Source organism: Flavobacterium urumqiense (assembly GCF_900108015.1).
GTDB lineage: Bacteria > Bacteroidota > Bacteroidia > Flavobacteriales > Flavobacteriaceae > Flavobacterium > Flavobacterium urumqiense.
Genome location: NZ_FNVP01000002.1, coordinates 346,029 through 387,805, shown reverse-complemented (window position 1 = coordinate 387,805; position 41,777 = coordinate 346,029). Strand labels below are relative to the sequence as shown.

Below are 41,777 nucleotides of genomic sequence, written 5' to 3'. Positions count from 1 at the left end.
TTCAAAACTTAATCCTAGCACTTCAAATAAAGAAATATACTTCTTTACTGTATTCCTGGAAAGAGATAAGTACTTACTTATGAATAACTTACTTTTGCCGTTACAGTAGAATTTAATTGCTTTTCTAATTTTACTCATGTCTGTTATTTTGTTTGCCATAATCCGTGTTTTTTTAAACGAATGTATGGTGCTAACAACATGAAAAAGTCAGTAGTTTTTAATGTCCAATTTTACCTCAAATTCAGGTGGTCAATTTGAACTGGAAAGTGGTGGTCAGTTTGCTCCGAAACTGGTGGTCAATTTGCACTGGAATTGGGTGGTCAATTTGACCGGTTTTTCCACCTTATGGATATTACCAGTTTATTCGTATTGCTATTACACTAGTTGCGTTAATAAACGCTTTCGACTTGTATAAAAAGAACAAAAGCGTATTACTAGTTGTGTTTGTTTCAATCATTATTTTATACAATCCAATTTTCCCAATACATATTAGCAAAGCAATTTGGATACCACTAAATTTACTTACCGCTGTGTTTTTTGGAGTGTTTGCATTTGTCCATAAAAACAAGGAAGTTGGGATTGTGGATGTGTAAGAATGATGATTTTTTACCTGCTGGTTCGAAGTAGAATCTTTTACCTTTCATTATAACTCAATAAATCAAACCCATTTTTATTCAATACTCATAAAATGAAATATGCAAATCACAGCGACACTAATCCAGCTCCAACCATTACAAACAGGAGAATCTAAAAACGGTACTTGGCGTAAACAAGACATTATTCTAGAAACAGATGGACAATATCCTAAGAAAATATGTGTCAGCATTTGGGGAGACAAAATAAATGATGACCAATTAAAAATAGGTAATGTTTTAACGATTTTCTACGAATTAGAAAGTAGAGAATACAACAACAAATGGTACACTGATGTAAAAGCTTGGAAAATAGAAACTGTTACTTCACCTTCAACACCAAAAAATGAAGCAATTCCTCAAAATTTTCATTCTAACGAAGAAGATGATGATAATGATTTGCCTTTTTAAAAGAATTAAAAATACACAAACAAGTACCTCAAAATGCAGAATACAAATTCACTTTTTAATGAAGCATTTTACTTAATCAACAGTAGTGTTATAGAAAATAATGGCGAAGATTATTACAGTCTAATTCATAGCAATACAAATTTCAACGAAAAAAGAAGATTTACTTTCAAAGCTAATATTGAAGATTACTACAAAGCAATTGATTTGTTTGAGCAGTTTATAGCCATCAAACCCAATTGTAAATATGCCTACAATTACTGTGGTACTGCTAGGAGAAGCATAGAAGATTATGAAGGTGCAATTTTAGATTACACAAAAGCAATCGAAATTGACCAAAATTATGAGATTGCATATTTTAATCGAGGAAGTGTAAGAGGAATTTTAAAGGAATTCGAAGAAGCAATACAAGATTTTTCGATTGCTATTTCAACAGATGAAAACTTTGCAAGTTGTTATGAAACTAGAGGTTTGTCAAGAAGTAATTTAAAAGATTTTAGTGGTGCAATTGAAGATTTCGCAAAGTGTATAGAGTTAGAGCCAAATAATTACAGAGCCTATGTTTTAAGAGCTAGTGCAAACTTAGAACTAGAATTTTTCGAAAAATCTATTGCAGATTTTACAAAAGTTTATGAATTAGACCCTGCAAATTTTAGATATTACAGTTTAAGAGGTTGTGCTTATTTTAGTTTAAAAAATTACAAGAGCGCCATCAAAGATTTAACAAAAGCTATTGAGATAAATCCAGAGACTCTGGTTTCTAGGAACATGCTAAAAGAATCCGAATACAAACTTTTTGAAGAAGAACGTGTTATTATTGATGCTGGAATGCCATCAAAAAAACCATTAATCATTAAAGCATTCTCTGAAATGAATATTTCATTATTAGAAGAACTTTTAAATGATAACAGAACCTATCAAAAAGCAACTAAAACAACTTTTTTAAAAAAGATGAATATAGTCTTTCAACAATTTAAGCAGGAAAAAGATACTGCCTTAATACCTTATGTGGGGAGTTGTGGTGGTGAAACATGTAAAAGTTATGGATGCACAGGGTTTTCATTTATAGCTAATTATTCTAATTCATTTGTTGATTTAGTTTTTGATGAAACTGAAAACGATTTCAAAGACATTTATTGTTGTTGCAGAATAAAAACTAAAGATGTAGATGTTAAGAAGAACCGTAAGTTTTACTTTGATATTGGATTAGATGAACAAGCAACTTATTTCCCTTCTCCATCAAAGACAAAAACATTTCAAAATTGTAAAGATTCTTATAATGAAATAGTGAAGTCAAAAGCTCAAATGCTAAAAAAAGATTTTCTCTTAAACTGGTTAGAAAGAAACAGGAGATTATACGACTATATTGAAGATGATGGCAATGAACTTGCTACGTTTGTTTACAGTTCAATAGATAATTTCAGAAAATTATTTTCTAATATTGAAAGTAGGATTAATTACATCAACCATGAAATACCAGCATTTGATGCATTAGAAGAGTACCAAAAATTAGATATTTCAATTGAATCTATTGTACTAAAGTGGTTGGTTGTCAATGAAGAACTTTATAACGGAGTAAAGAAATCATCATATAATATTGATAATGATGGTAGGTTAAAAATAAACCATCATCAATTACTTACTGAGCGAAAGTATATTGAAGGTAACTACAAAATCATAACTCAGTTTGAAACTGCTTATCAGGAACATTATTGGTCAATGATTACTAAATACCAAGTATGAGATAACGAAGCATTTGGAGAAATGTGTACTGATTCAGAGGAGTACAAGAAATACTTTTCATTAAAATACCAGTTAGAAAAAAGAAGAATTCAAGTATAAAAATAATATTAACCGTAAATTAAAACTACACATGAAAAAGAGTAAACTATTTTTAGTTGCAATAATTACAATGATTTTAATAACTGCAACATCTTGCTCCAAAAGTGATGAAAGCACAAATTCTTCATTAACCCCAACAGAACAAAAACTAATTGGAAAATGGAATACGTCTTCAAATCTTAAAGGAAATACATATTCCTATAATTCAGACAAAACAGCTGCGTATATTAACACTTATAATGGAGTTGCAACAACTTATAATGGAGCATGGACTATTATTGATGGTGATGTTCTAATTGAATACTATCCAGACAAAGGAGAAGCTTGGAATAATAATTGGCAACAGAGCCCAACTTTGAAAAATAAGATTGAGTTTATAAATGATAAAACTGTAAGGCAAACAGATTTTTATAATAGCAGTCAAATTAATATTCATTATAAAGAAAATTAATATTTCAAAAGTACTATTAAAACCGCCTCAAAAGGGTGGTTTTCTAATTTAATACAAAGCCTATGAATAAGAAACTGCAACAGGAACTAAAGTTCAAGATAGGTGAGCAATATGGAAAATATGAATTTGAGTTAGATTGGGTAACTTCTGTAGTAGATAACAATCTAAGGTATGAAGTTTACAGATACATTGGTAAAGATAAAAGCAGTTTCTTTAACTTCGAAATACATAAAATCCTATTAGCTTACAATTGTGATTTTCTTACTGGTGTATTCTATTTTATAAAAGGTGACTGCTATTCTGAATTAATAGAAAAACTGAATTTAAAAAGTAACAAAAGGATTAAATCAGATGATTTTAAAAATCCTGTGTTATTGTCAATTACCAGCAATCAAAGAATTATTGTTATAAAGAATAGCGAAAATATTATGATGTTAATTGTATCATATAATGAGATACAGTTGGAAACTTTTTTTGACATAAATAATCTTGGGTTAAACATAGGTTAAACATTTAAAGGAAAAAGAATTAAAAAATGCAATTAAAAGAAAAACAAAAAATCTGTAACCCCTTGATTTTAAAGCTATGTGAAAACAAAAGCAAGAATATATTACATATACGGTAGTGACTCATAATCAGGTGGTCCCTGGTTCGAGCCCAGGTGGGACCACGATAAACCCCTCAAAAATAATACTTTGAGGGGTTTTATTTTTTAAATATATCGAATTAGGGCTATATGTAAAATGCATATCTTTGTATAATAAGAAGTAGTTTTTGGGGGAGGAATAGATTTTTTTTGTTAAATTTAATAAAGATTGATAATAAATAGCTCAGATTACTTTTTTTAAACGATTGATTTATTATTTTTGGGAATTATGAATACTTTGCCAAACAAATTTTATCTTTTTATAGCTTTCCTGTTTGGGACGTTTTTTGCCATTGCCGGTAATCCAGCACTTCCGGAGCCGAATCCTTCCGGACGAAGAAAACCACCCCCACCACCAGGATTGCCTATTGATGAAAATATTTTTATACTAATAATAATTGCATTGATTTTTGGAATATATGTTATTTACAGTCATAAATTAAAAACAAAAACTCCAATTTAAATTGGAGTTTTTGTTTTTATAAAAATTGTAATGTTATTTATTAGCGTATAATCGAGAGATATACTTGCCAATTACATCAAATTCAAGATTTATTTTTGTGCCAACTTCAAATGATTTAAAATTAGTGTGCTCGTGTGTATATGGAATAATGGCCACGCTAAATTGATTCTTCTCTGAGTTTACGACTGTTAAACTAACGCCATTTACAGTGATTGATCCTTTTTCGATAGTGATATTATTTAATGTTTCATCATACTCAAAGGTGTAAAGCCAGCTTCCTTTAGTTTCTCGTGCTACTATACAAGTTCCTGTCTGGTCTACGTGGCCTTGTACAATATGGCCGTCAAGGCGATCGCCAAGTTTCATGGCTCTTTCAAGATTTACGCTGTCGCCTATTTTCCAATACGATAAATTCGTTTTTTTAATTGTTTCGTCAATTGCTGTTACTGTATAAAGAGTGTCTTTTAAAGCTACAACAGTCAAGCAAATTCCATTATGAGCAACGCTTTGGTCAATTTTAAGTTCGCTGGTAATAGAAGAATCTATCGTAATATGAATATTGTCTTTCTCTTTTTTTATTTCTTGGATTACACCAAGGGTTTCTATTATTCCTGTAAACATTTCTTGTTTTATTTTACTAAATTTGCACTTCAAAATTAGCAATAAATAACGTTAGATCATGATGAAAAAAGCAGAAAATATAATCGTTGGAATTTCAATTGGAGATTTAAACGGTATTGGAAGCGAAGTTGTTTTAAAAACATTCGAAGATTCGCGTATGTTAGAGTTATGTACGCCAGTTATTTTTGCTAATGTGAAAATAATGTCATTTGTGAAAAAGAGTTTTGAGTCCACTTCAATGCTACATGGAATTGATAAATTAGATCAGATTGTTGTAGGGAAGATTAATGTATTCAATCTTTGGAAAGAAGGGGTTGATTTAAATCCTGGAACTAATGATGAAAAAATTGGTCAATATGCAATAAAATCATTTGTTGCTGCTACTAAAGCTTTAAAAGAAGGTGTTATCGATGTGCTGGTAACGGCACCCATAAATAAATATAACATACAATCAGAAACATTTAAGTTCCCGGGACATACAGATTATTTGGACCAAGAATTAGAGGGGAATGCCTTGATGTTAATGGTTCAGGATAACTTAAGAGTTGGATTGTTGACGGATCATATTCCTTTAAGTGAAGTAGCATCGAAGCTAACCGAAGAGTTGATTACAAAAAAAATTGAAACAGTAAGACAATCATTAATTCAAGATTTCAGTGTTAATAAACCTAAAATTGCTGTTTTAGGTTTGAATCCACATTGTGGTGATGGAGGAGTCATTGGGACGGAAGATGATTTGGTAATAAAACCAGCATTGAAAAAATTATTTGAAAAAGGAACTTTGGTATTTGGCCCTTTTGCAGCAGATGGTTTTTTTGGCAGTAACCAATATGAAAAATATGATGCTATTATTGCGGCTTATCATGATCAAGGATTAATTCCGTTTAAGACTTTGTCTTTTGGTAAAGGAGTCAATTATACCGCTGGATTAAATAAAATCAGAACATCTCCTGATCACGGGACTGCTTACGATATTGCAGGAAAAGGTATAGCAGATTATAATTCATTTAAAGAAGCGGTTTATTTGGCTATTGATATTTATAATTCTAGGAATCAATATAAGGAAATCAGTGAGAAACCGCTCAAAACAAAAGAAAAACAGTTATAAACAAAAAAAGGTGAATAAGTTATTAGATTTGCAATAATTTTATATCTTTGCACTCCCGTACCGAAGCCTCGGTGAAGGGTAAATTGTTGTTGAAATGAACAAGACTAAAGAATATTTAATTCCTTTCGTAGGATTAAAGCTAGGCAAACACCAATTTGAATTTCAAATTAATAATGCGTTCTTTAAAATCTTTGATTATGATGAATTTCAAAATTCAAATATCAAAGTTAATGTGGTTTTAGAGAAGAAAAATAACATGTTGGAGTTAAGTTTCAAACACTCAGGTACTGTAAATGTACCTTGTGACCTTACAAACGAAGATTTTGATTTACCAATAAAAGGTAAGATGAAATTGATTGTTCGCTTTGGAGAAACGTATAATAATGACAATGAAGATTTGCTGATTTTACCGTTTGGCGAATTTGAAATAGATGTTTCACAATCTATTTATGAAATGATAGTGCTCTCAGTACCGCTAAGACGCGTCCATCCAGGTGTGAAAGACGGAAGTTTAAATACGGAAGCCTTGACAAAACTGAAGGAATTGACAATAAAAGAACAGAAAAAAGAGCCTAAAAAAGAAGAACAAAAAGAAGAAAATATTGACCCGCGTTGGGACAAATTAAAGCAACTATTAACGGATAAATAATATAGTAAAATGGCGCATCCTAAGAGAAAAATCTCCAAAACAAGAAGAGATAAGAGAAGAACACATTACAAAGCTACTGTAGCACAAATAGCTACTTGCCCTATAACTGGTGAGGCACACTTGTATCACAGAGCTTACTGGCATGAAGGGAAAATGTATTATAGAGGGCAAGTTGTTATAGATAAATCTGTAGCTGTTGCTTAATATGTTTTTGTAAATGATATTAGAACTCTCACTATGTGAGAGTTTTTTTGTTGTCTATAATTTTCGTTAAATAAGAGGTTACAAATTAATGAAAATGAAATTTTTTTTGTAATTTTCAAGTCTTTTAAAAAATTTCAAGTGGCAACATTTGACAAGAAATAATCGAATACAATGAATACAATTACGGCCGCAATTACCGCTGTTGGAGCCTATGTTCCAGACTTTGTACTTACAAACAAAGCGCTAGAAACAATGGTTGACACAAATGACGAGTGGATTACTTCTCGTACAGGAATAAAAGAAAGAAGAATTCTCAAAGACGAAGATAAAGGAACATCTTTTTTAGCTATAAAAGCAGCACAAGATTTATTAGCTAAAGCAAATGTAGACCCTTTAGAAATCGATTTGTTGATAATGGCAACTGCTACTCCTGATATGCCAGTAGCATCAACAGGTGTATATGTGGCAACACAAATTGGCGCAACAAATGCATTTGCGTACGATTTACAAGCAGCATGTTCTAGCTTTTTATTCGGAATGTCTACTGCCGCAGCTTACATACAATCAGGACGTTATAAAAAAGTACTTTTAATTGGAGCAGACAAAATGTCTTCTATAGTTGATTATACGGATCGATCAACCTGTATTATTTTTGGTGATGGTGCCGGAGCAGTATTGTTCGAACCTAATTACGAAGGCTTAGGTTTGCAGGACGAGTATTTACGCAGTGACGGAATAGGGCGAGATTTTTTGAAAATTGATGCTGGTGGATCTCTTCATCCTTCCTCTTTTGAAACAGTGAAAGAGAATAGACACAATATTATCCAAGACGGTAAAACGGTTTTCAAATATGCGGTTACTAATATGGCCGATGCGAGTGAGTTAATTTTGAAAAAAAATAATCTTACTAATAAGGATGTAGATTGGCTAGTTCCTCATCAAGCTAATAAACGTATTATTGACGCTACCGCAAATAGAATGAATTTGGATGACTCAAAAGTTTTAATGAATATTGAAAAATACGGGAATACCACCTCAGCAACTTTGCCATTGGTACTTAGCGATTTTGAAGATTTATTTAAAAAAGGAGATACAATTATTTTGGCAGCTTTTGGAGGAGGGTTTACTTGGGGATCCATTTATCTAAAATGGGCTTACGACAAAAAATAAATTTAAACTAAAAATAAACAATTATGGATTTAAAAGAAATTCAAAATTTAATCAAGTTTGTAGCTAATTCAGGGGTTGCAGAAGTTAAATTAGAAATGGATGATGTTAAAATCACTATTAGAACAACTTTAGAAGGAAATGTAACTGAGACTACGTACGTACAACAAATGCCAAATCTTGCTCCACTTCAACAAGCAGTAGCTCCTCAGCAAATTGCTGCGATTGCTCAAGTTGCAGAAGCTCCAGTGGTAGAAAATGCTCATTACATTACCATAAAATCTCCAATTATTGGAACTTTCTACAGAAGACCGTCACCAGATAAATCGATGTTTGTTGAAGTAGGTAAAACTATTGCTAAAGGAGACGTGCTTTGCGTTATTGAAGCTATGAAATTGTTTAATGAAATTGAATCTGAAGTATCTGGTAAAATTGTAAAAATATTGGTTGATGATATGTCACCTGTAGAATTTGACCAACCTTTATTCTTAGTAGATCCATCATAAGAAATTTTAAATAATGAATTTGTATGATGCATTTTTTTATGTGTCCTTCAAATAATTTAAAATTTATAATTTAAAATTTATAATTTCAATAAGATGTTTAAAAAAATATTAATTGCAAATAGGGGAGAAATTGCGCTTCGCGTAATTAGAACATGCAAGGAAATGGGTATCAAAACTGTAGCTGTTTATTCTACTGCCGATGCTGAAAGTCTTCATGTAAAGTTTGCTGACGAAGCAGTTTGTATTGGACCGCCTCCAAGTAACTTGTCTTATTTAAAAATGTCAAATATTATTGCCGCTGCCGAAATTACCAATGCAGATGCGATACATCCAGGTTATGGTTTCCTTTCTGAAAATTCAAAATTTTCTAAAATTTGCCAAGAGCATGGTATCAAATTCATTGGAGCATCTCCTGAAATGATTGATAGAATGGGTGATAAAGCTTCCGCAAAATCGACTATGATTGAAGCTGGTGTTCCTTGTGTTCCAGGTTCAGTAGGAATTTTAGAATCGTATGACCAAGCTTTACAGCTGTCAAGAGATTTCGGTTTTCCGGTAATGCTGAAAGCAACTGCCGGCGGTGGAGGAAAAGGAATGCGAGCTGTTTGGAAAGAAGAAGATTTGATGAAAGCTTGGGAAGATGCCCGTCAGGAATCAGCTGCTGCTTTTGGAAATGATGGAATGTATCTGGAAAAATTAATCGAAGAACCTCGTCATATTGAAATTCAGGTTGTTGGTGATTCTTACGGAAAAGCATGTCACCTTTCTGAAAGAGATTGTTCTGTTCAAAGACGTCATCAAAAATTGACTGAAGAAACACCTTCTCCATTCATGACCGACGAATTGCGTCAAAAAATGGGAGAAGCTGCTGTCAAAGCTGCTGAATATATTAAATATGAAGGCGCAGGAACAGTAGAATTTTTGGTTGATAAAAATCGTAATTTTTACTTCATGGAAATGAACACTCGTATTCAAGTGGAGCATCCTATTACGGAACAAGTTATTGATTACGATTTAATTCGGGAACAAATAATGGTTGCAGCCGGAATTCCTATTTCAGGTAAAAATTATTTACCACAATTGCACGCCATTGAATGTAGAATTAATGCGGAAGATCCTTACAATGATTTCCGTCCTTCTCCAGGAAAAATTACTACACTTCATATGCCAGGAGGACACGGTGTTCGTTTAGACACTCATGTGTATTCAGGATATACTATTCCACCAAATTATGATTCGATGATTGCCAAGTTAATTACTACTGCACAATCCAGAGAAGAAGCAATTTCTAAAATGAGAAGAGCTTTAGACGAATTTGTGATTGAAGGAATAAAAACAACTATTCCGTTTCACAGACAATTAATGGATGATCCTCGATATATTTCAGGAAATTATACAACTGCTTTTATGGATACCTTCAAAATGAATGATCCAGAATAATTTAAAATAATATTTATTTTAAAGAAAAAACCTTACAGTGATGTAAGGTTTTTTCTTTAAAAATATATTGTTGCTTTTACAATGTTTCGTTCAACCATTTGTAAAACTCTTTTTGCCAAACTTGTGCATTTTGTGGTTTTAATACCCAATGATTTTCTTCAGGGAAATATAAAAATCGACTTTGCACGCCTCTTAATTGCGCCGCTTGAAAAGCTTCTTGCCCTTGTCCTATTGGTACACGAAAATCTTTTCCGCCTTGGATGATTAAGATAGGTGTATTCCATTTTTCGACCAGCGTCATTGGATTAAAAGTCGTGTAGGTTTTTTGGGCAACTGCATTGCCTTTTTCCCAATAAGCACCGCCAAAATCCCAGTTGTTAAAGAACACTTCTTCAGTAGTCCCAAACATACTTTGTGTATTGTAAACTCCATCATGAGCGATGAAAGTTTTAAACCTGTTGTTGTGAATTCCGGCTAAGTAAAATACAGAATAACCGCCATAGCTAGCACCTACGCATCCTAATCTTGTTTTGTCTACATAGTTTTCTTTAGCTACATCATCGATCGCAGATAGATAATCATTGATAACTTGTCCGCCCCAATCTTTGCTAATTTGCTCGTTCCAAGCTACGCCATGACCTTGCATTCCACGTCGGTTTGGTGCTACAACAACATAACCATTTGCGGCCATTAATTGGAAATTCCAACGAAAAGAATAGCTTTGTGTTAAAGGAGATTGCGGCCCTCCTTGGCAATATAAAAGCGTTGGATATTTTTTTGAAGCATCAAAATTTGGAGGAAGAATTACCCAAACCAACATTTTTTTACCGTCGGTAGTTGTAACATATCTTCTTTCGGTTTTGCTTAACGCCAAAGATTTATAGCTTGTTGTATTTACATTTGACAATTGTTTCCAATTGTTTTTCTTTTGATTATAAGAAAAAATTTCAGCGGCATGATTCATGTCAGTTCTGGTTACGATGATGTTTTCACCAGAAAATCCAACTAAATCATTTACGTCAAAATCTCCATTGGTAATTTGATGAACAGTAACGGCAATTTTTGTCAAACCTGGAAAATTTACTTCGAATAATTGTTTCGTCCCATCGATTGGCGCAACAAAATAAATCTTTTTACCATCTTTACTCCACATAAAATGATCAACTGTGCCATCCCAACTAGCGGTTAGGTTCAATTTCATTCCTTTAAAACTGACTACAAGGTCATTTTTATCGGCTTCGTAACCATCACGTTTCATTTGCAACCAAGTCAGATATCCTGTTGGTGAAAATTGCGGTGCCATGTCATATCCAAGATTTTCTTCGGTTCTATTTATGGTTTTTCCAGTTTCCAGGTTGTACTCGAAAATATTGGTATTTGTTGAAATAGCATATTGTGTACCTTCTTTTTTCTTACTTACGTAAAGAATACTTTTGCTGTCAGGCGACCAAATATAATCTTCGTCACCTCCAAAAGGTTTTTGTGGGCTATCAAAACTCTCGCCTTTCAGAATGTCAATTGCAACTGCACCTTCTTTGTTTTCTTTATAAAAAACATGGTTGAATTTCCCCTCATTCCAAGTATCCCAATGACGATAATTCAATCCGTTGTAAATTTGAACTTCTGATTTTTCTAATTCAGGATATAAATCTTTTCCAAGTATCTTATCGATTTTTACTTCTTCATTGTAAACAATGTATTTTCCGTCTGGAGAAATATTCTTGTCTTTTAATACCTCTTTGGTATCCTTTATTTCGTTAGAATTTCCTCCAGTTATCGGTAAACTATAAAATTTAGAATTTGATTTATTTTCTTCGATAGAAGGAGTAGAAACTTTATAAACTACATTTTTTCCGTCTTTCGAAAGGCCTAATGCAGTTACTCGTCCTAATTTCCAAAGTAATTCCGGTGTCATTACATTTTGTGCCATAGCATTTAAACTCATTATTATTAGGGGTATAAGCAGTGCTTTTTTCATATGAATAATTAATTTTTTTGAACTATAAAAATAGCTATTTTTTTTCGATGTTCGGCGCTTTCACCGTGGCTATTTCACCCTGATTACTTCACTATACTTTTATTTTATTGGAGTTCAGTACAGTTTATTTGTAGAGGAAATCCTTTTGTTTTATTTCTTGAAAGAAATAAAAGATTACGACAGATAGAGGGATTAGCTTCTGAAATAAATTCAGAATAAATCCAAAAAAATATTATTTTTATAAAAAATATTGCGACATGGATTTAAGCTATTGGGAATTAAAAAATTGGTTTACGAATGTAGATTACACTATAGTAGGAAGTGGTATTGTGGGACTTCATGCTGCATTACGCTTGCGCGAAAGATTTCCTGACGGCAAAATTCTAGTGTTGGAAAAAGGAATGTTGCCGCAGGGCGCCAGTACAAAAAATGCTGGTTTCGCCTGTTTTGGAAGTTTATCAGAAATTATAGATGATTTAAAATCCCATTCGGAAGAGGAAGTTGTTAATCTTGTCAAAAAACGCTGGAGTGGTTTACAATTATTAAGGAAAAGGCTTGGTGATGCGGCGATAGATTTTAAACCTCACGGTGGTTATGAGTTGTTTTTAGCAGACAGTGAAAGCGCTTATTCCGAATGTGTTGGAAAACTGTCATTTATAAATGAAATTCTAAAACCGATGTTTAAATCAGATGTTTTTGCTAAAGAAGTAGATCGTTTCGGATTCGGTGGCATTCATGAATACCTTATTTTTAATCCATTTGAAGCACAGATTGACACAGGGAATATGATGCAGGCTTTGATGAAAGAAGCAGTTTCGGCGAATATTTTGATTTTAAATCAGCAAACGGTAAGCTCCTATTTGGATAAAGGAAATAGAGTTGAAGTAGCGCTTGAGGATTTTAGTTTCATCACAAAAAAATTATTATTCGCGACCAACGGATTTGCAAATGTATTAACTAATGGAGCAGTAAAACCGGCAAGGGCTCAAGTTCTAATTACGGAACCGATAGAAAATTTAGATATAAAAGGGACTTTTCATTTGGATAGAGGTTATTATTACTTCAGAAATATTGGGGATAGAATTTTATTGGGTGGTGGCAGAAATCTTGATTTTGATACGGAAACCACAACCGAATTTGGACAAACAGAAATTGTACAAAATAGATTGGAAAAATTATTAAAAGAAGTAATTTTGCCAAACCAAAAATTTGAAATAGCCCATCGTTGGAGCGGAATAATGGGTATAGGCAACAGCAAGAATCCGATCGTTTCCCAATTAACAGAAAATGTATATTGCGGAGTAAGATTAGGAGGAATGGGAGTGGCAATAGGAAGTTTAATAGGAACAGAATTAGCAGATTTAGTATAATGGCAACGAAAATATCATCAAGAAGATCAAAACAACCCGTAAAAAAAGACACAACTTCTTTTAGGAATAAACTAAGTAGATTTATATTCAAAATTTTATTGTGGTTCCTAGGACTTTCAATCTTCTTCGTTGTTCTATTTAAATTCTTACCTGTACCATTTACTCCGTTGATGGTCATTCGGGCTATTGAAAATAAAGCAGCTGGGAAAGAAGTTTATTTCAGTCACGATTGGGAGCCGCTTGAAAATATTTCGGTCAATTTACAGAAAGCAGTTATTGCCAGTGAAGATGGAACTTTTCTGAAACATAATGGTTTTGATTTTACTGCGATGCAAAAAGCATACAAAAGCAACGAAAGAGGCCGTAGAATAAAAGGTGGAAGTACCATATCACAGCAAACTGCCAAAAATGTATTCCTTTGGCAAGGACGAAGTTATTTAAGAAAAGGACTGGAAGCTTATTTCACCATTTTGATAGAAACCATTTGGGGAAAAAAACGCATCATGGAAGTCTATTTGAACAGTATCGAAATGGGTGATGGAGTTTATGGAGCACAAGCTGCGGGAGAACATTGGTACAGAAAAGAGGCGGCAAATTTAACACCACAACAAGCGGCAGGAATAGCTGCAATTTTACCAAATCCGCGAAAGTTTAAAGCAACAAGTTCTTCTTCTTATATTAATAATAGAAAAGCTAAAATTGTCCGTATCATGCGACATGTGGGAAAACTAAAATATTAAGTCAGTTTTGTTCCAATCTTTCTTAATATTATAAAAACAAAAAACCGTAAATACTTAACTAAAAGAATTTACGGTTTTTTTGTGGAGAATATCGGATTCGAACCGATCACCTCTTGCCTGCCAGGCAAGCACTCTAGCCAAATGAGCTAATCCCCCAAACTAGATCGCAAATATAACATATTAATAGAGTAAAAAGCAAATTTCAAAAAAGCAAATCCATTCTATTCGAAAAAAAAGCAAAAGCATCCTCTATTATTTTTTAACTTTACATCAAAATAGCTGCTATGATAACACAAAATCCAACTGGTTCACTGATTACAACAATTGATGACAAAATAGCTACTGTCGAATTTGGGCATCCTGCCAGCAATTCTTTTCCACGGGAATTATTGGATCGGGTAACAAATGCATTCAATAGTTTAAGCGATAATCCGGATGTTTCCCTTATTATAATGCGAAGTGAAGGTGTCGGTGCTTTTTGTGCAGGTGCTTCATTTGATGAACTCTTGGCGGTTTCAAATCTGGAAGAAGGAACAAAATTCTTTTCCGGATTTGCCCATTTAATCAATGCCATGCGAAACTGTAAGAAATTAATTGTAGGTCGTGTTCACGGTAAAGCAGTTGGTGGTGGTGTAGGAATTGCGTCGGCTTGTGATTATGTATTTGCTACGATTGATGCTTCTATAAAATTATCTGAATTGGCAATCGGTATCGGTCCATTTGTTATAGAACCTTCCGTTTCAAGAAAAATAGGAAAAACGGCACTGGCAGAAATGACTTTGGCAGCTCATAAATGGAAATCAGCTGATTGGGCAAAAGAGAAAGGATTGTATGCCGATACTTTTGAAAATATAGATGATCTTGATGCTGCATTAGAAAATTTCTGTTCCAAATTAGCCAGTTACAATCCGGAAGCTTTAATCGAGATGAAAAAAGTTCTATGGGAAGGAACAGCTCATTGGGAAACGTTATTGTTAGAACGTGCCGCAATCACCGGAAAATTAGTACTTTCTGACTATTCGAAAAAGGCATTAACACAATTTAAAAAATAAATTAAAATGACAATCATAAAACTTGTTCAACAGGTAAATATTGCAGAAAAACTAAAAAACGCAACCGATAGCAGTTATCAGACCGGCGTAATAATCGGGTCTTTTGTGCCCTTTGTAATTTTAATCGGATTGGCTTACTGGATGTATTCCAGTGCAAAAAAAAGAGACAAAAACGGTTAATTATTCACTAAATTTGCAATCAAAATAAAATCCGATGAGCAATATCAGAATTACAAAACAATTTAGTTTCGAAACCGGTCATGCCTTATATGGCTATGATGGGAAATGTAAAAATGTTCATGGGCACAGTTATAAATTATCAGTAACCGTAATCGGGACCCCAATCACGGATAGAAATAATGTTAAGTTTGGAATGGTAATCGATTTTACAGATTTGAAAAAAATTGTAAAAGAGGAAATTGTGGATCAATTTGACCATGCAACGGTTTTTAATGAAACTACACCTCACATTGAATTAGCAAACGAATTAATAAGCCGCGGTCATCATGTTATTTTGGTAAATTATCAGCCAACAAGCGAGAATATGGTTGTCGATTTTTCTCAAAGAATCATTGGAAGACTGCCAGAAGGAATTAAACTTTTTTCCTTGAAACTGCAAGAAACAGATTCATCTTTTGCAGAATGGTATGCGAGTGATAATTTCAAATCCATACTTTAACTTGATGCAATTACCGAACAACAAAAAAATATATTTCGCCTCTGATCAACATTTTGGAGCCCCGACTCCTGAATTGAGTTTTCCAAGAGAAAAAAAATTTGTAGCTTGGCTTGATGAGGTAAAAAAAGATGCAGAAGCTATTTTTTTATTAGGCGATTTATTTGATTTTTGGTTTGAATACAAAACAGTAGTCCCAAAAGGGTTTGTTCGAGTTCTGGGGAAACTCGCCGAAATCCGAGACAGCGGAATTCCTATATATTTCTTCGTGGGAAATCACGATTTATGGATGGAAGGCTATTTTCAGAAAGAGCTAAATATTCCGGTGTATCACGACAATCAAGAATATACTTTTGGAGATAAAACATTTTTAGTAGGGCATGGTGACGGAAAGGGTCCTGGCGACATGGGTTACAAACGAATGAAAAAAGTATTTACAAATCCATTTTCAAAATGGCTTTTTAGATGGCTTCATCCAGATATTGGAGTAGGACTGGCACAATATCTTTCGGTAAAAAACAAACTGATTTCTGGCGATGAAGATGTGACCTTTCTTGGTGAAGACAATGAATGGTTGATTCTCTATTCTAAAAGAAAACTGGAAACTAAACACTACAATTATCTTGTTTTTGGTCACCGTCATTTACCTATGAAAATAACTGTAGGAGAAAATTCCGAATATGTGAATCTGGGTGACTGGATTACGTATTTTACCTATGGTGTTTTTGATGGTGAGAATTTCGAAATCAAAAAGTATGGTAATTAATTCATTCCCACTCCAAACAAATAATCCTCCAAATTTATTTTAAACAAAGTTCCATCTACCAAGTCTTTTACCGAATTTAATTCTTCCATTGAAACAGCCAAATCAATTTGGGAGCAGGGAGTTTTTAGCAAAAATTTGTGGCATTTGATTTTAAGTTCACAATTGTCGCAGCATTTATTTAATTTGATGCTTTCCTCAATACAACAATTAAATACTTGGAGTTCGTGTTTGGTAAAATAAAATCCTGTTTCTCTAAAAATCAACTGTACTTTATCTGATACCACTTCATCTTCTTTTTTCCAGTAAAAAGAAGTTCCTGAATCATTGTAATATATTTGTTTTATTTCTTTCATTTAAGATTTATTTGAAACAAATATAGCAATTATTTAGATTTATTCTAAATAAAAAAATTTAAAAAAGTGACCAAAAAAATTGGGAAGAAATTCTAACATTATTTTAGCGAATGGTTATATGAAGTTTTCTTTTAGAAAAAATCTATTTTCTACTCGCCCTTTTCATGCTCCTCAATATCCTTTTGCAAGTCCAGTTTTCTAAAGCCTGGCGAGAATATTCCTGTTCCAAGTACAATTAGTAGCGTCATGCTTCCGCCAAAAACAACTGAAGTTACCGTTCCCATTAGTTTTGCTGTCAGTCCACTTTCAAAAGCACCCAACTCATTGGAAGAACCTACAAATATTGAATTCACTGCCGAAACTCGGCCTCGCATGTGATCCGGTGTTTTCAATTGCAAAATAGTCTGACGTATCACCACGGAAATTCCATCGACAACACCACTAAAAAATAGTGCTAGTACAGATAACCAAAAAATAGTGGAAAGTCCAAAAACAATTATACAAAGTCCAAAGGCAAAAATGGCTGATAATAGCTTCATTCCCGCATTTTTATTCATAGGAACATAAGCTGAAACAATCAGTATTAAAAAAGAACCAACAGCTGGAGCAGCTCTCAACACACCAAAGCCTTCGGGACCAACTTTTAAAATATCTTGGGCAAAAATAGGCAACAGCGCAACGGCTCCACCAAAAAGAACCGCCACCATATCTAATGATAATGCGCCCAAAATGGTTTTGTTATTGAAAACGAACTTCACACCTTCTTTCAAACTATCCATAATGGGTTCGCCAATTTTTGGATTCAAAATAGGCTTTGCGGCAATTTGAGATAAAGCGATTAATGAAAATACAGAACAGGCAAAAACGGAACACATCGACCAGTGAACGCCAATCAAAGTAATAGAAAATCCCGCTACTGCAGGTCCTAAAACAGAACCTATTTGCCAAACCGAACTGCTCCATGTAGCAGCGTTTGGATATACTTTTTTAGGAACAATTAAGGATAAAAGCGAAAATATGGTTGGACCAAGAAAGGAACGTACAATTCCTCCCAGAAAAACCATAAAATAGATACCGTACAAAATCGCTTTTGTAGAATATCCGCTTACAATTGGCGGCCATGTTAACAAAAACAACCCCAAACTGATTACTGAAAACCCTAAAATACACTTAAAAAGAAGTCCTTTTTTTTCCTTTTGATCTACAATATGTCCTGCAAATAAAGCCATTGCAACGGCAGGTATTACTTCCATTAATCCAATAATTCCTAATGAAAGCGGATTTTTGGTCAAACTATATACTTGCCATTCTATAACAATAAACTGCATGGACCAGGCAAAAACCATCGCGAATCGCAGTAATAAAAAGGTATTGAATTCTTTATAACGCAAGGCTGCGTATGGATCGTGTGTTTTCTTCATTTCAGTAACCTAAATTATTTAATGTCTCTTAATCGTAATTGCAAACTTACTTTTCCGTTCCATTCATTTTCATCAATGCAGTACACGGCATCAAATGTTTTTTGGTTGGTAGTCAAATCGAATTTATCGCCTAAACCAAAACCAATAGCAGCAATACCTTCAGAGTTGTTTTGTTTTACAAAAAGTCTTAAATGTTCTTCTTCTTGTCCCATCGGTTTTCCGTAACCGGTGTCTTTTACATTTTTGCTCAGGAAAATGGGGGTCATATTTTGTGGCCCAAAAGGCTCAAATTGTTTTAAAATCCGTGTCAATTTGGCGGTGATGTCTACAAAATTAATTTCGGCGTCTACCGAAATTTCTGGTGTCAGCATATCAGGATGGATAGTTCTCTCCACCTCTTTTTCGAAGGCGTCTTTGAATAGTTGGTAGTTTTCTTCTTTTAAAGTCATTCCGGCGGCATACATGTGACCACCAAATTGTTCCAAATGTTCAGAACAGGCTTCGAGTGCATTATAGACATCAAATCCTTTTACAGAACGTGCCGAAGCTGCATATCTATCACCGCTTTTAGTAAAAACTAAAGTCGGACGATAATAGGTTTCTATTAATCGGGAAGCGACAATCCCAATCACGCCTTTGTGCCAATCCTCTTGGAAAACTACAGAAGTAAATCGTTCTTTTTCCTGATTTTCTACTATTTGCTGCAGCGCTTCTTTAGTAATTAATTTATCTAAATCCTTTCGCTCTGAATTATAGGCCTCAATTTCGGAAGCAAATTGTTGGGCCTGCTCAAAATCAAATTCGGTTAATAGTTCCACGGCATGATTACCATGTTTTATTCTGCCGGCAGCATTAATTCTTGGTGCGATGATGAAAACAACATCGGTAATATCTAAAGTTTGTTTTTTTACTTGATGGATTAAAGCTTTGATTCCTGGTCTTGGTTCGGAGTTGATGACTTGTAAACCAAAATAAGCCAAAACCCTATTTTCACCGGTCATTGGAACGATGTCGGCGGCAATCGCGGCAGCCACTAAATCTAAATAGGGAATTAAATCATCAATAGTCTGATTTCTGTTTTTACCTAAAGCCTGAATCAATTTAAAACCAATTCCACAACCGCACAATTCATCATAAGGATAGTTACAATCGTCTCGTTTTGGGTCGAGAACGGCAACTGCTTCGGGTAAAAATTGACCGGGCCTGTGGTGGTCACAAATGATAAAATCGATGTTTCGCTCTTTGGCGTAAGCCACATGATCAATGGATTTTATACCACAATCTAAAGCAATTATTAATGAAAATCCATTATCATCGGCGAAGTCGATTCCTTTAAAAGAAATTCCATAACCTTCGTCATAACGATCCGGAATATAAGTAGCAACATTTGGGTAATACGTTCTCAAATAGGAAGAAACTAACGAAACAGCGGTTGTCCCGTCGACATCATAATCGCCAAAAACGAGAATGTTTTCTTGATTGGCTATCGCTTTTTCAATTCGGTCCACTGCCTTTTCCATATCTTTCATCAAATACGGATCGTGCAAATGCTCTAATGTAGGTCTGAAAAAAGCCTTCGCTTCTTCAAATGTTTCGATACCGCGCTGCACTAATAACGTAGCCACAAAATCTTCCACATTCAAAGCTTTCGCCAAATTTTTCACGGTATCTTCGGAAGGTTCTGATTTGAGGGTCCAACGCATATTAGTTTGGGATTTTAGATTTTGGAATTAAGATTTTATCAATTCGAAAAAAGTATAACCGCTAATTCGCTAATTATGTCTTTCGATTTAATTGAGAATCAGTGGTTCAACTATTTTTATTTTAACTCTAAAGCTTCGCCTTCAAACTGAATTCCGTTCCATCCAGTTTTCATGAAATTACGAATATTCTGGTGATCTGTTCCATTTGGATTTTTTAAAACATCTTCATAATAATATGCTCCAAAACAAGCTAATGTTTCTACCTCAGTTAAGTTTTGTAATTGTGCAAAGGCAAATAATTTGCAAGAACCGGAATTTTCTCCTGTAGCATTGTGTTGCAAACCGTTCTCAAATGACGTTGGAGTAAAGTCGTAATTTTCTTCAATTGTTGCAATGGTTTCGGTAAACGCTACTGCTGCAGGAGTTTGATTTAATTTTTCTAAAAAAGCTGCTATAGTCATATTTATTAAGTTGTTAGAATTGAGCGGCAATAGTTTTTGCGGCAAAAATAGCTCCGTCCATATAACCTGGATTTTGAGTAGCGGTTTCTGCCCCCGAAACGTACAATTTCCCGTTCTGCAATGGGTTTTTAAATAAAGAATGTCCGTTGTTTTGATGCGCCAATACCAGTTGCTCGTATGGTTGAAACGTTAAGGGTTCTTCCCTCCAAACGTTTTCATAATAGGCAACATAATCGTTGGCTTCTAAACCAAAAAAAGTAGTAAGTTGTGCGATTACTTTTTCTTTACGTTCTTCCAAGGACAGGACTGCGGTTCCACCGTTTAGGAATCCTTTCAATGCAAAACCGGAATTATCGGCGGTGCTGTGGTCGTACATTTCCTGAATGATACTTGCTTGGCTAAATAACGTTCCAGAATAGTGATTCTGTCTCCAAAAAGGAGTTGTATACTCGACGGAAAATTTTATGGATTCGCCCATCCAAGTATGGGTTTTCTTGGCTAACTGTATAAAAGCATCGGGTAAATTGGGTTCAAATACCACCGAATTTACCAACAAATTAGGAGGAATAGTGCTGATTACTTTATCTGCAGAATAGCTGTTTCCCGCTGCATCTATGACGATTAATTGATTGTTGTCCTCTTTTATCGCAGTTATTTTGGTTTGTGTTTTAATATGTTGCATCCCAATTTCGGAAATTAATTTTTCAATCAGTTTTGCTGTCCCGCCCTTGATTCGAAAAGAAGGTTCTTCGGAATCCGAGATTTCAAATTTTTGTGGCGGTACAAAAGACATGGTTTCAAACAACGAAATACCTTGTGTATGTTGTCTAAAATAGGGGAGTTCTAAAATATTGAGTACTTCCAAAAGATGGCGATGTTGGTTTCCAAACCATGTGGCACCCATTTCCATAGTAACACCGGTTGTGCCAGTTATCGTTTTTATGCGGCCTCCAATTCGGGTATTGGCCTCTAATAACAGGACTTCAATTCCTTTTTTTTGAAGTAAATAAGCGGTGTATAGCCCACAAAGTCCAGCTCCAATTAGAATAACTTTTTCCTTTTTCATGCTTACTCTTCAGGTGAGAATTTAGATTTTTTAGGTTCTTTTGTTATTGGTTTACCGCCTAAAACCACAACAATTTCTCCTCTTGGAGCTGTTTTTTCAAAATGAGTCAAAACTTCTCGTACCGTACCTCGAACATTTTCTTCGTGTAATTTTGATAATTCTCTACAAACACAAATCGGTCGCTCTTCTCCAAAATAAGTAATAAATTCCGTTAAAGTTTTTAGTAATTTATGTGGTGAAACATACAAAATCATCGTGCGCGTTTCTTCGGCTAAAGCCAAATAACGGGTTTGCTTCCCTTTTTTGTCAGGCAGAAAACCTTCAAAAACAAATTTATCATTGGGCAAACCACTATTCACTAAGGCTGGTACAAATGCTGTGGCGCCGGGCAAACATTCCACCTCAACTCCATTTTCGACACAAGCGCGGGTCAATAAAAAGCCAGGGTCCGAAATGGCAGGTGTTCCTGCATCCGAAATTAAGGCGATATTTTCTCCGGCTTTCAATCGAGAGATTAAATTTTCGATGGTTTTGTGTTCGTTGTGCATGTGATGGCTGTACATGTGCGTGCCAATTTCGAAATGCTTCAGTAATTTACCGCTCGTCCGAGTATCTTCGGCAAGAATCAAATCAACTTCTTTAAGAATTCGAATGGCTCGAAAAGTCATGTCTTCGAGATTGCCAATTGGCGTAGGAACTATATATAATTTTGACATAAAATGTAAACCGATGTTGTAGTAATATTAAATAAAATACTAAAAGCGTATTTCAAGAATTAGCAAAAAAGTGCTAGTTTCTATAATCCAGAACTTTTTAAAGGAATTTTTTCTCAATAATATCCATGAAGCGATCTTCATAATCCTCTTTTCCTTCCCAGTTGTTGTAATCCGGTTTAACCATATCCAGAATGAAATCTCTGGTTTCGTAGAACGTGTCAAACGTAATTAATTGATTTAAAACACGGTTGTAATCCTCACTGCTATTGCCAAAAAGATGCTTTGTAAATGCAATGCGATCATTCAAATCGATATTGATGCCCTTAGCTAATTTTTCGTTTAACGAAACTGTTTTTGGTTCCGCAGTTTCTTCTTTTGCGGGAATCGCTTTTTCTTCCTCAGCAACAATTTCTTTTGGAGTTTCGATAACCACTGCAGTAGGAATATTTTCAATTTGTTGCACTTTTACGAACTGGGTGTCATGGTAATTTCCTCCTAATAAATCTTCGAAAGAAATTTGTACAGCCTCATTTTTCTTTGGTGCTTCAATTTTAACATCTTTCTTTGGTTCCTCAATTTCAGTTTCCTCTGGCGTTTCTAAATTGAATGCAGGAATGAATGGAGCAGTTTCAGGTTCTGTTGTTCCGTCTGTTAGGATTTCTCCGTCTGTAACTAATTCATCAATTTCTTCCTCTTCCTCTATTGGCGTTTCAATAACTTCTTCTTCCGAAATTACTTCATCGACAACGATATTTGTTGCAGGCTGCAATATGCCAGTAGTTTCTGTTTTTTGTTCCAAAGGCGTTTCAACAACTTCTTCTTTTACTTCATCAATTACTTTTCTTATATCTAGTTGTGCCGATTCCTCTTTATTGAAAGCCTGTTCTATTTGTTTTTCAATTTCAATTGTGCCAATTGTTGGTTTTACATCGCCAAAATGTTCCTCTACAAATCGCAAGACAGAAAGTTTTTCGTATAATTTCTGCGTTTCCAAATATAATTGATTGATATCAGATTTATTTTTTAGCTGTAATATTCTGTGTGCAATGCTGATTAAATCGGCTTCCAATTTTTTTTTCATGACTTTGAAATTATAGTGTGTTAGGCGGGTCTTTTTTAATAAATTTCTTCCTGAGTTTTATTTAACCGAAGGAAGAAGTAACCTTTAATAAAAATGTTATACTTTTGAAACGACGTAAAAGTATAACATTTTTAAGTCGGTTTATTACCATCACAAAGTAATAAAAACTATTCATTTTTTAAGTCAGAAAAATACAAAATGTTTCTCGAAAATACAGTAAATCATAAAGAACAATTTGGTTGGATCGAAGTCATTTGCGGCTCCATGTTTTCGGGTAAAACCGAGGAACTCATCCGCCGTTTGAAAAGAGCGCAATTTGCCAAGCAAAAAGTAGAGATTTTCAAACCTGAAATTGATACACGCTATCATGACGATATGGTAGTTTCGCATGACGCCAATGAAATCCGTTCCACACCGGTTCCAGCCGCCGCAAATATTGCTATTTTGGCGCAAGGTTGCGATGTGGTAGGAATTGATGAAGCACAGTTTTTTGATGACGAAATTGTCAAAATTTGTAACGATTTGGCCAATCAGGGAATCCGAGTAATTGTTGCCGGATTGGATATGGATTTCAAGGGGAATCCTTTTGGTCCAATGCCTGCATTGATGGCTACTGCAGAATATGTTACCAAAGTTCACGCCGTATGTACACGCACCGGAAATCTGGCGAATTACAGTTTCCGTAAAACCGATAATGACAAATTGGTCATGCTGGGCGAAACCGAAGAATATGAACCGTTGAGTCGTGCCGCGTATTATCACGCGATGCGGAAGGATGAAGAGAAAAAATAAAAATCCATTCCCTTCCCTATGCTTCAGGACTCGCCAAGGGAGAGGGAGTCGAAACTAGATTGAAAGTATAGTAGGTACTGAAAATGACAAACCCTTTCGGAGTTTTAAACTTCGAAAGGGTTTGTCATTTTACAGAAACATTATTTTATTTTTTCAATACTTTAGAGAAAAACTGCACAATAAAAACAGATGATTACAAAGCTTTATTTAGAAACACTAAATTTCAAATCAACAATCTTACATTTTCTTCCTCATTCTCGCCACCGGAATATCGAGTTGTTCTCTGTATTTTGCAATCGTTCTTCTGGCGATAGGATAGCCTTTTTCTTTTAGAATTTCAGCTAGTTGATCGTCCGGAAGTGGTTTTTTCTTATCTTCCTCTTCAATAATATTCTGAAGAATTTTCTTGATTTCCAGTGTAGAAACATCTTCCCCTTGATCATTTTTCATCGCTTCCGAGAAGAATTCCTTGATCAGTTTCGTGCCATAAGGCGTTTCCACATATTTGCTGTTGGCCACACGTGAAATGGTCGAAATATCCAGACCCACCATATCGGCAATGTCTTTTAAAATCATCGGTTTTAACTTGGTTTCGTCGCCTTCAAGGAAATAGTCGCTCTGATAATGCATAATCGCATTCATGGTTACATAAAGTGTTTCCTGACGTTGACGTATCGCATCGATAAACCATTTAGCCGAATCTAGTTTTTGTTTGATAAACTGCACTGCATCTTTTTGCTGTGCTGATTTATCACGGGAACTCTTATACGTTTGCATCATTTCCTGATAATCTTTAGAAACATGCAGAGAAGGAGCATTTCGGCCGTTTAAGGTCAGTTCGAGTTCACCATCTACAATTCTGATGGCAAAATCAGGGACTACATTTTCGGTAACTTTATTGTTTCCGGTAAAAGATCCGCCTGGTTTTGGATTCAGTTTTTCTATTTCGTTAATGGCTTTTTTAAGTTGCTCATTCGAAACATTGTATTTTTGAATTAATTTATCGTAATGTTTTTTGGTAAACGCATCAAACTGATTTTCGATGATATCAGTGGCTAATTCCACATATTCTGTTGGTGTTTTGTGTTTCAATTGCAACAACAAACATTCCTGCAAATCGCGTGCGCCCACACCTGATGGTTCCAATTCGTGAATGACTTGTAACATTCTTTCTACCGTTTTCTCATCGGTGTAAATTCCTTGGGTAAATGCCATATCGTCCACCATATCAGGCACGCTGCGACGGATATAACCCATATCGTCAATACTTCCTACCAGAAATTCAGCAATTTCGCGCTCTTCATCATTCAGGATGAAAGTATTCAATTGATTGATTAAATCCTGATGGAAACTTACCGGAGCGGCGAAAGGCGTTTCGCGCTCATCGTCATCATCACTGTAATTATTTGCTTGTGTTTTATAATCGGGTGTGTCGTCGTTGCTTAAATATTCGTCGATATTAATGTCTTCGGCATCGATTCGCTCCGATTCGGCATCGTCATAATCGTCATAATCTTCGTTTTCGAATTCGTCCTTTTCATAATCATCTTCTTCTTTTCCTGCCTCTAGTGCTGGATTTTCGTTCATTTCTTCCAATAAACGTTGTTCAAAAGCTTGCGTAGGCAATTGAATTAACTTCATCAACTGTATTTGTTGAGGAGATAATTTTTGGGATAATTTTAAATTTAAGAATTGCTTTAGCATATTTAAGGCACTAATTTATTTGCTTTTTTGCCACTAGGACGCAAAGACACAAAGTTTTTACATAATTTTTATAATAACAAGGCACAAAGTTTTTTTTATTTAATTTTTACAGACACAAAGGAGTTAAGTTTATTAATAATTCTTTTTTGTGTTAATAAATCTTCGAATACCACTTTTTATTAATGGAAAATTGAAATTAATAAAAAATCCTAAATCTTTATTTAGCAATTTTAAATGGCTGATAATTTGAGCTTCCCAAACCGGATTTACTTGTTCTACTGCTTTTACTTCTACGATAATAGAATCTTCAACTAATAAATCGAGTCGTAAACCTTTACTAAATTCAATGCCATCGTAAACAATGGGAATGTCAATTTGTCTTTTTACATCAAGACCCGCTTTACTGATTTGGTGTGCCAAACAAATTTCATAAACTCTTTCCAATAAACAGGTCCAAGTTCTTTATGAACTTTAAAAGCCGAATTAACAACTATTCTAGCAATGGCTTCAGTTCTTTCTGTAATCATATTTTATTTTTTTTACCACTAACTTTTTTTTGCCACGAAGGAACTAAGTCGCAAATCCCTTTATCTAAAATAGTTTATCACAAAAACACAGATAAAAAAATAGTTTTTTTGGAATTTTTTTGAGTCTTAATGTCTTTACGTAAAACCTCTTTTCAGTTTTACAAAAGTTTTTAATTTTCATTCATCACATTAAAAAACTTAGTGTCTTAGTGCCTGTGCGGCAAAACCTTTTTTTTAGTTTTATATTTTTTTAATTTTCATTCATCACATCAAAAAACTTAGTGTCTTAGCGTCTTTGCGGCAAAACCTCTTTCCAACTTTACAAAAAAAAACGTAATGTCTTAGCGCCTTTGCGGCAAAAAACTTCGTAGTAAAATCTAAAATTCCGCATTCATTGGCGTTCTTGGAAAAGGAATTACATCACGAATGTTTGTCATTCCTGTTACAAATAATACCAATCTTTCGAATCCAAGTCCAAAACCAGAGTGAACTGCTGAACCGAATCTTCGCGTATCAAGGTACCACCACAATTCTTCTTCGTCGATTCCTAAGGCTTTCATTTTTTCCACCAAAACATCAAAACGCTCTTCTCTTTGAGAACCTCCCACGATTTCTCCAATCCCCGGGAAAAGGATATCCATTGCGCGAACTGTTTTTCCGTCTTCGTTCAAACGCATGTAAAATGCTTTGATATTTGCCGGGTAATCAAACAAGATTACGGGACATTTAAAGTGTTTTTCCACCAAATAACGCTCGTGCTCTGATTGTAAATCAGCACCCCATTCGTTGATGATGTAGTTGAATTTTTTCTTTTTATTTGGCGTACAATCTCTTAAAATATCAATTGCTTCCGTGTATGAAACACGTTTGAAATTGTTTTCCAAAACAAAGTTTAATTTTTCCAAAAGAGGCATTTCACTTCTTTCTGCAACTGGTTTCGATTTCTCTTCATCCAACAATCTTCCTTCAAGGAATTTCAAATCCTCAGGACATTTGTCCATTGTGTATTTGATTACGTATTGAATAAAATCTTCGGCCAAATCCATGTTGTCATTCAAATCATTGAAAGCCACTTCCGGCTCAATCATCCAAAATTCCGCAAGATGGCGGGAAGTATTCGAGTTTTCGGCTCTAAATGTTGGTCCAAAAGTATAAATCTGACCCAAAGCCATTGCAAAAGTTTCTCCTTCCAGTTGTCCCGAAACCGTAAGGTTCGTTTCTTTTCCAAAGAAATCTTCCTTATAATTTACTTTTCCGTCTTCGGTTCTTGGTGTTCCTTCAAATGGCAAAGCGGTAACTTTGAACATTTCACCGGCACCTTCAGCATCCGATCCCGTGATGATTGGCGTATTCACATACACAAAACCTTTCTCTTGAAAATAACTGTGAACGGCAAATGACAATACGGAACGCACTCTCATTATGGCGCCAAACATATTGGTACGAACTCTTAAATGCGCATTTTCACGCAAGAAATCCAAACTCGGTTTATTTTTAGGTTGTATGGGGAATTTCTCCGCATCGGAGTCTCCAAGAATTTCCAGCTTAGCCACCTGAATTTCAAATTTTTGTCCGGCGCCTTTACTTTCTACCAAAGTTCCTGTTACAGATATTGCTGCTCCGGTGGTAATTCTCTTCAAAGTTTCATCTGGCGTGTTCTCAAAATCGACAACACACTGTATATTATCAATGGTCGAACCATCGTTTAAGGCAATAAATTGATTGTTTCTAAAAGTTCTCACCCATCCTTTTGCATTTACTTCATGAAGCGTCGTGGTACTGTTTAATAGGTCTTTAACTTTTGTATGTCTCATTTTAATTATATAATTGATATTGAAAATTGTCTTGTGTCCGAATTGCAAATATAAATCATTTGTTTGTAATTGTCGCACTGAGCTAGTCGAAGTGAGGAGCTATTTCCCGCTATTCGCTATATCTTTTACTTTTCAAAGGAAAAAAGTAAAAGGATGCCGCTGCTATCAGGGCTAAACGAATGGGAAAATTGGGATTTTTCAGAAAGATTTGGAGGAATTTCCTTCGCTGTTTTTTTTAACCTTAATTGATTATAATTTTATCCCGTAGGGATTTTATATTTGTAGAAAAATGTACGATTCTTTTCTTTTGTCCCGTTAGGGACTATACATATTACTTAAATTGGCTTAGTCCTTAACGGGACAAATGCTTTGAGTGCTTAAGATTGCTACCACTATTTCGTGCTTAACGGCATAAATAGGAAACTAAATAATTTGTAGGCGACCGCAATCCCTTAGCCCCGATAACAATGAAAATCCTTTCTACTCCTAAACTTGTTTCAGGATAATGAAACAAGTTCAGGAGTAGAAAGATTGAAATGAATAGCGGGAAATAGCTCCTAAAAAAACTTAATTAAGTTCTTCAATAAAATCTTCTTTTTTAGCTCTTTTTTTCTCAAATGTTAATACTAATGCTGGTAAAACCAACAAGTTAGAAAACATGGCGAACAATAAAGTACAAGAAATCAGACCGCCAAGGGCAATAGTTCCGCTAAAACTAGATAAAGTAAAAATGGCAAACCCAAAAATCAATACAATGGAGGTATAAAATGTACTGATTCCCGTTTCACGTAAGGCACTAAATACAGATTTTTTGACCTTTCCTTTATTTTGTAGTAAGTCCAGACGGTATTTTGCCATAAACTGAATCGCGTTATCCACCGAAATTCCAAACGCAATGCTGAAAACCAAAATCGTTGAAGGTTTCAGCGGAATACCAAAATAACCCATCAACCCGGAGGTGATGCAAAGCGGTAAAATATTGGTGATCACGGAAGCCAATACCATTTTTCCGGATCTGAATAAATAAGTCATTAATCCCGCAATCAATAAAATGGCAAAAATAAGCGACTCAATAAGGTTGTTTATCAAGTAGGAAGTTCCTTTTTGGAAAACTAGTGCTTTTCCGGTAAGCGTCACTTCATAACGGTCTTTTGGAAAAATTTTGTCAATTTTTTGATGTAGTTTACTTTCCACTTTTGCCATTTCTTTGGTCCCAATGTCTTTCATGAAAGTCGTAATTCTGGCATATTGTCCTGTAGAATCAACGTAGCTTTTCATCAAATTCTCTTTGGTGTTTTTAGTTGCATTTTTGGCATACGAAAGGATGAATGCCTGTTCTTGCGAAGTGGGTAATTCGTAATATTCCGGGTTTCCGTTGTAATACGCCTGCTTAGAATATTTAACCAAATTTACAATGGAAATCGGTTTTGACAATTCGGGAATTTCCGAAATGGTCTTTTGCAACTCGTCCATTTTTTTCATAGTAGATAATTTCATAACCCCTTTTTTGCGTTTGGTGTTAATCATAATCTCCAGTGGCATAACTCCGTTGAATTCTTTTTCGAAAAAGACAATATCTTTAAAGAAAGAAGCGCTTTTTGGCATCTCGCCAATCAAACTTCCCGAAACTTTCATTTGTGAAACTCCAATTACGCTAAATACCAATAGTAAGGCATAAATGATATAAACAGTTTTTCGTTTGTATTTTACGATATTTTCCACCCAATTCAATAAAGTTGAAATGTAATTTTTGGTTAAATGATATAAGTGTTTTTCCTTTGGCAAAGGCATGAAACTATAAATAATAGGCACAACAGCTAAGGTAAGTAGATAAACGGAAATGACGTTTATGGAGGTTACTAACCCAAATTCGAAAAGTAAATCGTTCCCCGTAATCATAAACGTGGCAAAACCTGCTGCAGTTGTCAGATTCGTCATCAGTGTAGAAACACCAATTTTAGAAATCACACGTTGCAAAGCTTTGGCCTGATTGTGGTGGATTTTTATTTCCTGCTGGTATTTATTGATAAGGAAAATACAGTTTGTAATTCCAATGACAATAATTAATGGCGGAATTATAGCCGTTAAAATGGTGATTTTGTAATGGAATAAACCAAGCGTTCCAAAAGACCACATTACTCCAATAAGCAAAATACACATCGAGATAAATGTTGCTCTAAACGAGCGGAAGAATAAAAAGAAAATCAAAGAAGTAATGAACAAAGCCGCACCAATAAACAGTCCGATTTCGCCTTTCATATTCTCGGCATTTATAGTTCTGATGTAAGGCATTCCCGAAACGCGAAGATCAATTCCGGTAGTTTTCTCGAATTTCTCAATTTTAGGAACTAGGTTTTCGATAATGAAAGTTTTTCGAGCAGCAGTATTGACAATTTTCTTGTTTAAATAAATTGCTGAACGAATGCTTCCCGATTGTTTATTAAATAACAATCCTTCATAGAAAGGAAGATTGTTGAATAATTCGTTTTTTATTTTCTCTAAATAAGCAGGATTTACGGTCTGTTTTTGATCAATAAGAGGAACTAATTCAAATTTTTCTGCCGTTTCATTTTTCTCTAATTTTTTTAAATCATTCAAAGAAACAACCAATTCCACTTCTTTGGAATTTTTCAAGCCGGTCATTAATTCATTCCAAGCAGCAAAAGCTTTTGGGGTAAAAAATGCTTTGTCTTTGAAACCAATTACAATTAGATTTCCTTCTTCGCCAAATTTGCTTAGAAAGTCTTGGTATTGTTGATTTACAATGTGTTTTTTAGGAAGCAGATTGGCTTCTGTATATGTCATACCCAGGTTTTTCCATTGCAGAGCCAGAAAAACGGTTATTGCAAGTATAACTCCCAGTATTACTATTCTGTTTTTAAGAACAATTCGGGCGATTGATTCCCAAAATCCTACTGTTATTTTCTTTTTCATATATGAATTAAAATGGATGCAAATGTAATCAAACTGACATGAATTATAAAGATTAAAAGATATTTTTGGGGCTATTGGCAGGAAAAACGGAGTATTTTTTATTTTACAATACCATAATATTGTGGGATATAAATTATACATTTGATTTTCTCACCTTTGCTTTATAAAGAAGAGAATATCTATTTAAATACATATATGAAAAATTATAAAAATCTATTATTTTATTTTGGCGTAACTGGAGGTTTCACCGCTTTAATCTATTGGATTATTAAAAAAGGAAAGTACTTAGAAGGAAGTAAAAAAATTGCAGTTTCTGGGGTTGAGAATGGTTCGTGGAATGATTTTATCGCTTCTATGCAACATAATTTTCAAGATCCATTAGCGATTTTGTTAGCACAAATCGTAACTATTATTCTGGTAGCGCGTTTTTTTGGCTGGGTTTTTAAAAAAATAGGACAACCTTCCGTAATAGGGGAGATTATTGCAGGAATTGTTCTCGGGCCCTCTTTATTGGGAATGTATTTTCCTGAATTTTCGGCAGCCTTGTTTCCTGTAGAATCTTTAGGAAATTTGAAATTTTTGAGTCAGATAGGATTGATACTATTTATGTTTGTAATAGGTATGGAACTCGATTTAAAAGTGTTGAAGAATAAAGCAAATGAAGCTGTAGTTATAAGCCATGCCAGCATTGTTATTCCGTTTGCTCTGGGAATTGGGTTAGCTTATTTTGTATACAATAGATTTGCTCCCGAAGGTGTAAAATTCCTTTCTTTTAGTTTGTTTATGGGAATCGCCATGAGTATAACCGCTTTTCCAGTTTTGGCAAGAATAGTTCAGGAAAGAGGTATTCATAAAACCAGGTTAGGCGCTATTGTAATTACTTGTGCCGCCGCGGATGACATTACTGCCTGGTGTATGCTTGCAGTGGTAATTGCGATTGTAAAGGCGGGAACTTTCGTTAGTTCATTATATATTATTATGCTGGCAGTACTTTATGTTATTGCTATGCTGTTTATCGTTAAACCATTTTTAAAGCGAATAGGTGATTTATACGGTTCTAAAGAGAGTATTATAAAACCCGTAGTGGCTATCTTTTTTCTGGTGCTTATACTTTCGTCTTATGCTACTGAAGTTATAGGTATTCATGCATTATTTGGAGCCTTTATGGCGGGTGCTATTATGCCGGATGTTCCTAAATTCCGAACCATATTTATCGATAAAGTAGAAGACGTGTCGGTGATACTTTTACTGCCGTTGTTTTTTGTATTCACAGGTTTAAAAACAGAAATTGGTCTTATTAATGATCCTTATTTATGGAAAATTACCGGTTTTATTATATTGGTAGCGGTTGTTGGTAAGTTTTTTGGAAGCGCTTTGGCAGCCAAATTCGTGGGTCAGAACTGGCGAGATAGTTTGACCATTGGTGCGTTGATGAATACTAGAGGGTTGATGGAACTTATTGTATTAAACATAGGATTAGAGCTTAAAGTTTTAACACCCGAAGTTTTCACTATGATGGTTATAATGGCTTTAGTCACCACTTTTATGACGGGTCCGGCGTTGGACTTGATAAACTATATTTTTAAGACTAAGGATGTAAATGACTCAGAAGTAATGCTAAATCACAACAAGTATAGAATTTTACTTTCGTTTGGAAACAACGAGAAAGGAAGGTCACTTTTGAGATTGGCACATAGTTTAATAAAAAAACAAAAAGAATCGTCAAGTATTACTGCGATGCATTTATCATTGAGTGATGAAATGCATCAATTTAATATGGAAGACAAAGAAAAAAATAGTTTTTATCCTGTTGTTGAAGAATCACAATTATTAAATCAGGACATCACGACTATTTTTAAAGTTACCATGGACATAGAAACGGAGATTGCTGATATTGCTAATCAAGGTGACTATGATTTATTGTTGGTCGGTTTAGGAAAATCAATTTTTGAGGGCACTATCTTAGGGAAGGTAATTGGTTTCACAACCAGAATCATCAATCCAGATCGATTGATTGATAAGTTTACCGGAAAAGAAGGTCTTTTTGAAAATTCGCCATTCGATGAAAGAACAAGACAGATTATTGCTAAAACTAAAATGCCTTTGGGGATTTTGATTGACAAAGAATTGCAAAATGTAAACCAGGTTTTTATTCCAATTTTCAGTCCGGAAGATTCATTCCTGATTGATTATGTGCAAAAATTAATTTATAACAACGATTCTAAAATCAGGATTTTGGATGTAAACGGACTTGTCAACACCAATTTTGTGATGGAAAGTGCCGTAAATTCTTTGCAACAAAAATATCCTGATAATATAGGTTTAATAGAGGGCGAAAGTGTCAAAAAAGAATTTTTAGACAAGCAGAATTTAATGTTAATTAGTCTCGAAAGCTGGAAAGTCCTGGTAGATTCCAGAAGTGACTGGTTAAGTGAAGTTCCATCCGTCTTAATTTTAAAACATTAAAAATGAACTGGATTTTATTAATTATTGGCGGCCTTTTCGAAGTAGGTTTTGCAACTTGTTTAGGCAAAGCCAAGGAAAGTTCAGGAATAACCGCTACAATATGGCTGGGCGGTTTTTTACTTTGTTTAATCATCAGTATGATATTACTTTATAAAGCCACACAGACCTTGCCTATAGGAACTGCTTATGCGGTTTGGACTGGAATAGGAGCGGTAGGAACTGTTTTGGTAGGGATTTTTATTTTTAAAGAGCCCGCTGATTTTTGGAGGGTTTTCTTTATCACTACTTTAATAGCTTCCATTATTGGACTTAAGTTTGTGTCGAGTCATTAACAGGTATTTCATTTTTAAACAATAAAAAATCCGTCTTGTTATTTTTAACAAGACGGATTTTTTTATAGATTTCTAAGAAACTTAAATCTTCATGATTTCAGATTCTTTATGAACAAGAAGTTCATCTATTTTTTTGATGTAACTATTAGTTAAGTTTTGAACTTCTTCCTCGGCGCTTTTACAAATGTCTTCGGATGTTCCTTCTTTTTCTAATTTTTTAATCTCTGTATTAGCATCTTTACGAGCATTTCGAATACCAACTTTAGCGTCTTCGGATTCCACTTTAGCTTGTTTAGCGAGATCGCGTCTTCGTTCCTCCGTTAATGCAGGAACGCTTATGATAATTACATCGCCATTATTCATTGGATTAAAACCAATATTGGCAATCATAATCGCTTTCTCGATAGGATGCAACATGTTTTTTTCAAAAGGTTGCAACGTAATCGTTCTGGCATCAGGAACACTAATTTTTGATACTTGAGAAAGTGGTGTCGCTGATCCGTAATAATCAACAAAAACACTTCCTAGCATAGCTGGAGATGCTTTTCCTGCACGAATATTCAAAAATTCTTTTTCTAAATGCGCAATAGAACCTATCATTGATTCTTTGGTGCTGTCTAATATAAATTCAATTTCTTCAGTCATAATTTAGATCGTTGGATTATTAGATTTTAGATCTTTAGACTTTCTGACAATCTAAAAGTCTAAACAATCTAATTTGTCTATTTATATGTTTACTACGGTTCCTATGTTTACTCCTTCGCAGATTTTCAAAAGATTTCCTATTTTGTTCATGTCAAAAACTACAATTGGTAGTTTATTTTCTTGGCTTAATGTGAATGCAGTGGTATCCATAACATTCAATCCTTTTTTGAGGACATCATCAAATGAGATGAAATCAAATTTCACAGCCGATGCGTTTTTCTCCGGGTCACAATCGTAAACACCATCGACACGTGTTCCTTTTAGAATAACATCAGCATCAATTTCTACACCGCGTAAAACAGCTGCCGTATCCGTGGTGAAATAAGGATTTCCTGTTCCTGCTCCAAAAATTACAATTCTACCTTTTTCGAGATGACGAACGGCTCTTCTTTTAATGTATGGCTCCGCTATTGATTCCATTTTTAAGGCGGTTTGCAAACGGGTTTTCATGCCTTTATCTTCTAATGCGCCTTGTAAAGCCATTCCATTAATGACAGTAGCCAGCATTCCCATGTAATCACCTTGCACTCTGTCCATTCCTGCACTTGCTCCGGCAACTCCTCTAAAAATATTTCCACCGCCTATTACAATCGCTATTTCTACACCTTTTTCATGAATTTGCTTGATTTCATCAGCATATTCAGCTAGTCTTTTTGGGTCAATTCCGTATTGCAAGTCGCCCATTAAAGCTTCCCCACTTAGTTTTAGAAGAATTCTTTTGTATTTCATTTTTGTGTTGCGTTGATTGGTGCAAATATAGGCATATTCTATTTTTTAAAAAAAGTGTTGCTTAAATTTTATAAATTAAGTTTTTCGTAGGATTTTTTTGCGGCTTCATAGCCAATGTTGAATATGGCATCCATCTTGACTTTGTTAGTTTCAAAAGTGCTGTAAAGGCACAAATCCTTTGGTTCTATGACCCAATCGCAAATATTAAATTTATGCATATTTGAATTTGCCGAGAGGATATCAAATGCTCTGGTAGTTACTGCTTTTATAGAACTCAAATCTTTAGCTTCAATTTTTTGAATTGGACTCACGTAAACCCCAATTACGGTTTCACATTGTCCTTGCAAAACATCAGTTGGAAAATGATTTAGTATACCACCATCGCTAAATATTTTACCGTTAATTTCATAAGGTGACAATATTCCAGGAAATGCTGATGACGCTAAAATGGCATCGATTATTTTTGTTTCCGGACCAAATACTTTTAATTTTCCTTGAATCATATCCGTTGCTGTAATCTGAATGGGGATTTTTAAGTCACCCAAGACGGCATCTTTGAAAATAGAATGAAAGTAACTTTTGAATGATTCCGAATCAATTAAACCCGCTTTTTTGAAGGTTATGTGTTTCCAGTGAAAAAGATAGATAGACTTAAAGAATTCAAGAATTTCTGCGGGTGTTTTACCCCAGGCATACATAGCACCAACAATGGATCCGGCACTTGTACCAGCTATTCTAGAGGGATGAATTTTTTTTTCTTCCAAAAATTTAATGACTCCAGCATGGGCAATTCCTTTTGAACCTCCGCCGGAAAGTACTAATCCTATCGATTTTGTTTTCAAATCCATCTTTACTATTTGTTATAAAATTACTCTTTTTGTCCAATTGAAGATGATATATGTCATATTTAAACCCCGTTTTTATGGTAACTTTGTGAAAACAAATCATTCAACATGAAAACTTCTGTAGCTAAAGCATTATTTAACAGCCATTCCTATCCAGAATATAGAAAACTAATTTCTGACTTATTATTGGAGGGGAAATCAACCGGTAATGAGCAATCCGAAGATTTAACACATTATAGCACATTAAATGAAACCCGAATGAATCGTTTGAATAAAACGATGAAAATAACTGATGAAAATAGTCTTAAATTAAAATCTTTAAAAGGAGAATACATTTGGTTAGTTATTTCCGAAAGTTGGTGTGGTGATGCCGCTCAAATAGTGCCTATTGTCAATAAAATGGCTGAAGAGTCTGGTAAAATAGAATTAAAAATAGTTTTGCGGGATGAGAATGAAGATCTGATGAACTTATTTTTAACTAATAAAGCGAAAGCAATTCCAATAGTAATTGTCATTAATAAAGAAACGGGAGATGTTCTGGGGAACTGGGGACCTAGACCAAAAGGTGCAGCCGACTTTATCAAAAATTATAAAAAGGAATTTGGTGCTATTGATGAAACTGCAAAAAATGAGTTGCAATTATGGTATTTGCACGATAAAGGATTGAGTACTCAGGAAGAATTGATTAATTTGATGCTTGATTTGGAACGCTAATTAGATTTAAAAAGTAATTAAAGAAAGTCCCAAACTTATATTTCCAGAATCTCTTTGATTGTTTATCGGGAAAGAATAATGGTTTAATTCAACAAACAGGATTATATCATCAGCGTTTTGTATGCCCAAGCTTATTTTTTTGTAATCGCCCATTAAGCCTCCCCGCCCCACAGCTATTGCTTTTCCTAAACCAAGTTGGAGTGTAATTCTGGTGTCGTTACCAATGAGTGGACTCAATCTAAAATTTGCAAAAACGGGAACTACAACCAGTTTGTCGGTCCATTCCCAGTTAATTCCGGAATGGATTCCTAGTCCAATCCATTTTTTGTAATGGATTCCATATCCAAACTTAGATCCCAGACCGTCAGGTAGAAACCAAGTTCCTTTTTCGTGTGTATAGGGATTTTCTTCATCTTTGTCAGGATTTCCTTTTATGGAAACGGTAACGTCAAATTGTGTGTAAGTGAATTTTTTATTTTGAGAAAAAACGGAGAAAGTAAAAAAGAACAAAACGGTTAAGAATCCTAAAAGTCTCAAAAAACTAAATATTTGATTCTAAACTCCCTTCGAAAGTAATAACATCTACACCGTTTTTTACGTCATAATCACCGATTTTTGTTCTGCGTAAAACGGTTAAATGAGAACCTGAATTCATGGCTTTGCCAAAATCAAAAGCTAGGGAACGAATGTAAGTTCCTTTGCTGCAAACCACTCTGAAATCGATTTCAGGAAGTGCGATTCTGGTAATTTCAAATTCGTGAATCGTTGTTTTTCTCGTCGCAATTTCAATTGTTTCTCCAGCTCTGGCATGCTCGTACAAGCGTACGCCATCTTTTTTTATTGCGGAATAAATAGGTGGTTTTTGGTCAATTTCGCCCAAAAATTGTTTCACGGTTTCGTGAATCAAAGCGTCATTAATATGTTCCGTTGGGAAAGTTTGATCGATTTCGGTTTCTAAATCGTACGAAGGCGTGGTCGCTCCAATGTGAAAAGTTCCTGTATATTCTTTGGCTTGACCTTGAAGTTCAGTAATTCTTTTGGTGAATTTTCCGGTACAAACTAACAATAATCCGGTTGCCAACGGATCTAAAGTTCCAGCATGACCAATCTTAAATTTTTTTGGAAGATTCAGTTTCGTTATTAAAGCCCATTTCATTTTATTTACCGCCTGAAAGGAAGTCCAATTGAGAGGTTTGTCAATGAGTAAAATTTGTCCTTCTAAAAAATCTTCAGTTGTCATTAAATAATAGTCAATGGATGAATGAAAAAGTGGATTATCAATAATATAATCCCGGCTATGATTCGGTAATAACCAAATAGTTTAAAACCTTTTCGGCTTAAAAAACCAATGAATGATTTTATAGCTAAAAGTGCTACTACAAATGCCACAATATTACCGATTATAAGGAAGTTGATTTGATCGTGTGTTAATACATATCCGTCTTTATAATAGTCATAACATTTTTTTGTTGTTGCGCCAAACATCGTTGGAACAGCAAGAAAAAAGGAGAATTCTGCTGCAGTAGTTCGAGATAGTTTCTGAGACATTCCGCCTACAATACTGGCTCCACTTCGTGAAACGCCCGGAATCATCGCTAGGCATTGAAACATTCCAATTTTGAATGCTTGCAGATAAGTAATTTCTTTGCTAACAGGAGAAGAAACTTCTGGAACTGCAAACCAATCATCAACTTTTAATAAAATAATTCCTCCTATCAAAAGAGAAATAGCTACAGTGACAGGGCTTTCTAGCAAAGCATCTATTTTTTTGCTGAAAAGCAATCCAAAAACTACTGCTGGAATAAAAGCCACCAATAATTTGAAATAAAAATCGAATGATTGAAAAAATCGCTTAAAGTATAAAACCACTACTGAAAATATAGCTCCTAATTGAATGACAATTGTAAAAAGCTTCGTAAAATCATCGTGAGCAATTCCAAAAAAAGAAGATGCGATAATCATGTGGCCTGTTGAAGAAACGGGTAAAAATTCAGTAATTCCTTCAATAATGGCAAGAATAACAGCTTGTAAAGTATTCATTTATGCTTTTTTTGGATTTTTAAGGATAGCAAAAACGGTGATTCCAAAACCAATTAAAACGGTTGTTGGAGCCAAACGAATTCTTCTAAAATCAAAAATTGCTTCACTAAATACTTTTGGGTCATCGCTTCCACCGCCTGACATGAGTATAAAACCAAGTGCTATTACTCCAATCCCGATTAATAGAATTTTATAATTTACTTTCTCAAAAAGGAATTCGTGGTTTTGTTCGTTATTTTTCATGCTATTTTTTTAAAATCTGAATTCAAAAATCATTAATCTGCAATCTAAAATTAGTAAAGGTCGTCTGTTCTCAAATTCAGGAAACGTTGTGTCGCAAAATAAGTACTTAACCAAGTAATTAAAATTCCAACTCCCAAAACGCCGAATAATACTATTCCAATAAGTAGTTTGTCATCAAGAATGCCAAGATTCGGGAAATTTGTTTGAACATAAATCAAAACACCAATCAGCGCAATGATAGCCAAACCAGCACCCAAAAGACCGAGTTTTAAGCTTCGCATTACAAATGGTTTTCTGATAAATGATTTTGTTGCACCTACCATTTGCATGGTTTTGATAATAAATCGGTGAGAATGGATTGATAAACGCAAAGAACTATTAATTAATAAAACGGCGATAAAAGTTAGAAAAACACTAACGATTAGAATCCACATACTTACTTTTTTGATATTGTCATTAACCAAATTCACTAATTGTTTGTCATAAACGATATCCGAAACCATAGCGTTTTTGCGTAAACTACTTTCAATTTTTGCGATACTGTCTTTAACAACATAATCTGCTTTTAAATGAATGTCAAAGGAATTTTGCAATGGATTTTCACCCAAAAATTCTAAGAAATCTTCACCAATAATATCCGTATGTTGCTTTGCAGCAGCTTCTTTAGTTACGTAAACATATGATTTTGCAAAACGAGCTGTTTTTAATTCCCCATCAAAAGCTTTTAGAATGCTGTCATTCGCTTCGTTTTTGAAAAATACCGTCATGGCAATTTTTTCTTTAAAATCGTCGGCTAGTTTTTTAGAATTTATAATAAAAAACCCTAGCATTCCCAATAGAAATAAAACCAAGAATATACTTAGAACTACTGAAAAATAAGAAGAAATTAACCTGCGTTTTTGAAATTTATCAAAGGAAGAACTCATAGTGTACTAAAATTATTGGGTAAAAATAACAAAGAATTTCTTTATTTAAAGTTAATAACGCTCAAAGTTTTAACTTTCGTACAATAAACGTAAATTTGGCATCTAAAATATTCATCGCGATAAAATTTAGAACCTTAGTTACTCATTTACTTAGAATCCTGTAAAAATGACTTGAGTTTGCGATAGCATGAATCCATTAAAAGAACAATTAAAAAAGCAGAATGACTTGAGTGCGCGACAGCATGGCTCCATTAAAAAATAATAAAAAAAGGGAATGACTTGAGTGTGCACAGCATGACTCCATTAAAAAACAATAAAAAAAGGGAATGACTTGAGTGCGCGACAGCATGACTCCATTAAAAAACAATAAAAAAAGGGAATGACTTAAGTGCGCGACAGCATGACTCCATTAAAAAACAATAAAAAAAGGGAATGAAATACAATCCGAACGAAATAGAGGCCAAGTGGCAGAAATATTGGCTAGAAAACCAAACGTTTAAAGCCGAAAATAACTCAAAAAAACCTAAGTATTACGTACTTGATATGTTTCCTTATCCATCAGGAGCGGGATTGCACGTTGGGCATCCGCTGGGTTACATCGCTTCTGATGTATATTCCAGATACAAAAGACACCAAGGTTTTAACGTATTGCACCCAATGGGCTACGACAGTTTTGGATTGCCTGCGGAACAATATGCGATACAAACGGGGCAACGTCCAGAGGAAACGACTTCGGTCAATATTGACGGAGGAACGGATAAGGAAGGAAATAAAATCGCCGGCTACCGAAAACAATTGGATAAAATTGGATTTTCCTTCGATTGGAGCAGAGAAGTGCGCACCTCAAATCCGGATTATTACAAGCATACGCAATGGATTTTCATCCAATTATTCAATTCTTGGTACAATAAAAAAAGCGACAAAGCCGAAGATATTTCGACTTTGGTATCCCTTTTTTCAACAGAAGGAAATGTGATTGTCAATGCGGTTTGCGATGAAAATATTGAAGCTTTTTCAGCAAATGAATGGAATGCTTTCGCAAAAGAACAGCAGGAGAGAGTTTTGCTGCAATACAGATTGACCTATTTAGCAGAGACTGAGGTGAACTGGTGTCCGGGATTGGGAACGGTTTTAGCAAATGACGAAATCGTAAATGGTGTTTCAGAGCGTGGCGGTTTTACAGTGGTGCGCAAGAAAATGACCCAATGGAGCATGCGAATTTCTGCTTATGCAGAACGTTTGTTGCAAGGATTAAATGATATTGATTGGAGCGAAAGCATCAAAGAAAGCCAGAGAAACTGGATTGGGAAATCCGTTGGGGCGACAGTTTCTTTTAAAGTCGAAAGTCAAAAGTCAAACGGCGAAAGCGAGCAACGATTTATCGATGTGTTTACAACACGTCCCGATACCATTTTTGGAGTTACGTTCATGACCTTGGCTCCCGAACATGAATTGGTAAATCTAATAACAACGGCAGAACAAAAAG

General features: G+C 34.6%; 43 protein-coding genes, 1 tRNA gene and 1 pseudogene (1 of these 45 only partly in view). 23 read left to right on the top strand and 22 right to left on the bottom strand.

Features of this window, described 5'->3' with window-relative positions; all coding sequences use genetic code 11:
• Positions 1-353: 353 nt before the first annotated feature.
• The 6 genes and pseudogenes from C4S35_RS16305 to C4S35_RS04875 form a co-directional block, all read left to right on the top strand.
• Positions 354-593: pseudogene (locus C4S35_RS16305) on the top strand (DUF6804 family protein); the annotation flags it as partial.
• Positions 594-695: 102 nt separating this feature from the next.
• On the top strand, positions 696-1,043 hold the full coding sequence (locus C4S35_RS04895; protein WP_103999093.1) for a DUF3127 domain-containing protein: 348 nt from the start codon (positions 696-698) through the stop codon (positions 1,041-1,043).
• Between the two features lie 33 nt (positions 1,044-1,076).
• Positions 1,077-2,783 carry a tetratricopeptide repeat protein gene (locus C4S35_RS04890; protein WP_103999092.1) on the top strand — a complete coding sequence of 569 codons (1,707 nt, stop codon included), beginning with the start codon at positions 1,077-1,079 and terminating at the stop codon, positions 2,781-2,783.
• Between the two features lie 130 nt (positions 2,784-2,913).
• Positions 2,914-3,333, top strand: a complete 420-nt coding sequence (locus C4S35_RS04885) for a hypothetical protein (protein ID WP_208618864.1) — start codon at positions 2,914-2,916, stop codon at positions 3,331-3,333.
• 62 nt (positions 3,334-3,395) lie between these two features.
• A complete protein-coding gene (locus C4S35_RS04880) occupies positions 3,396-3,842 on the top strand; it encodes a hypothetical protein (RefSeq protein ID WP_103999090.1) in 447 nt (148 codons plus the stop codon).
• A gap of 366 nt (positions 3,843-4,208) precedes the next feature.
• Positions 4,209-4,442 (top strand): hypothetical protein, encoded by a 234-nt coding sequence (locus C4S35_RS04875; RefSeq protein WP_244175192.1) that lies wholly within the window; start codon positions 4,209-4,211, stop codon positions 4,440-4,442.
• 33 nt (positions 4,443-4,475) lie between these two features.
• On the opposite strand, the gene C4S35_RS04870 is transcribed toward C4S35_RS04875, so the two are convergent.
• The gene (locus C4S35_RS04870) at positions 4,476-5,063 is read right to left on the bottom strand and encodes a riboflavin synthase (protein ID WP_103999089.1); all 588 of its coding nucleotides are present in this window, start codon (positions 5,061-5,063) and stop codon (positions 4,476-4,478) included.
• 58 nt (positions 5,064-5,121) lie between these two features.
• Between C4S35_RS04870 and pdxA the strand changes: the two genes are divergently transcribed.
• The 6 genes from pdxA to accC all read left to right on the top strand — a co-directional run bounded on the left by pdxA (position 5,122) and on the right by accC (position 10,137).
• Positions 5,122-6,171, top strand: coding sequence for a 4-hydroxythreonine-4-phosphate dehydrogenase PdxA (pdxA, locus tag C4S35_RS04865; RefSeq protein WP_103999088.1), 1,050 nt, complete (start codon positions 5,122-5,124; stop codon positions 6,169-6,171).
• A gap of 94 nt (positions 6,172-6,265) precedes the next feature.
• Entirely contained in the window at positions 6,266-6,820 is a 555-nt protein-coding gene (locus C4S35_RS04860) for a YceD family protein (protein ID WP_103999087.1), read from the top strand.
• 9 nt (positions 6,821-6,829) lie between these two features.
• Positions 6,830-7,024, top strand: coding sequence for a 50S ribosomal protein L32 (gene rpmF, locus C4S35_RS04855; protein WP_007137315.1), 195 nt, complete (start codon positions 6,830-6,832; stop codon positions 7,022-7,024).
• Positions 7,025-7,195: 171 nt separating this feature from the next.
• A complete protein-coding gene (locus C4S35_RS04850) occupies positions 7,196-8,194 on the top strand; it encodes a beta-ketoacyl-ACP synthase III (protein ID WP_103999086.1) in 999 nt (332 codons plus the stop codon).
• A 23-nt stretch (positions 8,195-8,217) separates the two neighbouring features.
• Positions 8,218-8,697 (top strand): acetyl-CoA carboxylase biotin carboxyl carrier protein, encoded by a 480-nt coding sequence (gene accB, locus C4S35_RS04845; protein WP_103999085.1) that lies wholly within the window; start codon positions 8,218-8,220, stop codon positions 8,695-8,697.
• A gap of 93 nt (positions 8,698-8,790) precedes the next feature.
• Positions 8,791-10,137, top strand: coding sequence for an acetyl-CoA carboxylase biotin carboxylase subunit (accC, locus tag C4S35_RS04840; RefSeq protein WP_103999084.1), 1,347 nt, complete (start codon positions 8,791-8,793; stop codon positions 10,135-10,137).
• A gap of 76 nt (positions 10,138-10,213) precedes the next feature.
• Here accC and C4S35_RS04835 read toward each other — a convergent pair whose 3' ends face one another.
• Positions 10,214-12,115 (bottom strand): S9 family peptidase, encoded by a 1,902-nt coding sequence (locus C4S35_RS04835; protein WP_103999083.1) that lies wholly within the window; start codon positions 12,113-12,115, stop codon positions 10,214-10,216.
• A 257-nt stretch (positions 12,116-12,372) separates the two neighbouring features.
• On the opposite strand from C4S35_RS04835, the gene C4S35_RS04830 reads away from it, so the two are divergent.
• A complete protein-coding gene (locus C4S35_RS04830) occupies positions 12,373-13,485 on the top strand; it encodes an NAD(P)/FAD-dependent oxidoreductase (RefSeq protein WP_103999082.1) in 1,113 nt (370 codons plus the stop codon).
• Positions 13,485-14,225, top strand: a complete 741-nt coding sequence (gene mtgA / locus C4S35_RS04825) for a monofunctional biosynthetic peptidoglycan transglycosylase (RefSeq protein WP_103999081.1) — start codon at positions 13,485-13,487, stop codon at positions 14,223-14,225. The genes C4S35_RS04830 and mtgA overlap by 1 nt, the downstream gene beginning before the upstream one ends.
• 82 nt (positions 14,226-14,307) lie before the next feature.
• On the opposite strand, the gene C4S35_RS04820 is transcribed toward mtgA, so the two are convergent.
• A tRNA-Ala gene (locus tag C4S35_RS04820) sits at positions 14,308-14,381 on the bottom strand.
• A 128-nt stretch (positions 14,382-14,509) separates the two neighbouring features.
• Between C4S35_RS04820 and C4S35_RS04815 the strand changes: the two genes are divergently transcribed.
• Genes C4S35_RS04815 through C4S35_RS04805 form a run of 4 tightly spaced genes read left to right on the top strand, consistent with a single transcriptional unit; the run spans position 14,510 to position 16,719 of the window.
• Positions 14,510-15,277 (top strand): enoyl-CoA hydratase/isomerase family protein, encoded by a 768-nt coding sequence (locus tag C4S35_RS04815; protein WP_103999080.1) that lies wholly within the window; start codon positions 14,510-14,512, stop codon positions 15,275-15,277.
• Between the two features lie 6 nt (positions 15,278-15,283).
• Positions 15,284-15,457: a hypothetical protein gene (locus tag C4S35_RS15720; protein WP_167386509.1), complete on the top strand. Its 174-nt coding sequence runs from the start codon at positions 15,284-15,286 to the stop codon at positions 15,455-15,457.
• Positions 15,458-15,491: 34 nt separating this feature from the next.
• Positions 15,492-15,956, top strand: coding sequence for a 6-pyruvoyl trahydropterin synthase family protein (locus C4S35_RS04810; protein WP_103999079.1), 465 nt, complete (start codon positions 15,492-15,494; stop codon positions 15,954-15,956).
• A gap of 4 nt (positions 15,957-15,960) precedes the next feature.
• A complete protein-coding gene (locus C4S35_RS04805) occupies positions 15,961-16,719 on the top strand; it encodes a UDP-2,3-diacylglucosamine diphosphatase (RefSeq protein ID WP_103999110.1) in 759 nt (252 codons plus the stop codon).
• Here C4S35_RS04805 and C4S35_RS04800 read toward each other — a convergent pair.
• The 7 genes from C4S35_RS04800 to C4S35_RS04770 all read right to left on the bottom strand — a co-directional run bounded on the left by C4S35_RS04800 (position 16,716) and on the right by C4S35_RS04770 (position 23,520).
• On the bottom strand, positions 16,716-17,072 hold the full coding sequence (locus tag C4S35_RS04800; RefSeq protein WP_103999078.1) for a hypothetical protein: 357 nt from the start codon (positions 17,070-17,072) through the stop codon (positions 16,716-16,718). The genes C4S35_RS04805 and C4S35_RS04800 overlap by 4 nt on opposite strands.
• 149 nt (positions 17,073-17,221) lie before the next feature.
• Positions 17,222-18,493: an MFS transporter gene (locus C4S35_RS04795; protein WP_103999077.1), complete on the bottom strand. Its 1,272-nt coding sequence runs from the start codon at positions 18,491-18,493 to the stop codon at positions 17,222-17,224.
• Positions 18,494-18,507: 14 nt separating this feature from the next.
• Positions 18,508-20,196: a single-stranded-DNA-specific exonuclease RecJ gene (gene recJ, locus C4S35_RS04790; protein ID WP_103999076.1), complete on the bottom strand. Its 1,689-nt coding sequence runs from the start codon at positions 20,194-20,196 to the stop codon at positions 18,508-18,510.
• A gap of 116 nt (positions 20,197-20,312) precedes the next feature.
• Positions 20,313-20,657, bottom strand: a complete 345-nt coding sequence (locus C4S35_RS04785; protein WP_103999075.1) for a HopJ type III effector protein — start codon at positions 20,655-20,657, stop codon at positions 20,313-20,315.
• Positions 20,658-20,670: 13 nt separating this feature from the next.
• A complete protein-coding gene (locus C4S35_RS04780) occupies positions 20,671-21,723 on the bottom strand; it encodes a flavin monoamine oxidase family protein (protein ID WP_103999074.1) in 1,053 nt (350 codons plus the stop codon).
• 2 nt (positions 21,724-21,725) lie between these two features.
• On the bottom strand, positions 21,726-22,439 hold the full coding sequence (gene rsmI / locus C4S35_RS04775; protein WP_103999073.1) for a 16S rRNA (cytidine(1402)-2'-O)-methyltransferase: 714 nt from the start codon (positions 22,437-22,439) through the stop codon (positions 21,726-21,728).
• A 97-nt stretch (positions 22,440-22,536) separates the two neighbouring features.
• Positions 22,537-23,520 carry a hypothetical protein gene (locus C4S35_RS04770; protein ID WP_103999072.1) on the bottom strand — a complete coding sequence of 328 codons (984 nt, stop codon included), beginning with the start codon at positions 23,518-23,520 and terminating at the stop codon, positions 22,537-22,539.
• A 198-nt stretch (positions 23,521-23,718) separates the two neighbouring features.
• Between C4S35_RS04770 and C4S35_RS04765 the strand changes: the two genes are divergently transcribed.
• Entirely contained in the window at positions 23,719-24,312 is a 594-nt protein-coding gene (locus C4S35_RS04765; protein WP_103999071.1) for a thymidine kinase, read from the top strand.
• A 237-nt stretch (positions 24,313-24,549) separates the two neighbouring features.
• Here the strand turns inward: C4S35_RS04765 and rpoN are convergent, their stop codons facing one another.
• From rpoN to C4S35_RS04745, 4 genes are all read right to left on the bottom strand, one after another.
• A complete protein-coding gene (rpoN, locus tag C4S35_RS04760; RefSeq protein WP_103999070.1) occupies positions 24,550-26,016 on the bottom strand; it encodes an RNA polymerase factor sigma-54 in 1,467 nt (488 codons plus the stop codon).
• A gap of 132 nt (positions 26,017-26,148) precedes the next feature.
• A complete protein-coding gene (locus C4S35_RS04755; protein WP_279627769.1) occupies positions 26,149-26,460 on the bottom strand; it encodes a GxxExxY protein in 312 nt (103 codons plus the stop codon).
• A 460-nt stretch (positions 26,461-26,920) separates the two neighbouring features.
• Positions 26,921-28,357 carry an asparagine--tRNA ligase gene (gene asnS, locus C4S35_RS04750; RefSeq protein ID WP_103999069.1) on the bottom strand — a complete coding sequence of 479 codons (1,437 nt, stop codon included), beginning with the start codon at positions 28,355-28,357 and terminating at the stop codon, positions 26,921-26,923.
• A gap of 567 nt (positions 28,358-28,924) precedes the next feature.
• The gene (locus C4S35_RS04745; protein ID WP_103999068.1) at positions 28,925-31,291 is read right to left on the bottom strand and encodes an efflux RND transporter permease subunit; all 2,367 of its coding nucleotides are present in this window, start codon (positions 31,289-31,291) and stop codon (positions 28,925-28,927) included.
• A 195-nt stretch (positions 31,292-31,486) separates the two neighbouring features.
• On the opposite strand from C4S35_RS04745, the gene C4S35_RS04740 reads away from it, so the two are divergent.
• The gene (locus tag C4S35_RS04740; protein WP_103999067.1) at positions 31,487-33,757 is read left to right on the top strand and encodes a cation:proton antiporter; all 2,271 of its coding nucleotides are present in this window, start codon (positions 31,487-31,489) and stop codon (positions 33,755-33,757) included.
• A 2-nt stretch (positions 33,758-33,759) separates the two neighbouring features.
• Positions 33,760-34,089 (top strand): DMT family transporter, encoded by a 330-nt coding sequence (locus tag C4S35_RS04735; protein ID WP_103999066.1) that lies wholly within the window; start codon positions 33,760-33,762, stop codon positions 34,087-34,089.
• 81 nt (positions 34,090-34,170) lie between these two features.
• On the opposite strand, the gene frr is transcribed toward C4S35_RS04735, so the two are convergent.
• From frr to C4S35_RS04720, 3 genes are all read right to left on the bottom strand, one after another.
• Positions 34,171-34,734 carry a ribosome recycling factor gene (frr, locus tag C4S35_RS04730; protein ID WP_103999065.1) on the bottom strand — a complete coding sequence of 188 codons (564 nt, stop codon included), beginning with the start codon at positions 34,732-34,734 and terminating at the stop codon, positions 34,171-34,173.
• An 81-nt stretch (positions 34,735-34,815) separates the two neighbouring features.
• Positions 34,816-35,523, bottom strand: coding sequence for a UMP kinase (gene pyrH / locus C4S35_RS04725; RefSeq protein WP_103999064.1), 708 nt, complete (start codon positions 35,521-35,523; stop codon positions 34,816-34,818).
• A gap of 68 nt (positions 35,524-35,591) precedes the next feature.
• On the bottom strand, positions 35,592-36,371 hold the full coding sequence (locus tag C4S35_RS04720) for a patatin-like phospholipase family protein (protein WP_103999063.1): 780 nt from the start codon (positions 36,369-36,371) through the stop codon (positions 35,592-35,594).
• A gap of 105 nt (positions 36,372-36,476) precedes the next feature.
• On the opposite strand from C4S35_RS04720, the gene C4S35_RS04715 reads away from it, so the two are divergent.
• On the top strand, positions 36,477-37,082 hold the full coding sequence (locus C4S35_RS04715; protein WP_103999062.1) for a thioredoxin family protein: 606 nt from the start codon (positions 36,477-36,479) through the stop codon (positions 37,080-37,082).
• A 6-nt stretch (positions 37,083-37,088) separates the two neighbouring features.
• On the opposite strand, the gene C4S35_RS04710 is transcribed toward C4S35_RS04715, so the two are convergent.
• The 5 genes from C4S35_RS04710 to C4S35_RS04690 are packed head-to-tail and all read right to left on the bottom strand — an operon-like array spanning position 37,089 to position 40,291.
• Complete coding sequence (locus C4S35_RS04710; RefSeq protein ID WP_244175191.1) at positions 37,089-37,619, bottom strand: hypothetical protein; 531 nt, start codon at positions 37,617-37,619, stop codon at positions 37,089-37,091.
• Positions 37,620-37,623: 4 nt separating this feature from the next.
• On the bottom strand, positions 37,624-38,322 hold the full coding sequence (truB, locus tag C4S35_RS04705) for a tRNA pseudouridine(55) synthase TruB (RefSeq protein ID WP_103999061.1): 699 nt from the start codon (positions 38,320-38,322) through the stop codon (positions 37,624-37,626).
• Complete coding sequence (locus C4S35_RS04700) at positions 38,322-39,122, bottom strand: undecaprenyl-diphosphate phosphatase (RefSeq protein ID WP_103999060.1); 801 nt, start codon at positions 39,120-39,122, stop codon at positions 38,322-38,324. Before C4S35_RS04700 ends, truB begins: the two co-directional genes overlap by 1 nt.
• Positions 39,123-39,365 carry a DUF3098 domain-containing protein gene (locus C4S35_RS04695; protein WP_073208972.1) on the bottom strand — a complete coding sequence of 81 codons (243 nt, stop codon included), beginning with the start codon at positions 39,363-39,365 and terminating at the stop codon, positions 39,123-39,125.
• A 50-nt stretch (positions 39,366-39,415) separates the two neighbouring features.
• A complete protein-coding gene (locus C4S35_RS04690) occupies positions 39,416-40,291 on the bottom strand; it encodes a cell division protein FtsX (RefSeq protein WP_103999059.1) in 876 nt (291 codons plus the stop codon).
• A 432-nt stretch (positions 40,292-40,723) separates the two neighbouring features.
• Between C4S35_RS04690 and C4S35_RS04685 the strand changes: the two genes are divergently transcribed.
• A protein-coding gene (locus C4S35_RS04685) for a leucine--tRNA ligase (RefSeq protein WP_103999058.1) crosses the window boundary here: on the top strand, positions 40,724-41,777 show its start. 2,081 nt of this gene lie beyond the right edge of the window; 1,054 of the gene's 3,135 nt are visible here — the first part of the coding sequence; the start codon lies at positions 40,724-40,726; its stop codon lies beyond the right edge, outside the window.

What these genes read in the sequence shown, in the direction of transcription:
- C4S35_RS04895 (WP_103999093.1), top strand. Translation starts at nt 696, where the DNA reads ATGCAAATCACAGCGACACTAATCCAGCTCCAACCATTACAAACAGGA.
- C4S35_RS04890 (WP_103999092.1), top strand. Translation starts at nt 1,077, where the DNA reads ATGCAGAATACAAATTCACTTTTTAATGAAGCATTTTACTTAATCAAC.
- C4S35_RS04885 (WP_208618864.1), top strand. Translation starts at nt 2,914, where the DNA reads ATGAAAAAGAGTAAACTATTTTTAGTTGCAATAATTACAATGATTTTA.
- C4S35_RS04880 (WP_103999090.1), top strand. Translation starts at nt 3,396, where the DNA reads ATGAATAAGAAACTGCAACAGGAACTAAAGTTCAAGATAGGTGAGCAA.
- C4S35_RS04875 (WP_244175192.1), top strand. Translation starts at nt 4,209, where the DNA reads ATGAATACTTTGCCAAACAAATTTTATCTTTTTATAGCTTTCCTGTTT.
- C4S35_RS04870 (WP_103999089.1), bottom strand. Translation starts at nt 5,063, where the DNA reads ATGTTTACAGGAATAATAGAAACCCTTGGTGTAATCCAAGAAATAAAA.
- pdxA (WP_103999088.1), top strand. Translation starts at nt 5,122, where the DNA reads ATGATGAAAAAAGCAGAAAATATAATCGTTGGAATTTCAATTGGAGAT.
- C4S35_RS04860 (WP_103999087.1), top strand. Translation starts at nt 6,266, where the DNA reads ATGAACAAGACTAAAGAATATTTAATTCCTTTCGTAGGATTAAAGCTA.
- rpmF (WP_007137315.1), top strand. Translation starts at nt 6,830, where the DNA reads ATGGCGCATCCTAAGAGAAAAATCTCCAAAACAAGAAGAGATAAGAGA.
- C4S35_RS04850 (WP_103999086.1), top strand. Translation starts at nt 7,196, where the DNA reads ATGAATACAATTACGGCCGCAATTACCGCTGTTGGAGCCTATGTTCCA.
- accB (WP_103999085.1), top strand. Translation starts at nt 8,218, where the DNA reads ATGGATTTAAAAGAAATTCAAAATTTAATCAAGTTTGTAGCTAATTCA.
- accC (WP_103999084.1), top strand. Translation starts at nt 8,791, where the DNA reads ATGTTTAAAAAAATATTAATTGCAAATAGGGGAGAAATTGCGCTTCGC.
- C4S35_RS04835 (WP_103999083.1), bottom strand. Translation starts at nt 12,115, where the DNA reads ATGAAAAAAGCACTGCTTATACCCCTAATAATAATGAGTTTAAATGCT.
- C4S35_RS04830 (WP_103999082.1), top strand. Translation starts at nt 12,373, where the DNA reads ATGGATTTAAGCTATTGGGAATTAAAAAATTGGTTTACGAATGTAGAT.
- mtgA (WP_103999081.1), top strand. Translation starts at nt 13,485, where the DNA reads ATGGCAACGAAAATATCATCAAGAAGATCAAAACAACCCGTAAAAAAA.
- C4S35_RS04815 (WP_103999080.1), top strand. Translation starts at nt 14,510, where the DNA reads ATGATAACACAAAATCCAACTGGTTCACTGATTACAACAATTGATGAC.
- C4S35_RS15720 (WP_167386509.1), top strand. Translation starts at nt 15,284, where the DNA reads ATGACAATCATAAAACTTGTTCAACAGGTAAATATTGCAGAAAAACTA.
- C4S35_RS04810 (WP_103999079.1), top strand. Translation starts at nt 15,492, where the DNA reads ATGAGCAATATCAGAATTACAAAACAATTTAGTTTCGAAACCGGTCAT.
- C4S35_RS04805 (WP_103999110.1), top strand. Translation starts at nt 15,961, where the DNA reads ATGCAATTACCGAACAACAAAAAAATATATTTCGCCTCTGATCAACAT.
- C4S35_RS04800 (WP_103999078.1), bottom strand. Translation starts at nt 17,072, where the DNA reads ATGAAAGAAATAAAACAAATATATTACAATGATTCAGGAACTTCTTTT.
- C4S35_RS04795 (WP_103999077.1), bottom strand. Translation starts at nt 18,493, where the DNA reads ATGAAGAAAACACACGATCCATACGCAGCCTTGCGTTATAAAGAATTC.
- recJ (WP_103999076.1), bottom strand. Translation starts at nt 20,196, where the DNA reads ATGCGTTGGACCCTCAAATCAGAACCTTCCGAAGATACCGTGAAAAAT.
- C4S35_RS04785 (WP_103999075.1), bottom strand. Translation starts at nt 20,657, where the DNA reads ATGACTATAGCAGCTTTTTTAGAAAAATTAAATCAAACTCCTGCAGCA.
- C4S35_RS04780 (WP_103999074.1), bottom strand. Translation starts at nt 21,723, where the DNA reads ATGAAAAAGGAAAAAGTTATTCTAATTGGAGCTGGACTTTGTGGGCTA.
- rsmI (WP_103999073.1), bottom strand. Translation starts at nt 22,439, where the DNA reads ATGTCAAAATTATATATAGTTCCTACGCCAATTGGCAATCTCGAAGAC.
- C4S35_RS04770 (WP_103999072.1), bottom strand. Translation starts at nt 23,520, where the DNA reads ATGAAAAAAAAATTGGAAGCCGATTTAATCAGCATTGCACACAGAATA.
- C4S35_RS04765 (WP_103999071.1), top strand. Translation starts at nt 23,719, where the DNA reads ATGTTTCTCGAAAATACAGTAAATCATAAAGAACAATTTGGTTGGATC.
- rpoN (WP_103999070.1), bottom strand. Translation starts at nt 26,016, where the DNA reads ATGCTAAAGCAATTCTTAAATTTAAAATTATCCCAAAAATTATCTCCT.
- asnS (WP_103999069.1), bottom strand. Translation starts at nt 28,357, where the DNA reads ATGAGACATACAAAAGTTAAAGACCTATTAAACAGTACCACGACGCTT.
- C4S35_RS04745 (WP_103999068.1), bottom strand. Translation starts at nt 31,291, where the DNA reads ATGAAAAAGAAAATAACAGTAGGATTTTGGGAATCAATCGCCCGAATT.
- C4S35_RS04740 (WP_103999067.1), top strand. Translation starts at nt 31,487, where the DNA reads ATGAAAAATTATAAAAATCTATTATTTTATTTTGGCGTAACTGGAGGT.
- C4S35_RS04735 (WP_103999066.1), top strand. Translation starts at nt 33,760, where the DNA reads ATGAACTGGATTTTATTAATTATTGGCGGCCTTTTCGAAGTAGGTTTT.
- frr (WP_103999065.1), bottom strand. Translation starts at nt 34,734, where the DNA reads ATGACTGAAGAAATTGAATTTATATTAGACAGCACCAAAGAATCAATG.
- pyrH (WP_103999064.1), bottom strand. Translation starts at nt 35,523, where the DNA reads ATGAAATACAAAAGAATTCTTCTAAAACTAAGTGGGGAAGCTTTAATG.
- C4S35_RS04720 (WP_103999063.1), bottom strand. Translation starts at nt 36,371, where the DNA reads ATGGATTTGAAAACAAAATCGATAGGATTAGTACTTTCCGGCGGAGGT.
- C4S35_RS04715 (WP_103999062.1), top strand. Translation starts at nt 36,477, where the DNA reads ATGAAAACTTCTGTAGCTAAAGCATTATTTAACAGCCATTCCTATCCA.
- truB (WP_103999061.1), bottom strand. Translation starts at nt 38,322, where the DNA reads ATGACAACTGAAGATTTTTTAGAAGGACAAATTTTACTCATTGACAAA.
- C4S35_RS04700 (WP_103999060.1), bottom strand. Translation starts at nt 39,122, where the DNA reads ATGAATACTTTACAAGCTGTTATTCTTGCCATTATTGAAGGAATTACT.
- C4S35_RS04695 (WP_073208972.1), bottom strand. Translation starts at nt 39,365, where the DNA reads ATGAAAAATAACGAACAAAACCACGAATTCCTTTTTGAGAAAGTAAAT.
- C4S35_RS04690 (WP_103999059.1), bottom strand. Translation starts at nt 40,291, where the DNA reads ATGAGTTCTTCCTTTGATAAATTTCAAAAACGCAGGTTAATTTCTTCT.